The 57,671-nt window shown below is 53.7% G+C and carries 48 protein-coding genes (1 of these 48 cut by a window edge); 7 read left to right on the forward strand and 41 right to left on the reverse strand.

The window, feature by feature from the left end; translation table 11 throughout:
• The 36 genes from ACM6IM_RS12345 to mtnA all read right to left on the reverse strand — a co-directional run.
• A protein-coding gene (locus tag ACM6IM_RS12345; RefSeq protein ID WP_414865264.1) for a GNAT family N-acetyltransferase crosses the window boundary here: on the reverse strand, positions 1–1,069 show its 5' portion. It extends 155 nt beyond the left edge of the window; only the first 1,069 of its 1,224 coding nucleotides appear in the window; the start codon lies at positions 1,067–1,069; its stop codon lies beyond the left edge, outside the window.
• Positions 1,066–2,025 carry a hypothetical protein gene (locus ACM6IM_RS12350; RefSeq protein ID WP_414865265.1) on the reverse strand — a complete coding sequence of 320 codons (960 nt, stop codon included), beginning with the start codon at positions 2,023–2,025 and terminating at the stop codon, positions 1,066–1,068. The genes ACM6IM_RS12345 and ACM6IM_RS12350 overlap by 4 nt, the downstream gene beginning before the upstream one ends.
• A 4-nt stretch (positions 2,026–2,029) precedes the next feature.
• Entirely contained in the window at positions 2,030–2,992 is a 963-nt protein-coding gene (locus ACM6IM_RS12355; RefSeq protein WP_414865266.1) for a hypothetical protein, read from the reverse strand.
• Between the two features lie 2 nt (positions 2,993–2,994).
• Complete coding sequence (locus ACM6IM_RS12360) at positions 2,995–3,693, reverse strand: WbqC family protein (RefSeq protein WP_414865267.1); 699 nt, start codon at positions 3,691–3,693, stop codon at positions 2,995–2,997.
• A 43-nt stretch (positions 3,694–3,736) separates the two neighbouring features.
• Entirely contained in the window at positions 3,737–4,846 is a 1,110-nt protein-coding gene (locus ACM6IM_RS12365; RefSeq protein WP_201189568.1) for a DegT/DnrJ/EryC1/StrS family aminotransferase, read from the reverse strand.
• Positions 4,847–4,918: 72 nt separating this feature from the next.
• A complete protein-coding gene (locus ACM6IM_RS12370; RefSeq protein ID WP_414865268.1) occupies positions 4,919–6,694 on the reverse strand; it encodes a hypothetical protein in 1,776 nt (591 codons plus the stop codon).
• 231 nt (positions 6,695–6,925) lie between these two features.
• Entirely contained in the window at positions 6,926–8,920 is a 1,995-nt protein-coding gene (locus tag ACM6IM_RS12375) for a polysaccharide biosynthesis protein (RefSeq protein WP_201189854.1), read from the reverse strand.
• A 96-nt stretch (positions 8,921–9,016) separates the two neighbouring features.
• On the reverse strand, positions 9,017–10,042 hold the full coding sequence (locus ACM6IM_RS12380) for an MraY family glycosyltransferase (RefSeq protein ID WP_414865269.1): 1,026 nt from the start codon (positions 10,040–10,042) through the stop codon (positions 9,017–9,019).
• A gap of 2 nt (positions 10,043–10,044) precedes the next feature.
• A complete protein-coding gene (locus ACM6IM_RS12385) occupies positions 10,045–11,007 on the reverse strand; it encodes a UDP-glucose 4-epimerase family protein (RefSeq protein ID WP_414865270.1) in 963 nt (320 codons plus the stop codon).
• Positions 11,007–12,260: a glycosyltransferase family 4 protein gene (locus ACM6IM_RS12390; protein WP_414865271.1), complete on the reverse strand. Its 1,254-nt coding sequence runs from the start codon at positions 12,258–12,260 to the stop codon at positions 11,007–11,009. The genes ACM6IM_RS12385 and ACM6IM_RS12390 overlap by 1 nt, the downstream gene beginning before the upstream one ends.
• Positions 12,261–12,274: 14 nt before the next feature.
• Positions 12,275–13,405 carry a non-hydrolyzing UDP-N-acetylglucosamine 2-epimerase gene (gene wecB, locus ACM6IM_RS12395; protein WP_414865272.1) on the reverse strand — a complete coding sequence of 377 codons (1,131 nt, stop codon included), beginning with the start codon at positions 13,403–13,405 and terminating at the stop codon, positions 12,275–12,277.
• A 22-nt stretch (positions 13,406–13,427) separates the two neighbouring features.
• Positions 13,428–14,546 (reverse strand): UDP-2-acetamido-2,6-beta-L-arabino-hexul-4-ose reductase, encoded by a 1,119-nt coding sequence (wbjC, locus tag ACM6IM_RS12400; protein WP_414865273.1) that lies wholly within the window; start codon positions 14,544–14,546, stop codon positions 13,428–13,430.
• 3 nt (positions 14,547–14,549) lie between these two features.
• Positions 14,550–15,584 carry a polysaccharide biosynthesis protein gene (locus ACM6IM_RS12405; protein WP_201189581.1) on the reverse strand — a complete coding sequence of 345 codons (1,035 nt, stop codon included), beginning with the start codon at positions 15,582–15,584 and terminating at the stop codon, positions 14,550–14,552.
• Between the two features lie 31 nt (positions 15,585–15,615).
• Complete coding sequence (locus ACM6IM_RS12410) at positions 15,616–16,398, reverse strand: AglZ/HisF2 family acetamidino modification protein (RefSeq protein WP_414865274.1); 783 nt, start codon at positions 16,396–16,398, stop codon at positions 15,616–15,618.
• 1 nt (position 16,399) lies between these two features.
• Positions 16,400–17,014, reverse strand: a complete 615-nt coding sequence (hisH, locus tag ACM6IM_RS12415) for an imidazole glycerol phosphate synthase subunit HisH (RefSeq protein ID WP_414865275.1) — start codon at positions 17,012–17,014, stop codon at positions 16,400–16,402.
• Entirely contained in the window at positions 17,011–18,153 is a 1,143-nt protein-coding gene (locus ACM6IM_RS12420; RefSeq protein ID WP_201189587.1) for an N-acetyl sugar amidotransferase, read from the reverse strand. The genes hisH and ACM6IM_RS12420 overlap by 4 nt, the downstream gene beginning before the upstream one ends.
• 30 nt (positions 18,154–18,183) lie before the next feature.
• On the reverse strand, positions 18,184–19,077 hold the full coding sequence (locus ACM6IM_RS12425) for a glycosyltransferase family 2 protein (protein WP_414865276.1): 894 nt from the start codon (positions 19,075–19,077) through the stop codon (positions 18,184–18,186).
• 22 nt (positions 19,078–19,099) lie between these two features.
• Positions 19,100–20,329, reverse strand: a complete 1,230-nt coding sequence (locus ACM6IM_RS12430) for a hypothetical protein (protein WP_414865277.1) — start codon at positions 20,327–20,329, stop codon at positions 19,100–19,102.
• 14 nt (positions 20,330–20,343) lie between these two features.
• Positions 20,344–21,720 carry an oligosaccharide flippase family protein gene (locus ACM6IM_RS12435; RefSeq protein ID WP_414865278.1) on the reverse strand — a complete coding sequence of 459 codons (1,377 nt, stop codon included), beginning with the start codon at positions 21,718–21,720 and terminating at the stop codon, positions 20,344–20,346.
• 42 nt (positions 21,721–21,762) lie between these two features.
• Positions 21,763–22,857 carry a DegT/DnrJ/EryC1/StrS family aminotransferase gene (locus tag ACM6IM_RS12440; RefSeq protein ID WP_414865279.1) on the reverse strand — a complete coding sequence of 365 codons (1,095 nt, stop codon included), beginning with the start codon at positions 22,855–22,857 and terminating at the stop codon, positions 21,763–21,765.
• A gap of 4 nt (positions 22,858–22,861) precedes the next feature.
• The gene (gene wbpD, locus ACM6IM_RS12445; protein ID WP_414865280.1) at positions 22,862–23,443 is read right to left on the reverse strand and encodes a UDP-2-acetamido-3-amino-2,3-dideoxy-D-glucuronate N-acetyltransferase; all 582 of its coding nucleotides are present in this window, start codon (positions 23,441–23,443) and stop codon (positions 22,862–22,864) included.
• Between the two features lie 52 nt (positions 23,444–23,495).
• Positions 23,496–24,440 (reverse strand): UDP-N-acetyl-2-amino-2-deoxy-D-glucuronate oxidase, encoded by a 945-nt coding sequence (wbpB, locus tag ACM6IM_RS12450; protein WP_414865281.1) that lies wholly within the window; start codon positions 24,438–24,440, stop codon positions 23,496–23,498.
• Positions 24,441–24,486: 46 nt separating this feature from the next.
• Positions 24,487–25,788 carry a UDP-N-acetyl-D-glucosamine 6-dehydrogenase gene (wbpA, locus tag ACM6IM_RS12455; RefSeq protein ID WP_414865497.1) on the reverse strand — a complete coding sequence of 434 codons (1,302 nt, stop codon included), beginning with the start codon at positions 25,786–25,788 and terminating at the stop codon, positions 24,487–24,489.
• A 200-nt stretch (positions 25,789–25,988) separates the two neighbouring features.
• Positions 25,989–26,507, reverse strand: a complete 519-nt coding sequence (locus tag ACM6IM_RS12460; protein ID WP_201189601.1) for a transcriptional activator RfaH — start codon at positions 26,505–26,507, stop codon at positions 25,989–25,991.
• Positions 26,508–26,848: 341 nt separating this feature from the next.
• The gene (locus ACM6IM_RS12465) at positions 26,849–27,898 is read right to left on the reverse strand and encodes a Wzz/FepE/Etk N-terminal domain-containing protein (RefSeq protein WP_414865282.1); all 1,050 of its coding nucleotides are present in this window, start codon (positions 27,896–27,898) and stop codon (positions 26,849–26,851) included.
• A 50-nt stretch (positions 27,899–27,948) separates the two neighbouring features.
• A complete protein-coding gene (locus ACM6IM_RS12470; protein WP_414865283.1) occupies positions 27,949–28,188 on the reverse strand; it encodes a lipopolysaccharide assembly protein LapA domain-containing protein in 240 nt (79 codons plus the stop codon).
• A gap of 21 nt (positions 28,189–28,209) precedes the next feature.
• Entirely contained in the window at positions 28,210–28,506 is a 297-nt protein-coding gene (ihfB, locus tag ACM6IM_RS12475; RefSeq protein WP_201189606.1) for an integration host factor subunit beta, read from the reverse strand.
• Between the two features lie 131 nt (positions 28,507–28,637).
• A complete protein-coding gene (locus ACM6IM_RS12480) occupies positions 28,638–28,916 on the reverse strand; it encodes a hypothetical protein (RefSeq protein ID WP_414865284.1) in 279 nt (92 codons plus the stop codon).
• 213 nt (positions 28,917–29,129) lie between these two features.
• Entirely contained in the window at positions 29,130–30,824 is a 1,695-nt protein-coding gene (gene rpsA / locus ACM6IM_RS12485; RefSeq protein ID WP_414865285.1) for a 30S ribosomal protein S1, read from the reverse strand.
• 119 nt (positions 30,825–30,943) lie between these two features.
• Positions 30,944–31,633: a (d)CMP kinase gene (cmk, locus tag ACM6IM_RS12490; RefSeq protein ID WP_414865286.1), complete on the reverse strand. Its 690-nt coding sequence runs from the start codon at positions 31,631–31,633 to the stop codon at positions 30,944–30,946.
• Entirely contained in the window at positions 31,630–33,837 is a 2,208-nt protein-coding gene (locus ACM6IM_RS12495) for a bifunctional prephenate dehydrogenase/3-phosphoshikimate 1-carboxyvinyltransferase (protein WP_207195377.1), read from the reverse strand. The genes cmk and ACM6IM_RS12495 overlap by 4 nt, the downstream gene beginning before the upstream one ends.
• 28 nt (positions 33,838–33,865) lie before the next feature.
• On the reverse strand, positions 33,866–34,978 hold the full coding sequence (hisC, locus tag ACM6IM_RS12500) for a histidinol-phosphate transaminase (RefSeq protein WP_414865287.1): 1,113 nt from the start codon (positions 34,976–34,978) through the stop codon (positions 33,866–33,868).
• 10 nt (positions 34,979–34,988) lie between these two features.
• Positions 34,989–36,083 (reverse strand): prephenate dehydratase, encoded by a 1,095-nt coding sequence (gene pheA / locus ACM6IM_RS12505; protein ID WP_192302018.1) that lies wholly within the window; start codon positions 36,081–36,083, stop codon positions 34,989–34,991.
• Entirely contained in the window at positions 36,083–37,168 is a 1,086-nt protein-coding gene (serC, locus tag ACM6IM_RS12510; RefSeq protein ID WP_192302019.1) for a 3-phosphoserine/phosphohydroxythreonine transaminase, read from the reverse strand. The genes pheA and serC overlap by 1 nt, the downstream gene beginning before the upstream one ends.
• A gap of 252 nt (positions 37,169–37,420) precedes the next feature.
• Positions 37,421–40,075: a DNA gyrase subunit A gene (gyrA, locus tag ACM6IM_RS12515; protein ID WP_192302020.1), complete on the reverse strand. Its 2,655-nt coding sequence runs from the start codon at positions 40,073–40,075 to the stop codon at positions 37,421–37,423.
• A 427-nt stretch (positions 40,076–40,502) separates the two neighbouring features.
• Entirely contained in the window at positions 40,503–41,579 is a 1,077-nt protein-coding gene (gene mtnA / locus ACM6IM_RS12520; RefSeq protein WP_192302021.1) for an S-methyl-5-thioribose-1-phosphate isomerase, read from the reverse strand.
• Between the two features lie 108 nt (positions 41,580–41,687).
• Here mtnA and ACM6IM_RS12525 point away from each other — a divergent pair, with 108 nt between their 5' ends.
• The 5 genes from ACM6IM_RS12525 to ACM6IM_RS12545 all read left to right on the forward strand — a co-directional run bounded on the left by ACM6IM_RS12525 (position 41,688) and on the right by ACM6IM_RS12545 (position 46,650).
• Positions 41,688–43,022 (forward strand): TRZ/ATZ family hydrolase, encoded by a 1,335-nt coding sequence (locus tag ACM6IM_RS12525; RefSeq protein WP_414865288.1) that lies wholly within the window; start codon positions 41,688–41,690, stop codon positions 43,020–43,022.
• A gap of 72 nt (positions 43,023–43,094) precedes the next feature.
• The gene (gene ubiG / locus ACM6IM_RS12530; RefSeq protein ID WP_414865289.1) at positions 43,095–43,793 is read left to right on the forward strand and encodes a bifunctional 2-polyprenyl-6-hydroxyphenol methylase/3-demethylubiquinol 3-O-methyltransferase UbiG; all 699 of its coding nucleotides are present in this window, start codon (positions 43,095–43,097) and stop codon (positions 43,791–43,793) included.
• A 4-nt stretch (positions 43,794–43,797) separates the two neighbouring features.
• A complete protein-coding gene (mupP, locus tag ACM6IM_RS12535; protein WP_192302024.1) occupies positions 43,798–44,469 on the forward strand; it encodes an N-acetylmuramic acid 6-phosphate phosphatase MupP in 672 nt (223 codons plus the stop codon).
• A gap of 152 nt (positions 44,470–44,621) precedes the next feature.
• On the forward strand, positions 44,622–45,362 hold the full coding sequence (locus ACM6IM_RS12540; protein ID WP_192302025.1) for a YciK family oxidoreductase: 741 nt from the start codon (positions 44,622–44,624) through the stop codon (positions 45,360–45,362).
• A gap of 361 nt (positions 45,363–45,723) precedes the next feature.
• Positions 45,724–46,650 carry a GGDEF domain-containing protein gene (locus tag ACM6IM_RS12545; RefSeq protein WP_201189620.1) on the forward strand — a complete coding sequence of 309 codons (927 nt, stop codon included), beginning with the start codon at positions 45,724–45,726 and terminating at the stop codon, positions 46,648–46,650.
• A 20-nt stretch (positions 46,651–46,670) separates the two neighbouring features.
• Here the strand turns inward: ACM6IM_RS12545 and ACM6IM_RS12550 are convergent, their stop codons facing one another.
• From ACM6IM_RS12550 to ACM6IM_RS12560, 3 genes are all read right to left on the reverse strand, one after another.
• Complete coding sequence (locus ACM6IM_RS12550) at positions 46,671–48,545, reverse strand: MFS transporter (protein WP_414865290.1); 1,875 nt, start codon at positions 48,543–48,545, stop codon at positions 46,671–46,673.
• Between the two features lie 97 nt (positions 48,546–48,642).
• Positions 48,643–49,794: a TDT family transporter gene (locus ACM6IM_RS12555; RefSeq protein WP_414865291.1), complete on the reverse strand. Its 1,152-nt coding sequence runs from the start codon at positions 49,792–49,794 to the stop codon at positions 48,643–48,645.
• 117 nt (positions 49,795–49,911) lie between these two features.
• Entirely contained in the window at positions 49,912–51,108 is a 1,197-nt protein-coding gene (locus ACM6IM_RS12560; protein ID WP_414865292.1) for an MFS transporter, read from the reverse strand.
• Positions 51,109–51,199: 91 nt separating this feature from the next.
• On the opposite strand from ACM6IM_RS12560, the gene ACM6IM_RS12565 reads away from it, so the two are divergent.
• Positions 51,200–51,739 (forward strand): TetR/AcrR family transcriptional regulator, encoded by a 540-nt coding sequence (locus ACM6IM_RS12565; protein ID WP_192302030.1) that lies wholly within the window; start codon positions 51,200–51,202, stop codon positions 51,737–51,739.
• A 228-nt stretch (positions 51,740–51,967) separates the two neighbouring features.
• Positions 51,968–55,438: a NahK/ErcS family hybrid sensor histidine kinase/response regulator gene (locus ACM6IM_RS12570; RefSeq protein ID WP_414865293.1), complete on the forward strand. Its 3,471-nt coding sequence runs from the start codon at positions 51,968–51,970 to the stop codon at positions 55,436–55,438.
• Between the two features lie 126 nt (positions 55,439–55,564).
• On the opposite strand, the gene rmuC is transcribed toward ACM6IM_RS12570, so the two are convergent.
• A complete protein-coding gene (gene rmuC / locus ACM6IM_RS12575; RefSeq protein WP_192302828.1) occupies positions 55,565–56,929 on the reverse strand; it encodes a DNA recombination protein RmuC in 1,365 nt (454 codons plus the stop codon).
• Between the two features lie 175 nt (positions 56,930–57,104).
• Positions 57,105–57,428 carry a sel1 repeat family protein gene (locus tag ACM6IM_RS12580; RefSeq protein ID WP_192302032.1) on the reverse strand — a complete coding sequence of 108 codons (324 nt, stop codon included), beginning with the start codon at positions 57,426–57,428 and terminating at the stop codon, positions 57,105–57,107.
• Between the last annotated feature and the right edge of the window lie 243 nt (positions 57,429–57,671).

Genomic DNA, 57,671 nt, shown 5'->3' on the forward strand with positions numbered 1-57,671 from the left:
TAGCCAGTGCTTTGAAGAAAATACCAGACCGATGCACCACCTTGAGGCCCGCAGCTACCGCATCCCGCTCCAATGTATCAAGCGAATAGGTGCAACGGTGACCATGTTCCAACTCTGCTTTAGTTACCGCTGAGTTGTGCGAAATCAGCCCCATTTTCACGGCAATCTGCCGCGAAGGAGCGTTGGCATTTGGACAAACCAGAAAAAAACGCCCACCTTCTGCCAGCCATTCATCGTTCACTCGCTTGAGCACGCGTACAGGATCATCAAGATGCTCAAGAACGTGAGTAAGCACGATATTGTCGTACTTTTTTGGCAGGCTAGCATTTTCGAAAAGCGAATGAATAAAATTAACTTTGTCGCCGAGTTTATGCTGAGCCTCTTTGATAGCTAAATCAGACGCCTCGACACAAGTGACGTCATCAAAGTGTTCAAGAAAGCGCCGAGTGAAGTCACCTTTAAAACTACCTAGCTCAAGTAGGCTACCCAACCTGAAAAATGGCTCAAACGAGCGAATCATATAGGGATGCATAACGTCAAAGTCAAAGCTGTAGGCGTACTGGTGATCGGCAGTATCCTTTATCTCGACATTGTAATCGCGTTGCGTTTCCATTTTATTTTCATTTTTCATTGTCATACACATGATCGCCGAATGGGCGTCCTTCTTCGTAATTTTAAATCCATGCTTTTCATATAGACGCATGGCCGCAATATTATTCTCGCCTACCTCTAGCTCAAGGCGTGTGCACCCCAGCTTACATAGATGTTCGATGCAGTGCAGAATGAGTTGAGAGGCTACGCCCTGCCCACCGAACTCCGGAAGAACGCTGACGTTGGTTATGTAAGCTGAGGCCGCCTCATTGTTCAAATAGATGGCCACCAGCCCGACAAGTTCGCCCTTTACCCAACCTTCAAATCGGACTGACTTGTCGATGAGCTTCTCCGCATAACAGGCAATATCTGCGCGCCCACTCAATGGTGGAACAAAGAACTTGTCGCAGGCTAGAAGTTGAGTCGCTATCTGACTTACACTAGCGCGGTTTAAACTAATTTCGAGTGCCAGACTCATACTTCTAACACAGCCAAGCCGAAGCCGTGACGACCGAATTCGTTGCCATTATAGAGCATGTATACCTTTTCGTCGCATTTGAACACATGGGGATAACACTGCATATCACTGTCCCATTCTCCTGGCGTCCCCTCGAGCAGTGGACTATCGTCGTCACGCGTCCAGCCTAGCAGATCTTCCGACCAAGCGTGACCAATGCGATAACCGCGACCTTTACCCTTGCGGAAATCAAATGATTCACGATAACAGAAAAACATATGATAACGCCCGGCAATCTCGACCACTGTGGGCAGCGCTTGGCTTTCATCCGCCCCGAGCCGATCCGATATGATCTGCCGTGACTCTTCCTTGACCCACTCAATGCCATCCATCGAGGTCGCATGGCCAATTTTATAGGTGCGATCCGGGGCTACATCAGATGCATATTTCTTCCATCCTGTGCCAAAGATATACCACATATGAAAAACGCCATTGATAACCTTCACAAACCCGTCACCAACTAAACAAGGTTCGTGTAGAGAAGCTGCTAATACAGGTCCATTTCCTATACGCTCAAAGGTATTTCCGTCATCATGACTAATAGCCAAGCCAATCGCTGTATCAACCGATACTGACGATCGCCGATTCCAACCACAAGTATAACCAAAAACTGTATTACCGTGCCGCAATACATTCATTGGAAAAATACCGTGTTCGTCGAAACACCCTAACTCACCAAGTGGTATCACCGTCTTCTCAGACACCCTGATAGTTTCGGAAAAATCTTTCTTCATATCGACATAAGCTATATGGCTTAAATATTTACCATTAGTTACATCAACTGATCTTGTTGAAAAATAGATGCGTGCAAAACTATCAAATAGCAATACTTGGGGTGACTGGGCGAATTGCACGCAGTCATTAGGCAAAGAGTGCTGTGAAGGATCGAAGATCTTTCCAAGTTTTAGCCACTTCATCGATTTACTCCAGACGACCGTCAAGTACGGCTAAACCAAACCCATTACGGCCTACCTGATCCCCAAGATAAGCCATATAGGTTTTTCCATCCAAATCGAATACATGCGGATAACTGATCATTTCAGAATCCCATCCCGCCTCTGACACATCTATCCCCGCTTTGCTGTCATCACGTACCCAATCTATAAGATCGAAACTCGACGCATACCCAATTCGATAACCGTTCTGCTTCCCTCGATAGTTTGCGCTGTAGCGATAGCAAAAAAACATGTGGTATTTTCCATTAGCATAAAACACGTCAGGGCTTGCCTGGGCCTCATCCTCTTCAACTCTGCTCGAAATTAAGTCCCTGTTGCACTTATTCCAATTCAACCCATCTACTGACGTAGCCATTCGAATTTTATAAACTGGTTCAGCCCGCCCATCGACCAGTTTCCACTTACGGCCCGCAATATAGAACAAATACCACTTATTATTGAACTTACGAATTTTAGGGCCGCTGAGTACAAAAGGCTCGTCGGGTGTATAGCTTAGTACCGGCCCATTTCCCAATTTTTTAAAGGTTACGCCGTCGTCGTGACTGATCGCACAACCGATGGCTACGTTGAACGGAACAGACTCACACCGTGTCCAGCCAGCGTAATAGGCTCGTACACATCCGCCATCCCTTGCTACCGAAACGGGATAGGTACCGAACTCATCAAATTCACCCAACGCACCTAAACCAAGTATTGGATGCTTGGCCACATCCCTCACTGAAAATAAATCATTACGGTCAAGGTCGACGTACGCGGAATAACTTACATACTTACCTTCTGAATCCGCCGGCGGACGACAAGAAAAGTATACACGTACAATGTCATCAAATACCAAGGTAGCAGGAGCTTGTGCAAACTCCTTTAACCAGGGACGGTCGCTAACTTCTTGGGGTGTGAATACTTTTCCTAATTTCTTCCACTGGAACATGATCAGATTAACTCATAGTGAGTGAAAATATACTCGCGAACTTTATCGGGAGAATTAAACATCAGCACATCTATAATTGAAAGCCAGGGAATAAACGGCAAACCAAGCTGAGGGTATTCAAGCGACGTTGACTTAATAAATTTAAGGTCTACACCTCTATTGCCAAAATCATCAGGGGAATAAAGCGCCATTCCTCCGGACGTATTTATATAAGTTGCTGCCCCCATGGCCTTGCAAAGTTCTAGGACCTTTTCCTGCCCCTTGAGTTGATGATCAATGTCGATAGCCGATGAAATATGAATTTTTGTTTTGATACCCAAGTGCTTACAAATTTGCACAATGGAAGCGAAGATGTAATCAAACAAATTACGCTCATCGTTGAGCAAAATTGATTCGAGCAACGAAAATGTATCTAAGAAAAAAGGCGCACGACTGTACGCACCTTTGAACTGAGCCAATAATTTATCCGGCGAAAAATCATCCGCCAGGCATCGCGCTCTCACATCAAGCGAATCGGATGCTTTTTTTATCGGTAGCGAGAATACAGAATCCTGACCGTTCACAAGCATACGATTTCGATTAATCCAACCTTTTTTTGTATATTTTATATTATCATAAACAATAAAATCATCAACAGCGGCTATTAGTTGGAAATACCCAATATAAGGAAGAAAATAAGGTTGCATTATGGCAAGCTTCATTGGCTTATACCGTAACGCTTATGGAAATTTTGATGATGCACTCTCATACCTCTCTAATGAAAGAACAAATCTCATCGACGATTTCCATTTCCAAATCCGGATAAATCGGAAGGCAAAGTACTTGATGTGATGCAGCAGTGGCTAAGGGTAAGTTCTCTCTATGCGAGGAAGGCAAACCTCTATACATCGGAAATTCAGATATAAGGGGATAAAAATAGCGTCTAGGATGAATTCCACGATCTTTCAATCGCTGGTATAAATCATCTCGCGAGATAGGGTAATCATGACCTATAAGAATAGGAAAATATGCATAATTCGCTACCTTTTCCCCTGAACCACCTAGACAGCGAATGCCAGTCACATTGTTTAAAGCTTTGCGGTAAGCCGCATCAATTACCTGGCGGCGCGCCAAGAATTCGTCAATGTACTTGAGTTGTAGCAAGCCAAGCGCAGCATTGAACTCACTCATTTTCCCATTAATTCCGGGAGCAACTACATTTGTTTCCCCAACGTGTCCAAAATTTTTCAACTGGTCAATACGTATTTTTGTCTTAGCGTCCGGACATACGATAGCACCGCCCTCGAAGGTGTTGAATACTTTCGTGGCGTGAAAACTCAGCACAGACAAATCGCCATGCCGCAAAATACTACCGCCCTCATCCTGAACACCGAAAGCATGCGCAGCATCATATATAATCTTCAAATTATAATTGTCTGCAATTTTTTGAATCGCATCTACATCACAGGGGTGCCCATAACAATGCACTGGCATGATTGCGGTAGTGTGCGGAGTTATAGCTGATTCAATTTTAGACGGATCAATATTAAGAGTTTTTGGATCAACATCTACGAATGTTGGCTTGATTCCGTTCCAAAGTAATGAATGAGAAGTAGCAACAAATGAATAGGGTGTAGTAATAACTTCACCCGTCACCCTCAATGCTTGTAAAGCAGTAACAAGAGCCAGCGTTCCATTTGTAAACAAACATATGTGCTCGACACCAAAGTACTCACATAGAGATCGCTCAAGTTCTTGATGGAACGGACCACCATTAGTGAGGACCCTATTACTCCAAATTTGTTCCAGGTACGGAATGAATTCATCAAGTGGCGGAAGCGTTGGTTTAGTGACGAAAACGTTATCTTTTTTCATAAAGCTCACCAATGTATAAAAACGCGCCTGTAGCTAAATAATAACGCTTACTCTTTCCAAAGCGCCATTCGATCACTTACCTTCTCGCAGAACTTCGCATGCTTTGATTGCTGCGATTCCTGAACGTAGTGGTTTGAGCAACCGCTGATTACGACTTGTCTTATAGCCTCCCGCACCCTCTGCAGTAAGCCAAGTGCTGACTATTTCATAATCCTCATAGAGATCCGCCCCAAAATCTGTTAGCAGACCCTCTGTGAGTGCACGAGGCCCCCCAGGCTCCAGAAGTACCCAAGCGGAAACCAATTTCTCGCAAGGCACACGTTGTAAACCCAGCCGTGCGACCTCCATACTACCGGGATACCCACCAGCAATCCAAGGATATCCGATACTCTCAGCACCCAGCGCATATAGTAGTGTCGGAGATTGACCTGTCAGGTCAATTATAGGTGTATCTAATGTAAACCCCGCCTTTCTTGCGGAGACAACTGCATTATTAATATAAGTAGCATAACCATCAGACAGCAAGAGAACTGAGCCTGGATGCCTGATCTCTACAGAAGTATTATTCATCCCCAAAGGTTCCATTTGCCGATAAGGATTTTCCATTCCAGATTTCAGCAAAAGAACTGTAATTAATTGCGCGACTAGCGCTACGGAAAAAAGTCCCATTCGAACTTTTTTACTAGTAATATTACCGGAGACGAAAGCAACCCCGGCAAGCACCCAAAAAATCCCGACATAACTGCCGACCTGCCAATAGTTCCCATTGGTACCAAAGGCGAAAACATGCGGCAACACCAAAAAAAACGACGAAAGTGACAGTTGTGCGCCACTAACACTTAAGCGATCTCGAAAATAAAAAGCCATATAGAAAGCAGCCAACCCAAAGGGAATAGCCCATATAACCAACCCTTGAAACGCCCCACCACCAAGATTTAATTCAGAGAAACCAAATATAACAACAATACAGAAAAGCAGTGCCACACCCGAAAACAATATACTAACCAACCTCAACAGAGGCCGCGAAAAGCATACAACATAAGCCGAAACAAAAGAAAAAACGAAAAATATCAGTAACCCATAAACTTCCTTGGCCCCTAAACTGAATCTATCAACACGAAAAATTTGTTTAAGTGTATACCCTGCCCCTACGATACTCGAAAAATCAACACCAACCTTCAGGCGCGTAAAAAAACCAGCGATGGAGCCATCGATAGCAATTGCACTTGCAATAAAAAGCGATATTGCAACTCCCAACGAAAGAAGCATTAAGGTGAGAGTAAACTTACGGCTCAATACGATATACGCTAAGACGCTGCCCCCCAGTGCAACCGCCAGAGGAGGTTTTGCCATAAATGCCAACCAGCCACCAAATCCTATTAAAACCCAACCCATAAAACTGCTAAACCTCCTATCCATATCTGATAGGAGCGTGCCTGCGCTAACAATCAACATTGCTTGAAAGCCCAAGCTATTATAACTCGGCGTGGGAATCCATAGAGAAAAGTAACAAAGCGAGGTTACAGCGAGCCCAGCAGCCAGCAACACTTGATGAAAACCACTTTGCAAAGCAGCGTTGTTACTTTTGCGTAATAAAATAATTATCAAAAACCACGCCAACAAAAATATCATCAACATATTTGCTTGTCTTAAGCTAGATATGTCACCATTCAGTAAAATGTAAAGTGGATGATAGATGAAACCAAATTGCGTCGTAGACCAATCATAGCTAAACGGCCGAGACATCCACACCAGATAGTAACCCTCATCTGAGAAGTCTATTCCGTAGCCAGCATTACTCAAGAGCCAACCTAAAATGAAGAAAGTGCCAATGCCAAGAAAAATCATCAGGCAATCTTCCCAGCTCCTCTCCCCACGCCCATTTACACTTCCGATTTTTATAGCCCGCACTTAGGTCCCCACCGCTCAAAAATAGGCTATTTTAGTATGCGGCGGGGAAAACGTCACGCTCTAAGCCCACCTAATTACCAAGCTAAAACCGATCCGAAATTTTACTGACTCAAAGGTGTGCTGAGCGCTACCACATAATCCATCCAATATGGATTTGGCTTGAGTTAACTATGGTTCCAGCCTGCGCTGCTGATAGACCCAGTCGACAATTTCACCATCAGGTGAATACCCACTTACAGTATCGCGCAACAGTTGACGTACTTTGGAATAGTCATCCTGCTCAACAGCAGACAGCAGCTCTGCTAATTTCAACTTGAGAACTTCCCAAGACAGAAAGTCTTCGTTTGCAGTCATAATCATTGGATGTTCGGTTGCGGATACGTTATCGCCAATCAACAGCTCTTCATATAGCTTTTCACCAGGGCGAAGCCCTGTAAACTCGATAGCAATATCGCCACTGGGGTTACTTTCCGAACGAACACTCAAGCCTGACAGGTGTACCATCTTCTGAGCCAACTCTACGATTTTGACCGGTTCTCCCATATCCAGTACAAACACATCTCCGCCCTGCCCCATGGAGCCTGCTTGAATTACCAACTGCGCAGCTTCAGGGATAGTCATAAAATAACGTGTTATTTTTGGATGAGTAACGGTCAGCGGCCCGCCTGCTTTGATCTGTTTGTGGAAAAGCGGGATAACTGAGCCTGAAGATCCAAGCACGTTTCCGAATCGAACCATCGTGAAACGGGTTTTATTGACTCGAGAAACATTTGCCTGATCTGAATAGAGTACCGGGGCAACTTCACGACTTAGCGCCTGCAACGTCAGCTCAGCCAGACGCTTGGTGCTACCCATTATATTCGTGGGCCGTACCGCTTTATCGGTTGAAATCAGTACGAAATTTGCTACACCTGCCTGCAGGGCGGCTTGAGCAGTGTTCAGGGTACCAATGACGTTATTAAGAATGCCCTCAGCGATGTTATGTTCGACCATGGGCACGTGCTTATACGCTGCAGCGTGATACACCGTATCGACATGCCAGGTTTTCATGATATCCAGTAACTTGGCCTGGTTGCGTACCGAGCCGAGAATCGACAACAACCGAACCGACAAAGATTTACGGGTAATACGTTGCTCCAGCTCTGACAAAATACAATAAAGATTGAATTCACTATGATCGAACAAAATGAGTGCAGCGGGCGACTGAGCCAGAATTTGCCTGCATAACTCGGAACCTATGGAACCGCCCGCCCCAGTAACCAAAACCACTTTATTTTCAATGCAGTGTTTGAGTAAATCTTCCTGAGCCGGGACAGCATCACGTCCCAATAGGTCGGCAATATCAACTTCTTGAATATCATCCACTTTAACTCGGCCACTCGCCAAGTCCATGAAGCCAGGCACACTGCGAACATGCAGTGGGTAACCTTCAAGCAGACTCAATATCTCTCGACGCCGGCCACGCGTAGAAGAAGGGATGGCCAGCAATATCTCCTGAGCGCCCGTCGCCTGGATCATCTGATCAATGTGTTTTGGCTTGTAGACCTGTAATCCCGAGATCACTCGGTTCGAAATGCTGTCGTCATCATCAATGAAGGCAACCGGGCGCATGACGCGCCCCATCCTTAGCGCAGCCACAAGCTGGTTTCCCGCAGCCCCTGCACCGTAGACTGCAACTCTCGGCAGCCCATCATCACGATTAGCGAAGGGAACGTGTTGAGCAGCCGTAAACCAATCACCTAAAAAATATTGCCGCATCGCGAGGCGCAAGCCTCCAATCATCACAAGACTCAACCACCAGTAATTGAAGATGATCGAGCGCGGGACAAGATTTTGATGATTGCTGTACCAGTAAACGATCAAGCCCAAAATTAATGAAGAGAGACTCACAGCCTTAATGATTGCAATCAGCGCATCATTGCCAAAATAACGCATCACCGCGCGATACATACCGAATCGGACAAAAAGCGGAATGGCTACCACAGGAGCACTCAGAAAAAGCCAAATATGTGTCGTAAACGGGTTGATCATTTCATCAATCCCCAATCTCACGACAAACGCCAGCCAAAGAGCCGCCCAGACTAGGGCTACATCTGCCAGGACCTGAATCACCCTTTTTTCTTGGCGCGGTAACCCCAATAATAAAGCTCGTAGTCGCTCCATAAACGCTTCAAACACCTTGTACCGCTCCTATCCTGACATCACCCGCTCATTGTACCCATTCGCTCACAGTCGGCACCCTCTAAATCCACGCACGAATCAAGTGTTCGCGTTGGGTTCTAGCTGCCCGGCGCGGAATTTCAAGGCAAGGATGATCAACGGAATGTAGGCAATGACCACACCGCCGATACCATCCAGCCCCAATTGAGTGACCGCATAGGCTACAGGCAGAAGCCAAAAGAGGTTGATCGCGCCTACAGTCAACGTTACAGGCAGGTGCCCTCCATATCGACGAGAGGCAAACTGGTAGGCATGACTGCGATGAGCCTCATAGACTTTGTCGCCGCGCAGCAATCGACGAACCAACGTGAACGTCGCATCGACTATGAACACACCCAACAGTATCACCCAGGCCCAGAACAAGTCCGAGGACTCCCAAGCGGCCTGTAGCGACAGGACACCCAATGCCATACCGAGAAACCCGCTTCCCGCATCCCCCATGAATATCCTCGCCGGGGGAAAATTCCAGTATAGGAAACCAATCACCGCCACGCCCAAGATCAGGGGTCCCCAGATCAACGTCGATGCGCCACTTAATCCATAGAGCAGACAGATACTCAGGCAAACGCATAACGCCTCAACGCTGGCGATTCCATCAATGCCATCCATGAAATTGTAGAGATTCAGCAGCCAAACCAGATAAATTGCCGCAAGAAAATGGCCAAACCAATACAAGTTTATGTCCGTTCCAAATAGCGTAATGGGGGGAAATCCGCCCAGCCATGCGAGCGCCCACAGGCTAGCGCCAAAATGCCCCAATAGACGCCATCGAGCCGCAATATGACCATGATCGTCCATGAAGCCGATTATTGCGACCAGCGCCCCGGCCACGCCTATGGCGATGAGCTGCGGCCAGGCGACCAGTCCGGATGCTCCAAAAATGGGAAGAGTAGCCAAAAAAGTCACGACAATCGCCACGCCGCCACCTCGCGGTGTTGGAATCGTATGTGAACTTCGCTCATTAGGAATATCAATGATGCTTCTAGCCAGGGCATAACGCCGCAGCGAACCTGTCAAAATAAAAGAAAGAACGGCAACTGCTGGTACTAACCACAAGTAAATCATCGTTATTGATGTTCCCGGAAATGCTTCGCTGTAATCGCCAATGCCTCATCAACACTCAGTGGGGGCGTCCAGTCCAGAAGATCACGTGTTTTGCTAATGTCGACTTGCAACGAGCCACACAACCGCTGAGACAACCCACTCTTCCCTAACAGCCCGGCTCCCGACTCAATTATCCAGCTGGGCACCGGAATCAGCCTGGCTGGCTTTTCCAACGCTTTTGCCATCTTGGTCAGCAATGCAGTAGTAGACAAATCTTCACCGTCGCTCACCAGAAAGGTCTCGTTAGCTGCCCGAGGGTGATCCACACATGTCAATACAAGGTCTACCAGGTTATCCAACGCAACCAAACTCCGACTGTTACGGATAGCACCAAAAGGCAATGGGACGCCCTTGTACAACCAACGCATCATGTTAAGAAAGTTGGCTTTTACGCCCGGTCCGTAAACCAGCACCGGTCTGATGATAACGACTTCCATACCAGTTTCTGCAGCAAGCTCGCGAAGCCCCTGCTCGGCTTCCATCTTTGAAATTCCGTAAGGGTCCATCGGAGCAGGCACATCATCCGCAGTGTAGGCACGGTCCTGAGCAGTTCCTTCGCCGTTTACCTTGATGGAGCTAATGAAAACAAATCGCCGTACCCCCACCGCCGCCGCCTGCCTGGCGAGGTTGAGAGTTGCATCTACGTTCACTTTTCGAAACGCCGCCAATGGATCAGCGTCCACGTCATTCATGACATGCACCCGGGCAGCGGAATGGATGACGATATCCTTACCGACCAAATGCTCCTCCCACCGGGTAAGACCGTCAAACGACGGGACGATCACTTTTTGGACACTTTGCCTACCCAGCGATGACTCACTTCGAACGGCCGCTACGACTTTTCGGGTCTTCTCATGATTCAGCCGGTTTAGGATGGCGCCTCCAACAAAGCCGGACGCACCAGTCAATAAGATGGTTTGCTGCATCAGCGAGTGGCCTTTCGTAGGGTGGCAGTACGAAAAAGATCTTCAAGCTTGGCAAGAAGACGGGATTTTGAATAATTATTCAAATAATAGGCTCGACCAGATTTTCCCATTGCGGTCAGATTCGATGCATCCGCATTCGCTAGCTCCATCGTAATATTTGCAAGTCCGCTGGCGTCTCCAGATGCACAGGTGAGCCCAGCACCGGATTCCGCGATGACACGTGCAGCTTCGCCGTTGATCATTCCCAACAAAGGTTTACCTGATGCTAGATATGCTTGGACTTTTCCAGGAATGGTTTTTTCAAACACGTCGTTGGTTTTGAGTGAAACCAGCAATGCATCCGCTCTCGCAAACAAACCAGGCATTTCTTCCAAAGGATGCCTGCCTAACAACATCACATTATCCAGGTTCCGGGAACTAACCTGCTCGCTCAACCACTCACTCATTCGTCCATCGCCAACAATTACCCAGCGAATGGATACTTTTCCGCGTAATTGCTCCGCCGCATCCAAAACGGTGGGGAGATCCTGAGCCTCACCAAGATTACCGGCAAATACAACAGTAAAAACTGACTGATCATGCGCCAGCAATTGAGAATTTTTAGTTTCCGAATCTGAAAAATCATCTTCAGCCCAACTTGGAAAATAAACCAATCTCTGAGTATCTATATCTTTTGTGCAGTACTGCTTTACATTATCAAAAAAACCATGTGACTGTAAAAGCAAATAGTCCGCCCGATTATAGATCCAGGATACGACTCTACCAACAACGGCTAACAAAAAATTACTTTTCACTACCCCAACGGCCCTAAGTGTTTCAGGCCAAAGGTCCAACACCCAAACAAAAACGGGAGCTTTTTTTAACCGACCAATAATCAACGCGGGTATAGCAGCCATTATTGGAGAAACAGCGTATACAAACACTGCATCAAATTTCTCACGGCGCAACTTGAAAGAACCGATCACCGAAGCACTGATGAAAAAACTGAAGTAATTCATAATCAGGCTAACGCTGCGCTTACCGCGAACTAGCATCGGCACTCTAACAACCTTGGCCGCATGATAATCATCATACATTTCCGGCGTCGCCTGGAAACTTTCAAAAACCTTCCCTTCAGGATAGTTAGGCAAGCCAGTCAACACCACCACTGAATGCCCTTTTTCTGTGAAGTCACGAACTAAATCGTTAATACGCATATTCTCAGGCCAAAAATACTGCGTAACTACAAGGATCCTCAACTTTTTTCCAGGCATGATCACAACTCTAATTAATAGCGCTTCCAGATAACTCGACTAACATAGTCGGTATAACTGTGCACTATTCTGACAATCTTATCAGATACGTTGGGCATACTATAATCTGCCACCAAACGCAATGTGCGCTCTACACCGGAAGCCTGTTTTTCCAATATTGCCAACCCCTGCAGTACCCGCTCCACTTCCAGTCCAACCATCATCACTGCCGCCTCTTCCATACCCTCGGGACGCTCATGGGCCTCACGAATATTCAACGCAGGAAAGTTTAGAATGGAAGACTCCTCATTGATAGTTCCACTATCAGAGAGGACTGCTTTGGATGCGAGCTGGAGTTTATTATAGTCTTTGAAACCCAGAGGTTTCAAAAGCCTAATATTGCCATGAAACTGAATATCCAATGACTCAACACGCTTCATCGTACGCGGATGCGTCGAAACGATTACAGGGTAATCGAACGTCTCGGCGACAGAATTGAGGATATCAACCAGCTTGAGGAAATTTTTATCAGAATCAATATTTTCTTCCCGGTGCGCACTCACCACGAAAAACTTGCCCGGTTCAAGGCCCAACTTAGTCAATATGCTAGACGCCTCGATACCACTGCGATAGTGGCTCAAGACTTCAAACATCGGGCTTCCCGTTTTGATCACCAAATCAGGGGATAGGCCTTCTTTAAGTAGGTAATCCCGTGCAATAGTGCTGTAGGTAAGATTGACGTCGGCCGTATGATCGACGATACGCCGGTTAATTTCTTCAGGTACTCGCATATCAAAACAACGATTACCCGCTTCCATATGGAATGTTGGAATTTTTCGCCGTTTGGCTGGAATAACCGCCATGCAACTATTAGTATCGCCTAAGACAAGGAGTGCTTCAGGGTTAACTTCCGCGAGCACTCTGTCTACCGAGATAATCACATTCCCGATTGTTTCAGCACCACTGCTTCCTGCCGCGTTGAGAAAATAATCCGGTTTGCGGATACCCAAATCCTGGAAAAAGATTTCATTTAGTTCGTAATCGTAATTCTGCCCGGTATGAACCAGTATGTGCTCACAGTAGCTATCCAGGCCTGCAATCACTCGCGACAAACGGATAATTTCTGGACGGGTGCCTACGACGGTCACTATTTTTAACTTTTTCATTTCAATGCTCACTTCTAATCGGTCAGTCTTGGCTGCCCACAGGCATCGCATATGTATCTGGAAGTTCGCGATCAAAAATCTCATTCGCCCATAACATCACGATCATTTCACTCTCTCCAACGTTCGTAATGTCGTGGCTCCAGCCAGGTACGGTTTCAACAACCTCAGGTGAGTCCCCATCTGTGAACAACTCGTAAAAATCACCCGATGCTATGTGGCGAAACCGGAAGCACGCCTTCCCTTTTATGACCAAGAATTTTTCGGTTTTCGTGTGATGGTAATGGCCACCGCGAGTAATACCTGGATGCGCGGTAAAATAAGAAAACTGGCCAGAATCCTTCGTTTTCAGCATTTCGACGAAGACGCCTCGAGCGTCTCCATACTTTGGAACTTCGTAAGTAAAATTTTCAGGAGAAAAGTAACTGAGATAAGTAGAATACAAGGCGCGATCCAAGCCGGTCCCGACCCGCTCCGTAACCAAAGTCTGCCGACTTTCCTTGAACTCATAAAGGCGTGTTGCAAGTTCCCCGACTGTCGTGGAGTACGTCGGATCAACCTTCACGAAAGGACTGCCTGACTGCTTTCCATCCACGACATCGATGAAGCTCTTGATCACGTCATCAATATAAACAAGCGACACTCTTGCGTCGGGATCATTTATGCTGATAGGCAATCCATGTGCAATATTGTGGCAAAAAGTGGCGACCGCGGAATTATAGTTTGGTCGCGCCCATTTCCCAAAAACATTGGGTAACCTGAACAGATGTACTGGGCTTCCGCTTTCTCTTGAGAGCTTCAGCAACAGCTCCTCGGCGTCCCGCTTGCTGGAGCCGTAGGCATTATCCAATTCAGCCTGAATCGAAGATGTGTAAAGCAGAGGTATACTCCGCTTCGTCGCTGTAACGGCAGAACACAATGCCTGGGTTAAGTCACGATTTCCAACCTGGAAATCTTCAATATTTTTCGGGCGATTGACACCCGCGAGATGAAAAATAAAATCTACTTCGGTCAGGAGTGAACCAAGGTCGGCTACATCATTTTCACGACAAAACCGCACAACCTGGATGTCCTTTCGCTCTTCGAGGTGAGCGATGAGATTTTTGCCCACAAATCCATTGGCACCGGTGATCAATACTTTCATGCCTTACTCCTCGGGAGTAGCGTGTTCACCGCGCTGAATCGCACGCATAAAATCAAGTTTCAACAGCAGGTTCTGCATTCCCTCGACGTCCAGGCGCTCAGTGTTATGAGAATTGTAGTCCTCCATGGTGGAGATCTTTTCTTCTCCTTGCTCAACAAACTTGCTGTAATTCAAGTCCCTTAGGTCAGGGGGAACACGGAAGTAGTCACCCATATCCTCTGCGCAAGCCATCTCTTCCCGGCTCAATAGCGCCTCGTAGAGTTTTTCACCGTGTCGCGTTCCGATGATCTGTATAGGATGTTCGGGCTGCCCCAGCATGGATGTCAACGCACGTGCCAGCGTTTCCACGGTCGCTGCGGGAGCCTTTTGAACGAACAAATCCCCGTTGTTACCATGCTCGAAAGCATAAAGAACCAAATCGACAGCGTCCGACAGCGTCATCATGAAACGAGTCATGTTTGGGTCTGTGATCGACAGGGGTTGACCTGCGCGGATCTGCTCAATGAACAGTGGGATAACAGATCCACGAGATGCCATGACATTTCCATAGCGTGTGCCACAAATGACAGTTTTGGTTTCATCCACATTTCGGGATTTTGCCACCATCACTTTTTCCATCATCGCCTTCGAAATACCCATGGCATTGATCGGATAAACGGCTTTGTCAGTGCTCAGGCAAACGACCCGCTTCACTTCATTCTGAATAGCGGCTTCCAAGATGTTATCAGTACCGATAACATTGGTCTTAACAGCCTCCATCGGATGGAATTCGCAGGACGGAACCTGTTTCAGCGCGGCAGCGTGAAAAATATAATCCACACCACGAGTAGCATTCAATACACTCTGGTAGTCACGCACATCCCCGATATAAAACTTCAGCTTCGCGTTGCCATAACGCTTGCGCATGTCATCTTGTTTCTTTTCGTCGCGACTAAAGATGCGAATTTCTGCGAATCCAGAGTCCAGGAAACGCTTCAAAACAGCGTTACCAAATGATCCTGTGCCACCCGAGATTAGAAGCTTTTTTCCAGTAAACATCATGACCTACCTTGCCGCGAACCAAGCGATACTACTTAGTTCGTAGAGCTGAATAAATTAATTCGTCTTTTTGTTTCGCACTAGGATAGCTGATCAACACCGCACGATAACTGCCTTTGAAAACAAAAAGACTACCTGCAGCGACCCCGACCACGCCACAAGCAGAGACTACGCTACGTATATCTTCAAGCGATCCCGCCCCCCCAAGGACGGTAATGGGAACATGTACCGCTTTACGTAATTCAAGCGCCAAGTCGATATCGTAGCCCTTCATGCGGCCATCGTTATTAATCGAATTGATCACAATCTCACCGGCGCCTAATTGTTCAACCTCAAGCGCGACGTCAAGAACATTCCGCTTGGTATTGCGAGTTCCATTGTGGGTCCACACATCACAGACCTTGCTAAGTAATCGGGACTTATAGTCGAGGACCACAACGACGCTTTGACTACCAATTTCTTCCGCGATTTGTGTAATCAGCCCTGGGTTATCAAGTGCGGCTGAGCTGATCGCTACTTTTTCGACACCTAATGCGATTATTTTTTTGGCTTGTTCAGCAGAACGTATACCACCGCCGTAGCAGAGTGGCATCCGGCACTCGGCTGCAAGTTTGGCAATCTGCTGGTAATTAGGCTCGACACCGTTAACCGTCGCATCTATATCAATGACAATCAGCTCATCGGCTTCTTTTTCATTGAAGATTTTTACCGCATTGATTGGATCACCCACATACTTTGGGTCTTTGAATTTTACCGTTTTAACCAACCCACCATCTTGAATAAGAAGGCACGGAATTACTCGAGGTCTTAACATTTCATAGTTCCGCGAAGTTTTTCAGGAGTCCAACACCGAAGTGGTGGCTCTTTTCGGGATGAAACTGTACACCGTACACATTATCGGATCGGACAGCGCAGCTGAAATCAAACGCATAGTTAGAGGTTGCTTCAATATGGTCGGGGTGAGAACAATCGAAAAAGAAGGAGTGCAGGAAGTAAAATCTTGCATCCTCTTCAAAGCCCTTGAAAAGCACGGAATTGGATGCTGGCATTACATCATTCCAGCCCATATGTGGTAATGGCAGTTTTGAATGTCCAGGGACACCCTTAAACGACTTAACGATTCCTGGAACCCAACCCAAACCCGGCAGCGAGCCCTCTTCGCTGCTGTTCGCCAGAATCTGCATCCCCACACAAATTCCCAATACCGGTATCTTCGCTCCTTGCACGAGTTCATCCAACACCGGACGCATCCCTGAGGCTCCCAAGCGCTCGATCGCATGATCAAAGGCTCCAACCCCGGGGAGGATCAGCTTGGTCGCATTTTCAAGATCCGCGGCGCCTTTTGCTACGGACACCGGGATGTGCAAACGCCTATAGACGTTGACAAACGCTTGAATATTCCCCAAACCGTAATCCACGATCGTAATCATCTGAAGAGTCTTCTTTCCAAACCAAGTGCACTGAGTACTCGGGAACCTATTCCAATCAAGAAACGCTTGTTCTTATAGTCAAGGCACGTCTTATTTTGACCCTCAAAAATGCTCTGAAGCCCAGGCACAGTCAAGTCCAATTTGTGTGCAACGTACTCGAATTCCGACTCCAGAAATTTCTCATCGAGCTCAGGCTTCTCCATTCGAGCCAGCGCCGCTTCACGTGTCATCTGGCCGGTCATGATCAGGCTGGAAAAGTGAGCCCGACGTTTCTCGTAACCGAATTTACGAGGCATCCAGTAATCTTCGTAAAAACGAGTAAATCTGGATTCGTGATGTTTGTGCTGAAATCGCTTCCACCCAAATAGACGTTCGAGCGTCTCTTCAGCCTCGCTTTTTATGTAAGGTAGCAAATTAAGCGGCCTGACAACTTGCATCCCCAACACATAACGATAGTAAATTTTGTAGGAGAGGACGTCTACTATCGGGAAGCTTTTTAATTTTCGCGAACCAAACTTACTATGAATATCGTTAATCAGTGTTTTATCAATTCCAGGATAGGCGCCCCACTCTTCTGGCTCGCGGCAGCACTCGGTTGAGTAATTCCCCCCGGTCAATACGTATTTGATCTTATGCGCCTTGGCGAATTTATACAGGCCAGAGAAAAAAGCTGTATCTTGTGGAATATCCTGATCAGGAACTTGAGCCTTCAGAAACGCCACCTGTAGACTCTTCATTTCTTCCCAGTTGATGACTTCGGTGTAGAGTTCGAGGCCAAGACCGTCTACCAATTTTTCTATATTACCGACGGCCTGGTCTGTGTTCCATCCGGCGTCGACGTGAAAAAGAAGAGGTCTTAAACCCATTTTCTCTTTTGCTATGTAAGCAAGGTATGAACTATCCAATCCACCACTTAATCCAATGATACAATCAAAATCCTTACCTTCTCCCTCTTTCTTGATTTTATCTGCGATTTTCATCAACTCAGCGTTGCCTGCAGCTCCCGTATTCCAATTGGGACTGATATTCTGTTCGAAATTCAAGCAGTACTCGCAACGTCCATCTTTGGAAAAAGAAATATTGGGATCACTGGTGTCCATGATGCACGTGCGACAAATATTATATTTCATCAGAGTCATATCTCACTCAAATCATTCACGATATCCACCTCACCACCCGGAGAGCAGACCGTACAATTTCTTCCGAAGATTATAAAAAAAACTGTTGCAAGCTGAAAGGGCTCTAAGCCTATTAATCAAGCTTGTTTTTGAAAATAAAATGCCCAAGATGTCGCCTTCAACACGACTCGCTTCACACCTTACTTTTTGGTAAAGATCATTTTTTGATGCTTCGGACAGTTCCGACGCATGGCGATCAAAAAATAGTCCTATAGCGGCCATACGCGGCGTTAATTTTTTGTTGTAGGTTGGAAAGTCTACGAGCATATTTATGCTGTTACCACTGTGCACACGCCACATACAGCCTACAATGTCAGAGTGAACCACATTCCAGTTTACAAAATGTGTCACCGCAAGTTCCATCCAGGTGTCCTCGTTAGGAAGCACTTCGGGGACCGGAAATATCTTCGACACCACTTCCTGGCTCATCATATAAGATACACCAGTCAAACCGCCTTGGCCTCGACGCTTGGGAACCAGGTGCCCATCAAATTTTTTGTCTTCGGAAAGCGTAATTAATTTACAGAGACCAACGACTGCGTCACCCTCAGAAAAACTCGAAACCTTGGCGAAGCGGGCAGCAAGACTTCCTTCAGGCATGATATCGTCACCGGCATATATACAGGTGAATCTGCCACTGGCTTTTGTAATACCGTAGTTAAACGCGGAACATTTACCTGCGCGGGGGTTTTTAAGTACCGTCAAGTTCCCATATTCGAGAGCCAGCGAGCCAAGAATTTCGAACGTCGCGTCGGTAGATTGATCATCTACCACAATGACCTCAAACGTTATTCCTTTCTGTTCAAGTATGCTAAGCAACGCAGACTTAACATACTTTTCTTCGTTCTTAACTGCGATGACCACGCTAACATCCGGGGCACTCATTTTAGTTCCTTATGCAACTAAATTAATTAATTCTATTCGAATTCGTTTTTTTAGACCGAACCACTAGAAAGAAATTTGCAAAAAACATTAATAGAAATCCATTACTGAGCAAGGTTCCTATCAGACCACCGCTGAACAAACATAAAAAATAAATAAGCCATAACGATTTGAACGCGTAGTCATCTGATTTATTAAACCAACGAAATGTCTGCCCGACAAAAAATGAGTAGAACCAGACTCCCACCCAACTGAAATTCGCAAAGCCCTCAATAAAGAACACTGCATTAGAGTTAGCCGTTTCGTTCCACGACCACTGGTACTCAAACACAAGCTTTTCAATATTTACACGATCCAAAGAAAATAACATGGAAAAAAAAGAACTCGTGGCTCCCAACAGAGGACTATCATTAAATTGCTGCTTCAACACTAACAGTGTATCTGAAGCAGTAAACATCGGGACCGCAACGATACGCCAAATCAAATGATCCAGAGCGCCAGATGGGAGGTATCTAGAACTATAGAAATCTGCTGATAGTATGCCCCCACTCTCCATTACAGGGCCAGGAGAAGCCGATGCTCCTGCGGCCAATACGGTAACCAAGTATAGTATTACGCCGCATCCTAAAATAATAATTACGGCTTTAGACAAGCTTATTTTATATTTCTGAGACGCAATATAAAACAAAGGAAGTAGAGCATTTAAAAATAATGCTTTTTGTAGAAAACTAATGGAATAGGCGAAAAATATCAAAAGAAAAAAATACCGATACCTTTGATTATCGATAAACATTTTCGCAATGCTGTAGGGCAGAAGTGAACTTACAAAAATCGTACTTATGTAAACTAATGCGATTTCCGCACCGTCCCTACCCTTTAAAAATTCACCTCGCTGAAAACTCAATTCGGCGGTATCAGCGCCTTTGATTGCCGACACAAGAGGAATCGCCGGTGCTGTGTACAACGTAACGAGCATAAAAACAATGAATATTGACCAGACAAAGGCGTGAACGACCCTTGCATCCACCCTGACTCTAAGTGCGCGGGGTTTAAAACGCGAATCAAAAATCGGAACGTTATACCCAATTAAAATACCTAAGACTGACAAAAAAGTTACTAAAGAAAGTTTTAAAAAAAACTCACTTGGAAGCAACGTGAAATTCACGAACATCGGTAGAAACATATACACAAGAGAAACAGCTACAACGAATAAAAAAACTGCAACTCGGGTGCTTGTCAGGGTATAAAAAAACATAAACACCTCCTTGATTAGATCAACCGTTGGAGCGCAATGTAAGAAAACCCAAACAGCAAAATTACTAGAGCAACACCGATTATTAACTTCACTCGACTCAGTAGTTTTCTTGAGTTAACACCAGTCACTTTCATTACTATCAACAGATAACACGCGTAAAAAATAAAACCCGTGACGGCATACACCTCCGTCAGCGTATTTGGGAACCAGGATGCTGAAACCGCTACGGCGCCAACTCGAAGCAGTAACCCACTGAATTGCAGGCCCATGGCAATAGGCTGATTATTTGTGACGTGAAGTGCCATCGAAATCGGTGACGCCAATAACTGCATTCCAATCCACGGGACCATGTACAAAACAATTACACCTGTCCGACTCCATTGCTCTCCAAAAATAAACGGAAACAGGAGCGGTGCTGCAGCACCAGCAATGGCGAGAGGGATGATTCCCACTTTTATCAAGCCCAAGAGTGTCTCAGAAGTAAAATCAGAGAGCTTACCAACCCGGTACATTTCAGGTGCTTTAGACAAATAGACTTGGGATACCGCGCCCCCCACAAGACTGACTGGAGCCTGCATCAATTGCATCGCCAAAAGGAGATACCCTGCTTCCGGACCTACACTGAGGCTTGCAATCACGATAACAGGAACCTGGATGGCCGCATTATTTGCAAGCCCTTCAAGCATCGAGTATTTTGGGAAACGGCTGTACTTGATGATCAACTCAAATATTTGCCGAGGATGGACTCTCGTTAGCAGGCTTTTATCGACACAGTAAATATTCCTAGCTAACCCCAAGACTCCCGCACCATTATTTATCGTTTGCCCTAGAATCAGGCCTAAAGGTCCACCTGACAAAACGCCAAATAACATCTGAACTGAAGCTGCCCCGACGGCCTGCTGCACTCTGGTTTTCGCAATTATGGAAAATCTGCGTTTTCGTCCGGCCCAAAACTGTAAGGCACTGTAGCTACCCGAAAAAAATATACCTATGGGTAAGACCCATAAATAACTGTGTAAATTAGATCTACCAAATAACGAGGAAATATCAGCTGAGAAAAAAAATATTAACCCGGCAAATATTGAAGCAGTGACTAGCGAAAACAAAACACTAAGATAAAGTAGATTCCTGGCCTCTAGCTCGTCTTCCGGAATGGAGATTGCCAACTCGAATCGAAGCGTCGCGGCTACGGAGATAACGCTGAGTAACGCCAAATAAATGGACAGAACACTGAAATCATCAGGTGTATAAAGCCTGGTCAATACAGGTAGCAGGGCCATCATCAATATCTGTGCCAGCGCCGTTCCGCCTATCAAAACACCAACAGCCTTTACGAAGTCATTGGACTTATAGTTATTTAAGTGTCTCCAAAGGCGCATTAGCTTACTCATACGTTATTCTATTATCACGGCATAACAACCATAAACGATCCTTTATATAACAAGAGCTCGTTGTATTGATTTCACAATTCGTACCTGATCTTCATCGCGAAGATACGGATGCATCGGCAAACTCAACACCGTACGTGCCACCTCGTCTCCTACGGACAGATTGACGTTAAAATCAGCTACTGCCGGTTGTTTGTTTAGAGGAATCGGGTAATGGACAACAGTGGGCACACCGTCAGCCGCTAGTTGCTTCTGCATTTTTTCACGCTGTTCTACGCGGATGGTGTATTGAGCATACACACTCGTGTTATCTGGGTGCACAAAAGGTATGGACTCAATTCCTGATTCAGCCAACAATAAATCATAACGCCTGGCGACTGATTGTCGGAGCTCAACTTCACTGTCAAATATTTCTAATTTTTCAAGAAGAATTGCAGCTTGAAGCGTATCTATTCGGCTATTTACACCAACTCTTACATGATGGTAGCGGCGATCTTGGCCATGACGGGCAATCTGGCGTAGAAGAACGGCCAGAGCCTCATCATCGGTGAACATTGCTCCACCATCACCGTAGCACCCCAGAGGTTTGCTAGGAAAAAAACTTGTGCACGCTATCGTTGTTAAACCGCAAGATTGGTTTTTCTTGTAAGTAGCACCAAAGCTCTGTGCAGCATCTTCGATTACCGGAAGTTTATACTTCGCAGCGATAGCATTAATCGCGTCGAAGTCAGCACATTGGCCGTATAGAGAAACCGGAATTATAACCTTGGTATTGGGAGTGATCTTAGACTCTAGCTCACGTGCATCCATGTTATACGTATGTGGATCTACATCGACGTATACCACCTTGGCTCCAAGTAACGCTGCCGCTTCCGCGGTCGCAATATAACTAAACCCTGGCGTGATAACTTCGGAACCGGGTCCGACTCCCAGAGCCATCAATGCGATCTGCAGGGCGTCGGTGCCATTAGCGCATGTAATACAGTGTTTTACGCCGACTCTACTTGCCAGCTTCGCTTCCAGTTCCGCTACCTCAGGCCCCAAAATGTATTGGCCGTGCGCCAAAACTCTCTGTATTGCAGTGTCCAGTTGGTTTTTAATTCGTGCCTGCTGCTGCTTAAGATCAATAAATTCAATCATTATTTCACGCGTCAATTTTGGTGAGAACGTTTTCGGATAGAATATAGGTGGCGCCGCTATGAGCACATATCGCTTTGCCTGAACCGTTAACAGGAAGTTCCAATTGCTCACCAAACTCGCTCATCCAGCCGATTTGACGGGCGGGCACCCCAACCATCAACGCATAAGCAGGAACATCACGATTTATAACCGCTCCAGCGCCGACAAAAGCGAATTCCCCTATAACGATACCGCAGACGATCGTGCAATTCGCGCCTAGTGTTGCGCCTTTCTTGACCAAAGTGTTCTTGTATTCACTTTTACGCTCTATCAGCGACCTTGGGTTGTATACGTTGGTAAACACCATGCTCGGTCCGCAGAAAACGCCGTCTTCCAGGGTCACATTATCGTATACCGAAACATTATTTTGAATTTTACAGAAGTTACCTATTACGACCTTATTACCAACAAATACATTCTGGCCCAGTGAGACTCCTTTACCAATCCGAGCCCCTCCGCAAACGTGAACGAAATGCCAGACGCGGGAGTCATCACCGATGGATGCTCCCTCATCTATTATTGCGCTGCTATGAACTGAGTAACTCAATTCGTGCTCCCGTATTCGCAGTTGTACATATTAGTTATGCGGCCAGTGCCAACTATAAGCTAAACAAAAATGGATGCCCTTCTCCCGACGCAGGCGTTACGACTTTGCTGGAGCGGATCGTGTTGACGGTCTCAACACAATGACGAGCATCCTCAATGCCATATCCTCGCCCTTTCAGAACTTCCTGATAACTCACTGTGTGCAAATCTGTGAATCCTTCGGAAAACTCAATTTCATCACCGTTAACCGTAATTGACCTAAACGTCGGTTTCTTTCCTTTAACAGAGTCAGGCAAATCGTTGGCATCTATCGAGAGAAACCATCGTACACGCGCCTTTTCGTATTCCAGGTAACCAGCCGCCCTTTGTTCAGATGTAAAATGGACGACATTTCGTTGCAATTTTCCAAAAATAAAATGCAACATATCATAAAAATGAACACCGATATTCGTAGCTAAGCCGAACGACTTGCGTGGGTCACCCTTCCAACTCTCCATGTACCACTTTCCACGCGAAGTTATATAGGTTAACTCAACATCGTATTTGTCGGAAACATGTTCCCGCGCAACTTTATCTTTGAGGTCAAGTATCGCCTGGTGATGTCGCAACTGTAAAATATTGTAGACGCGCTTGCCTGTCTCTTTTTCAACTAAAGCCAATTCATCCAGAATTTCAGGCGTCGGTACTAACGGCTTTTCGCAAATGACATCACATCCCAGTCGGAGCCCTGCAGCAATGTGTGAATGATGTAGATAGTTAGGTGAACATACCGCGACATAATCCAGAGCAGTTTCCGGACTACGCTTGAGTTGATGGGCGTGCTCTACGAAGCGTTCGAATTGAGTAAAAAACTCGCTGTTGGGGGAGATACTGTCGATTATTCCTACGGAGTCATTAACATCATATGCGGATACTAAAACATTTCCGGTATCCTTGATTGCGCGCATATGGCGAGGAGCAATATAACCAGCAGCACCGATCAGAGCGAAATTTTTCATTTGACCTCTTTTATGACTATGATTCACTTTTTACACATTAAAAAAATTAAGCCTTGATAACATTAGGAGCAGGCAACCTGTATTTACCACGACTATCAATGATCAACTTAGCGCACTGCTTAATTAGATCGTAATCAAACTTATCATGATCGGTGGCCAGAACCACAGCATCAAACCCCGACAGACTTTCAGACGTCAACGGCACGCTTTTTAAATCAAAGTGATGCTCGCGCATTTTTGGAAATACAAGAACATGAGGATCACTATATGCCACCACACCACCCTTGGCTTCGATCAACTCCATAATTTCCACTGAAGGTGACTCTCGCATATCATCGACGTTCTTCTTGTATGCAATGCCAAGCACAAGAATTTTACTACCTTTCAGTGCTTTGCCTGAGTCATTCAATCCGTCCATCAATTTGCTCAGGACATACTCAGGCATTGCCTGATTTACTTCGCCTGAGAGTTCAATGAACCTTGTATGTAGACCATACTCGCGAGCTTTCCATGTCAAATAAAATGGGTCAATAGGAATGCAGTGTCCGCCCAGCCCCGGCCCCGGATAGTAAGCGGTGAATCCAAAAGGCTTCGTCGCGGCGGCGTCCACAACTTCAAAAATATCTATCCCCATTCGATCGGCGACTATTTTCATCTCGTTGACCAAGCCGATATTTACTGCGCGGTGAATATTCTCCAGCAGTTTGGTCATTTCAGCCGCCTTGGTGGAGCTGACTGGAACTACTTGATCGATGGCTTGCTCATATAGTGCGACGCCCACCTTGAGACATGCTGGAGTATCACCACCAATAATTTTAGGGATCGTCCGAGTCTCGAAATTAGGATTGCCCGGATCTTCACGCTCAGGCGAGTAGACCAGGAAAATATCCTCCCCGACTACCATTCCGCTCTCTTGCACTCTCGGTAACAATTCTTCTTCAGTCGTACCCGGGTAAGTCGTGCTCTCCAATGAGATCACCTGCCCTGCACGAAAGTAAGGTTTCAGGCCATCAGTAGTATTGATAACGAAACTCATATCCGGTTCACGATACTTATTCAGAGGTGTCGGCACACACAAAATAAGGGCATCGCATTCGGAGGCACGACTAAAATCCGTGGTTGCTTCAAAACCGGTCAAACGAGCATTCCGTATCTTTGCCTCCGGAATGTGTTCAATATAGCTCTCACCTTCGTTGAGCTTGCTGACTTTCAACTCGTCGATGTCAATACCTAACACCCGAAAACCGATAGCGTTGTAACGCAGCATCAAGGGTAACCCGACGTACCCCAGGCCTACGATACCGATCAAGGCCTCCTTGTTTTTAAACTTGCTGATGCTGGTATTCATTTGCTGAGACATCAATCTTGCTCCGACTCACGCTAATATGCGATAGGGTGACGTTTCTATGTTCCTCACATCTCAGGCAAGGGGAAACATCGATGATTAAAAGACACGCTACCGCCCCAGGATTTTTCGTCAGGTTCCAGAAAACGAGGGGTAGCAATGTCAGCAGCGACTAAGAGTCAGGTTCTTATAAAAATCTCGTCTCAAAGCCCCGAAATTTGTGCCAACGTTGGATTCAATCCCCGCTGGCGGTTCAGAAAATCAATCAACAGAGCGGCTCGCTCGTCTCCGTCCATATTCAAGATAAATTCTTCGAAATTTGCCAACCCCTCCTCCAAAATCTTGACTTTTTCACTGTTCCTGTGCTGCTCGATTGAAGGCTGGTTGACACGCGCTTGCAACTGAGCAATCAAATCCTCGTGAACAGGCAACGGCATGCCGCCGAAGCTGACAAGCCGGATAACACCACGGGTCGAGCGCACTGATGACCAGTTCGCGTTGGCAGAAAGATTGATGAACAGATATCCAGGAAATAGAGACTCTTGAGCAGATACGAGCCGCCCCCTCACAATGCGGTCACGACTACAAACTGGACGGGTACATACATATCCTTGCCGCACCAGATTTTCTTCGGCGCGGTGATCTTGGCGGGATTTGCACAGTACTAGGTACCAGGTTCCAAGCGGGGGAGATTCTAAGCGCTGGGTGCCGCGAATGTTCATATCCGTACTCCATCACTCATGCATCTCCAGCCGCTTGATACTACGCCTCATTCAATGAACGAGCTGGACCGCTGCCACGTGACGCACCCGCTCTCCCAATGCATAGGTCAGTACAACACGCTGTCTCGAACGCGAGGCCCTATGAGGGCATTATGCCTGTCACCTTTTCCCAAAAGGAGCTTCATTCGCTGATTATACGACCACTGGAGCAAATGCGTTAGCCAAGATCTATCCGACGTCGCTCCCTGGACAAACCCCGCTACACAATTCTCAACCCTTACTCCAAAGAGCCAGGCATCTACTTAAATTTTCCGAGCAACCTGCCTGCACGAGACATCACTTCAATTGCGCTCTACCCGAATACGCTTGCTACGGATCCAGAACTGCCGAATGAAGCCGCAGACCACCCCTAAACTCAATCCCATTGCCGTACCCAATGCCAAAATTAAAGCTCGGTTTGGCTTACTTGGAGAGTCTGCAGACAAAATTTCACCTTCAATCCGATAAACGGCAAAGTCTTCCGGAGCAATGATGAGGTCTTTGTACAATGAGTACTTTCCTTGTAGCTTGCGCATACCATCGATGTAGGGATCATCGGACTCTCTAGCTTCGAGAACCTTTATCTCTGCAGTCAACGCCCTCGTACCCCGTAAGTAGATCATTCGAGGGTCATTCACTTCTGGCGACTGTAAAGCCAGATTATCCAAGACAATAAGGGGCTTATCAAACCCCGCGGCGCTAGCTACTTTCACCGCTTCACGCAACCGTAAAAGTGTGTCCAGCCTCTTCGCCGCCGCTTCGTCTCTAAGAAATTTTATCCTTGCCTCAACACGACGACTTCGGACTTCCACCTCTTCAGAAAAACTATTGATAAGTTCTTTTTTTGTGGCGTCACTGACTGTATCTAAATAGACGCGTAATAAACGCTCTGATTCGGCGGGATCGTCGCTTGAGACCACAACTGCAAAACGTCCCGGAACCCCTTTGACCGACTGAACAACAAGGCTTTTCGAAAACTGCCGAAAGGTTGGGACTTCGCCACTCACCTTGTTTTTGGAAATTAAAGACTTCTCTTCAAAGAGTTCACGCTTTAACGAATCCGACTGTAAATTTTTGACAAATTGACTGTACACATCCTCCGCAGAGTAATGCTTCAGCTTTGTTTTTTTGATACCACCAAAATCAAATTTTTCCAGATCACTCTGCTGGGGAGGTAAAATGTAAGCGCGCGCTTCATATACAGGAGAAGACAGCGATGCGTAAGCAATAGCTATAAGCATAACCAAGCCTGCAACGATGGCAATCAACCAACGCTGGCCCCACATCCCTTTAATAAAATCAACTAAATCCATTTCATTTAAGCTTTGCCTGCTATCGCCTTTTACATCCATATACTTTGTTTAACCTGTTTAATTAAAAGACAAACGCATCAGCATACTGACTAATTACTTCTGCCTACCTTTACGCCCCGTCGGCCCTTCAGTACAAGGGTAAAAAACGGGCCTATCGCCATACCGATCAACAACGCTATGACCAGGTAACTAGCAAGAGAAGCTTCACCACTTGACCAACCGAAGAAATTTATAACGACCACTTGCTCATTTTCGAGCATAAAGACGGTAACTGCCAAAATAATCAGTGGAATCAAAGCCAGGGTTATCCACCGCCAAAATTTGTTCACGAGCCCCCTCCTTCCACCGGTTCAGATATCACCTTCTTCGTCCTCATTGACGCGGTCTCTCAACTCCTTCCCAGGCTTGAAATGAGGCACAAATTTCCCATCAAGACTCACCGACTGACCCGTCTTCGGATTACGCCCGACCCGCGGCGCCCGATAGTGCAGGGAGAAGCTGCCAAAGCCACGAATCTCGATCCGATCACCGGTGGCCAAGCACTGGGACATCTGTTCAAGCATAGTCTTGATAGCCAACTCCACATCCTTGGATGAGAGCAGCCCTTGATGGGTGACAATTCGTTCGATCAACTCCGACTTCGTCATATTTTTCCCTTCTTTTTCAAGCAGCTAGGAAAATCGCTCCAAAGGTTTTAGCACGCTCAAAGGCATTTGAACAGCCCGAGTACTGACATTCTGCCACACATCAAAACGCCGACTTCAGCGCTCTTGAAGCATCACCTGCAAATAACAAGCATTGTGCGTGTCAGGTAGCCCGCTGGATTGAAACCAAAGGGGTAGTCGTCTTCTTCCTTGGCGTCGTCAGACCTTGTGATCACTTTGTAGCCCGCCCCTTTGCACTCCTTGGCCGCTCTCCTTTGGCATTTCTCCCAACCTGACCCCAGCCCCGAACAATCCACCTCTATGCCGCTGACGCCGCGTACAGCGTGGGTTTTGGCGTTGGTGCCACACCCCGTCAGCATTAGAACCACCATCACAATCAGGAACTTGTTCATTCATTTCCTTAGGCCAGGCATCCCAGCCGACTACCGTTCACTTCAAGGTAAGACTAGCTGCTGATAAACGATTGATCCTGCTGAAGAAACAGACCGCTGCGCAAGGCCATTGGTTTCAGGGGTGATTTTTCTGCAAGAAAATCCTGGGCTCACCAAATCCCAGGCACAAAAAAGGGCGACCGAAGTCGCCCTTTTTCTATGGTCTGACAGAACTTAGTTCTGCTTTTCCATTTGTGCACGCAGCAGGTCGCCCAGAGTGGTAGGACCAGCAGAAGTGTTATCAGCAGCTGGCTTGTCGCGCAGGCTCTGGATAGCTTCTTTCTCGTCTTCCACGTCTTTCGACTTGATCGACAGCTGGATTACACGGCTCTTGCGGTCAACGCTGATGATCTTGGCTTCTACTTCTTCGCCTTCTTTCAGAACGTTGCGCGCGTCTTCAACGCGGTCACGGCTGATTTCGGAGGCTTTCAGAGTCGCTTCGATATCGTCGGCCAGAACGATGATGGCGCCTTTGGCGTCAACTTCTTTCACAGTGCCTTTAACGATGGCGCCTTTGTCGTTAACCGAGACGTACTCGGAGAACGGATCGCTTTCCAGTTGCTTGATACCCAGGGAGATACGCTCGCGCTCTGGGTCAACCGACAGGATAACGGTGTCCAGCTCGTCGCCCTTCTTGAAGCGGCGAACGGCTTCTTCGCCCACTTCGTTCCAGGAGATGTCGGACAGGTGAACCAGACCGTCGATGCCGCCGTCCAGACCAATGAAGATACCGAAATCGGTGATCGACTTGATGGTGCCGGAGATTTTATCGCCCTTGTTGAACTGGCCAGAGAAGTCTTCCCATGGGTTGGACTTGCACTGCTTGATACCGAGGGAGATACGACGACGCTCTTCGTCGATGTCCAGAACCATGACTTCCACTTCGTCGCCGACTTGAACGACTTTCGAAGGGTGGATGTTCTTGTTGGTCCAGTCCATTTCGGAAACGTGTACCAGGCCTTCAACGCCTTCTTCCAGCTCAGCGAAGCAGCCGTAGTCGGTCAGGTTGGTTACACGAGCGGTAACGCGAGTGCTTTCTGGGTAACGGGCTTTGATAGCAACCCATGGATCTTCGCCCAGTTGCTTCAGGCCCAGGGAAACACGATTGCGCTCGCGATCGTACTTCAGAACCTTGACATCGATCTCGTCGCCAACGTTGACGATTTCGGAAGGATGCTTGATACGTTTCCAAGCCATGTCGGTAATGTGCAGCAGGCCATCGACGCCACCCAGATCGACGAATGCGCCGTAATCGGTGAGGTTCTTGACGATACCTTTGACTTGTTGGCCTTCCTGCAGGGATTCCAGCAGAGCTTCACGCTCGGCGGAGTTCTCGGCTTCGAGGACGCTGCGACGGGAAACGACAACGTTGTTGCGCTTCTGGTCCAGCTTGATGACCTTGAATTCCAGCTCTTTGCCTTCCAGGTGCGTGGTGTCGCGCACAGGACGGACGTCAACCAGAGAACCAGGCAGGAACGCACGGATGCCGTTAACGTCGACAGTGAAGCCGCCTTTAACCTTACCGTTGATAACGCCCTTGACCACTTCTTCGGCTGCGAAGGCTGCTTCCAGAACAATCCAGCATTCAGCGCGCTTGGCTTTTTCACGGGACAGCTTGGTTTCACCAAAGCCATCTTCAACCGAGTCCAGAGCAACGTGAACTTCGTCACCGACATTGATAGTCAGATCGCCAGCGTCGTTGTAGAACTGCTCAAGCGGGATGAGTGCTTCAGACTTCAGGCCAGCGTGAACGGTTACCCAGCGAGCTTGGTAATCGATATCAACGATAACACCGGTGATGATGGAGCCAGCCTGAAGGTTCAGGGTTTTTAGGCTTTCTTCAAAGAGTTCCGCAAAGCTTTCGCTCATTTTAATTCCTGTAGATAAGGGCGAAGAATACGCCCATTTCCGCATCCCAGACGATGTGGGTTGGTTTCATTTAAAAGAAGCGCCGCAGGACTATGACTGGTCCCCTGTGGCCCTCTTGGTCACCCGGCGATATCGCGAAGCGCGATCTCGCTCATGATGCGTTCCAGCACCTGATCGATGGACAATTCCGTGGAATCCAGCTGAATGGCGTCGGCCGCCGGCTTGAGCGGGGCTACCGCTCGCTGGGTGTCGCGCTCATCGCGCGCACGTATCTCATCTAGCAGACTCGACAGACTAACACCATCGACTTTTCCCTTCAACTGCAAGTATCGACGGCGCGCGCGCTCCTCGGCACTGGCAGTGAGGAAGATCTTCAGTGGCGCGTCCGGGAAAACCACCGTGCCCATGTCGCGGCCATCGGCCACCAGGCCGGGCGATTCCTGAAATGCACGCTGACGTTGCAGCAACGCCTCACGCACGGCGGGCAATGCAGCCACCTGGGAAGCACCGGAACCGACGCTCTCCGTACGGATCACATCGCTGACTTCGTCGCCTTCCAGAATGATGCGTTGCAACTGACCGTCGGTCGCCGCGATGAATTGCACATCCAGATGAGCGGCGAGTTTCTTCAGCAACTCTTCGTTGGTCAGGTCCACGCCATGGTTATGCGCGGCAAAGGCCAGCAAACGGTAAAGCGCACCGGAATCCAGCAGATTCCAGCCCAGGCGCTTGGCCAGTATCCCGGCGACCGTGCCCTTGCCGGAGCCGCTTGGCCCATCGATGGTGATGACCGGTGCAATGTTTTTCACGACTGAGCCTCTTGTGCAACACGGATACCGACCTGGGCACACAGCGCCAGGAAATTCGGGAACGAAGTCGCGACGTTGGCGCAATCATGGATCCGGATCGGTGCGCTAGCGCGCAGTGAAGCCACGCTGAACGCCATGGCAATCCGGTGATCGCCGTGACCGTGCACTTCGCCGCCGCCGATCGAGCCGCCGTCGATGATGATGCCGTCCGGCGTCGGTTCGCACTTGACGCCCAGCGCCAGCAAGCCGTCGGCCATCACCTGGATCCGGTCGGACTCCTTGACGCGCAGCTCTTCAGCGCCACGCAGGACGGTGCGTCCTTCGGCGCAGGCCGCTGCCACGAACAGTACCGGGAATTCGTCGATCGCCAACGGCACCAGCGCTTCGGGAATCTCGATACCCTTGAGTTTAGCTGCACGCACGCGCAAGTCCGCCACTGGCTCGCCACCGACTTCACGCTGGTTTTCCAAAGTGATGTCAGCCCCCATCAGGCGCAGGATATCGATCACGCCGGTGCGAGTCGGGTTGATACCGACGTGTTCGAGCACCAGCTCGGAACCTTCGGCGATCGACGCGGCCACCAGGAAGAAAGCCGAAGAGGAAATGTCGCCCGGCACTTCGATGTGGGTTGCGGTCAACCTGTGCCCGGACTCCACCGACGCCGTCGCACCGTCGACGCTCACCGGGTAGCCGAAGCCGCGCAGCATGCGCTCGGTGTGGTCACGAGTCGGTGCAGGTTCGGTCACTGTGGTCTTGCCTTCGGCATACAGGCCCGCCAACAGCAGGCAGGATTTAACCTGGGCGCTGGCCATCGGCATGGTGTAGGTCAGGCCTTTGAGCGCGTGCCCGCCACGAATGGTCATCGGTGGGCGACCTTCGGCAGCGGTCTCGATCACGGCGCCCATTTCCCGCAGGGGATTGGCCACACGATTCATCGGACGCTTGGACAGCGAGGCGTCGCCGGTCAGGGTGCTGTCGAAATTCTGCGCAGCCAGCAGGCCGGCCAGCAGGCGCATCGACGTGCCGGAGTTGCCCAGGTAGATCGGACCCGGCGCTGGCTTCAAGCCATGCAGGCCGACGCCGTGGATGGTCACACGACCGTGGTGCGGCCCTTCGATCACGACGCCCATGTCACGGAAAGCCTGCAGGGTCGCCAGGGCGTCTTCGCCCTCGAGGAAGCCTTCGACTTCGGTAACACCTTCAGCCAGGGAGCCAAGCATGATCGAGCGGTGGGAAATCGATTTGTCGCCCGGTACACGAATCCGCCCAGTCAGGCGGCCACCCGGTTGTCCCAGGAAAATCAGGTCGTTGGAGTTCATAGCGTCCACATAAGCCCGGCGGGCCAGGATTTTACTGAAATGTTCGCGGGCAACCCGGGCGCGAGTGAAGACGCCCAACAACTGGTGCCCATCCCCTGCATCGACCGCGTCGCGCAAGGCGTCGAGGTCGCTGCGAAATGTATCGAGTGTGCGCAGGACAGCTTCGCGGTTGGCGAGGAAGATGTCATGCCACATGACCGGGTCACTCCCCGCGATTCTCGTGAAATCGCGGAAACCGCCGGCAGCGTAACGGAAGATCTCAAGGTTTTCATTGCGCTTGGCCAACGAATCGACCAGGCCGAACGCCAGCAGGTGCGGCAGGTGGCTGGTCGCCGCCAGGACTTCGTCGTGACGCTCGACCTGCATGTGCTCGACATCGGCACCCAGCTCACGCCACAAGCGATCAACCACCGCCAGCGCCGCCGGATCGGTTTGCTCCAGCGGTGTCAGGATCACCTTATGACGACGGAACAGTTCGCCATTGGAGGCTTCCACCCCGCTCTGCTCGGAACCGGCGATCGGATGACCGGGCACGAAATTCGCCGGCATACCGCCAAACGCCTCGGTGGCCGCACGCACGACATTGCCCTTGGCACTGCCGACATCGGTCAGAATCGCCCGCCCCAGATCCACGCGAGCCAGGCGGCCAAGCAGTTTCTCCATGGCCAGAATCGGCACGGCCAACTGAATCACATCAGCGCCCTGGCAAGCCAGCACCAGGTCCTCCTCGCAACGGTCGACCACACCCAATTCAACCGCGAGCTTGCGCGATTGCGGATCGAGGTCGACGCCGACCACTTCACGGCACAGGCCGCTTTCACGCAAGCCTTTGGCGAACGAGCCGCCGATCAATCCAAGACCGACCACCACCAGGCGACCGATCATAGGCTCGGCAGATTGCGCTGCAGTGACATCAACCACGAGCCAGGACCTTGGTCAGCGCCTCGAGGAAGCGGCTGTTTTCCGCCGGCAGGCCGATGGTGACCCGCAGGTGGTTCGGCATGCCGTAGTTGGCCACCGGACGCACAATCACGCCTTCGCGCAACAGGCCCTGAAACACCGGAGCCGCCACACGACCCAGGTCGACGCAGATGAAGTTGCCCTTGGATGCAATCCAGCTCAGCCCCAACTCGCGGAAGCCCGCCTCAAGCTGCTGCATGCCGGCTTCGTTCAGACGGCGGCTTTCAGCCAGGTACGCTTCGTCCTGCAACGCAGCACAAGCGGCCGCCAGGGCCAGGCTGTTGACGTTGAACGGCTGACGCACACGGTTCAGCACGTCGGCGACGACCGCCGTGGACAGGCCATAACCCACACGCAGCGACGCCAGCCCATAGGCCTTGGAGAAGGTGCGCGACACCAGCAAATTCGGGTAGGCCGCCAGGAAATCCAGGCCGTCCGGCAGGTCGCTGCCCTCGGCGTACTCGATGTAGGCCTCGTCCAGTACCACCAGCACGTGCTCCGGCACGTCCTGGAGGAATTCGTCCAGCGCCTCGGCGTCGAACCAGGTCCCGGTCGGGTTGTTCGGGTTGGCGATGAACACCACGCGGGTATCGGCGTCGATCGCGGCCAGCATGGCCGGCAGATCATGGCCCCAGTTTTTTGCCGGGACCACTTTAGCCGTCGCACCGACGGCTTGCGTGGCGATCGGGTAGACCGCAAACGCGTGTTCGCTGAACACGGCGTTCAGGCCCGGCGCCAGGTAAGCACGGGCGACCAGCTCCAGAATGTCGTTGGAACCATTGCCCAGCGTCACCTGATTCAGTTCGACACGGCATTGTTCGGCCAACAGGGTCTTGAGCGCAAAGCCGTTGCCGTCCGGATAGCGGGTCAGCTCGGCCAGCGCTTCACGAATCGCGGCCAGTGCCTTCGGGCTGGCGCCCAATGGGTTTTCGTTGCTCGCCAGTTTGACGATGCTGGCTGGATCGATGTCCAGTTCGCGTGCCAGTTCGTCCACAGGCTTGCCCGGAACGTAAGGCGACAGTTGTTGCACGCCCGGCTGTGCCAGGGCGAGGAAGTTGCCACTCATTTGCTACCCCTTAGAGAACGGCTTTCGGGTAGGAACCCAACACTTTAAGTGCCACTGCTTCCTGACTGATTTTTTCCAGCACACCCTTGACCAGCGGATCACGGTGGTGACCGACGAAATCGATAAAGAACACATAGGTCCATTTACCGCTGCGCGAAGGACGCGTCTCGATGCGGGTCAAGTCGATGCCATTGTCGTGGAACGGCACCAACAACTCGTGAAGCGCACCGGGCTTGTTGCTCATGGAGACGATGATCGACGTCTTGTCGTCGCCGGTCGGTGGCACTTCCTGATTACCGATCATCAGGAAACGCGTGGAGTTGTCCGGACGATCCTCGATTTTCTCCGCCAGCCGGGTCAAGCCGTACAGACCGGCGGCCATATCACCCGCGATCGCTGCCGAGTTCCACTCACCCTTGACCCGCTTGGCCGCTTCGGCGTTGCTCGAAACCGCCACGCGCTCGACGTTCGGGTAGTGTGCATCCAGCCACTTGCGGCACTGGGCCAGCGATTGGGCATGGGAGTAGATGCGGCTGATGCTGTCGGTCTTGGTGTTTTCACCGACCAACAGGTGGTGGTGAATGCGCAGCTCGACTTCGCCACAAATGACCATGTCATGTTCGAGGAAGCTGTCGAGGGTATGGTTGACCGCGCCTTCGGTGGAGTTTTCCACCGGGACCACGCCAAAGTTCACCGCCCCGGCAGCGACCTCACGGAACACTTCGTCGATCGCCGCCATCGGCTTGCTGATGACCGCATGGCCGAAGTGTTTCATGGCCGCCGCCTGGGTGAAGGTGCCTTCAGGGCCGAGGTACGCCACTTTCAGCGGCTGCTCGAGGGCCAGGCACGACGACATGATTTCGCGAAACAGTCGCGCCATCTCTTCGTTGCCCAGCGGCCCCTGATTACGCTCCATCACGCGCTTGAGCACCTGAGCTTCACGCTCGGGACGATAGAACACCGGCACTTCGCCTTCAGCCAGCGAAGCCATCTTTACTCGCGCAACTTCCTGGGCGCAGCGTGCACGCTCACTGATCAGCTCCAGGACCTTGAGGTCCAGGGCGTCAATGCGAACGCGCAGTGCCTTGAGTTCTTGCTCAGACATCAGCCGTGTTCCTTCTCGAACTCTGCCATGTACGAAACCAGTGCGTTGATCGCAACGATGTCCACGGCGTTATAGATAGAGGCGCGCATGCCGCCCACGGAACGGTGCCCCTTGAGGTTCAACAGGCCGCGCTCTTCGGCACCGGCCAGGAACGGCTTGTCGAGGCGATCGTCAGCCAGGCGGAACGGCACGTTCATCCACGAGCGGTCGGACTTGTTGATCGGGTTGTTGTACAAGCCGCTGGCGTCGATGAAGTCATACAGGGTGCGCTGCTTCACGTCGTTGAGCTTGCCGATGGCTTCAACGCCACCCTGCTCTTTCAGCCACTCGAACACCAGGCCTGACAGGTACCAGGCCAGGGTTGGCGGGGTGTTGTACATCGAGCCGTTATCGGCCGCGACCTTGTAGTCGAGCATGGTCGGGCACAGCGCACGGGCCTTGCCCAGCAAGTCTTCGCGAACGATGTTGACGACGATGCCGCTCGGACCGATGTTCTTCTGGGCGCCGGCGTAGATCATGCCGAAGCGCGACACATCGATGGGGCGCGAGAGAATGTCGGAAGACATGTCGGCAACCAGCGGCACATCACCGGTTTGCGGAACCCACTGGAACTCCAGGCCGCCGATGGTTTCGTTCGGCGCGTAGTGAACGTAGGCTGCGTCTTTCGACAGGTTCCACTCGTTCTGGCCTGGGATCGCGAAGTAATCGTAAGGCTTGGCGGTGGCCGCGACATTGACATGGCCGTAGCGCGAAGCTTCTTCGATGGCTTTCTGCGACCAGATGCCGGTGTCGATGTAGTCGGCAGAGCCGCCTTCGGGCAACAGGTTCAGGGGGATCTGAGCGAATTGCTGGCTGGCGCCACCTTGCAGGAACAGCACTTTATAGTTCGAAGGGATATTCAGCAGATCACGCAGATCCTGTTCGGCCTTGGTCGCGATGGACACGAACTCATCGCTGCGATGGCTCATTTCCATGACGGACAGGCCCTTGCCGTGCCAATCAAGGAGTTCACCCTGGGCGCGCTTCAGGACAGCTTCGGGAAGTGCCGCAGGACCGGCACAGAAGTTAAAGGCTCTCTTGCTCACATCCAATCTCGCTCTGATTTGGTGATATCACGCAATAAAATCACTAACAGACGACATCAAGGCGCCCTGCCAGAGCAGGGTATTTTGTGAGAGCGAGCCTGCTCGCGATGGATCACAACGGTTCTCAGAGGTACCGCGGCGTCTGCATTCGCGAGCAGGCTCGCTCCCACAGGGGATCTCCATTGATGTCGACACTTTCCGTTCGGACAAACAACAAGGGGGCGAATTTTCATCCGCCCCCTCTGTGCCCGCTTACTCTTGCGGTTCTTCGTCAGCGGCGGCGTCGAGTTGCTGGTCTTCGACAACGTCGTCTATCACGACTTCGCCGTCGAACTGCGCACCCTCTTCACCTTCCAGCTCTTCGCCTTCGATTTCCGACGGCTCCTGAACCCGCTCCAGGCCCACCAGCGTCTCGTCGTTGGCCAGCTTGATCAGGGTCACGCCCTGGGTGTTACGGCCCAGACTGGACACTTCGTCGACTCGGGTACGAACCAGGGTGCCCTGGTCGGAAATCAGCATGATTTCCTCGCCATCGAGCACCTGAACCGCGCCGACCAGGCGGCCGTTGCGGTCGTTGCTGACCATGGCGATAACGCCCTGGCCGCCACGCTTGTACTCCGGGAACTCGGTGATCGCAGTACGCTTGCCATAGCCACGCTCGGAAGCGGTGAGGATCTGGCTGCCTTCTTCCGGGATCAGCATGGAAATCAGCTTCTGGCCTTCCGGCAGACGCATGCCGCGAACACCGCGAGCGGTACGGCCCATGGCGCGAACGTCGGTTTCCTTGAAGCGAGTCACCTTGCCACCGTCGGAGAACAGCATGACTTCGCGCTCGCCATCGGTGATGGCGGCGGAAATCAGTACGTCGCCTTCGTCCAGCTCCAGGGCAATCAGGCCAACGCTGCGTTGGCGACTGAAGGATTCCAGCGGGGTCTTTTTCACGGTGCCGTTGGCGGTCGCCATGAAGATGAAGTGACCTTCGGTGTACTCCTCGACCGGCAGCATGGTGGTGATGTATTCACCGTCATCCAGTGGCAACAGATTGACCAGCGGACGGCCGCGAGCGGCACGGGATGCTTCCGGAATCTCGTAGGTCTTGAGCCAGTACACCTTGCCCTTGCTGGAGAACAGCAGCAGCGTGGTGTGGCTGTTGGCGACCAGCAGGTGAGCGATGTAGTCCTCATCCTTGACGCCGGTCGCCGATTTGCCTTTACCGCCACGACGCTGGGCCTGGTACGCAGCCAGTGGCTGGGTCTTGGCATAGCCACCGTGGGAAATGGTCACGACACGCTCTTCTTCCGGGATCATGTCACCCAGGGTCAGGTCGAGACGGGCATCGAGAATCTCGGTGCGACGCACATCGCCGTATTCGGCGCGGATCACTTCCAGCTCTTCGCGGATCACTTCCATCAGGCGCGCGGCGCTGTTGAGGATGCGGATCAACTCGCCAATCTGGTTGAGGATCTCCTGGTACTCGGCCAGCAGCTTTTCATGCTCCAGGCCGGTCAGGCGGTGCAGGCGCAATTCCAGGATGGCCTGGGCCTGCTCTGGCGAGAGGAAGTACTTGCCATCACGCAGGCCGTATTGCGGGTCGAGGTTTTCCGGACGGCACGAATCGGCACCGGCACGTTCCACCATCGCCACCACTGCGGAGGATTCCCACGGGGTGCTGACCAGCGCTTCCTTGGCTTCCGACGGGGTCGGCGAAGCCTTGATCAGGGCGATGACCGGGTCGATGTTCGACAGGGCGACCGCTTGACCTTCAAGGATGTGACCACGCTCGCGCGCCTTGCGCAGTTCGAACACGGTACGACGGGTAACGACTTCGCGACGGTGACGAACGAAGGCTTCCAGCAGGTCCTTGAGGTTGAGGATCCGCGGGCGGCCGTCGATCAGCGCAACGATGTTGATACCGAACACGCTTTGCAGCTGGGTCTGGGCGTAGAGGTTGTTGAGGATCACCTCAGGCACTTCGCCACGACGCAGCTCGATCACGACGCGCATACCGTCCTTGTCGGACTCGTCGCGCAGCTCGGTGATGCCTTCGAGCTTCTTCTCCTTGACCAGCTCGGCGATCTTCTCGATCAGACGCGCCTTGTTCAGCTGGTAAGGCAGTTCGGTGATGACGATCTGCTGACGGCCACCGACCTTGTCGATGTCTTCGATGGTCGAGCGGGCGCGCATGTAAATGCGGCCACGACCGGTACGGTAGGCTTCGATGATACCGGCGCGACCATTGATGATCGCCGCCGTCGGGAAGTCCGGACCGGGGATGTATTGCATCAGTTCATCGACGGTCAGCTCTGGGTTGTCGATGAGCGCCAGGCAACCGTCGATGACTTCACCGAGGTTGTGCGGCGGAATGTTGGTCGCCATGCCCACGGCGATACCGCTGGAGCCGTTGACCAACAGGTTGGGAATACGGGTGGGCATGACCGCCGGGATCAATTCGGTGCCGTCGTAGTTCGGCACCCAGTCCACGGTTTCCTTGTGCAGGTCCGCCAGCAGCTCGTGCGCCAGCTTGGTCATGCGCACTTCGGTGTATCGCATGGCCGCCGCGTTGTCGCCGTCCACCGAACCGAAGTTGCCCTGGCCGTCGACCAGCAGGTAGCGCAGCGAGAATGGCTGCGCCATCCGGACGATGGTGTCGTACACCGCGGTATCACCGTGCGGGTGATACTTACCGATCACGTCACCGACGACACGGGCAGATTTCTTGTACGGCTTGTTGAAGTCGTTGCCCAGCTCGCTCATCGCGAACAGCACACGCCGGTGCACGGGCTTCAAGCCATCGCGCGCATCGGGCAGTGCCCGCCCGACAATTACGCTCATTGCGTAGTCGAGGTAGGACTGCTTCAGCTCGTCTTCGATATTGACCGGGAGGATTTCTTTGGCCAGTTCGCCCATGAGAAGCCTGATTCCTTTTTCTGGTGAAACTTCGTCACATCCATATGGGACCAACGAAGCTCGCCGATGCAGGCCGACTGCCGATGCACCGACTTACGACAAATCAACAAGTTATGCCATGGATCTGCGCAGTAGAGGCAGTCACGTCGGACTGCCCTGGAAACCGCCGGATGTTATCACAAGAGCCGCCACGCACCTATCCCCCAGATGCGCATGGAGTGTAGTTAGTTGACTGATGGCGTGCTTGAGGAAGAGCTCAGGGGCTTAGAGCTGTGCTGAATGGAGAAAAAGGGTGCATATCCAGCTGGTTTGCCGAGTTTTTTGCGCTCATCGCGAGCAGGCTCGCTCCCACAGGGGTTGTGGTGCACGCAAATCCGTGTGGGAGCGAGCCTGCTCGCGATAGGGCCCGCAGAGCCAGCCAACACCTTCAGTGCAACCGCTTGCGGCACATCAACTGCGCCATCTTCGCCGTATCCGGACGCTCGACAATGCCCTTTTCCGTGACGATCGCATCGATCAGGTCCGCCGGCGTCACGTCGAACACCGGGTTGAATGCATCGACGTCGGCCCCTACCCGCTTGCCGCCCACCTCCAGCAACTCACGGCCGTCGCGCTCTTCGATCGGGATGTCATCGCCACTGGCCAGGTTCATGTCGATGGTCGAGCTTGGGGCCACCACCATGAAGCGCACGCCGTGGTGCATGGCGTTCACTGCCAGTTGATAGGTCCCGATCTTGTTTGCTACGTCGCCATTGGCGGTGATGCGGTCGGCGCCGACGATGACCCAGGTGATGCCCTTGGTCTTCATGATGTGAGCGGCGGCAGAGTCGGCGTTGAGCGTCACGGGAATGCCCTCGTTGGCCAGTTCCCACGCCGTCAGCCGCGACCCCTGCAGCCAGGGACGGGTCTCGTCGGCGTACACGCGCTCGACCATGCCTTCGATGAACGCACCGCGAATCACCCCCAGTGCGGTACCGAAGCCGCCGGTGGCCAGTGCTCCGGTGTTGCAATGGGTCAGGATCGCCTGGGCATTGCCTTGATGCTTGCGGATCAGGTCCACCCCCAGTTGAGCCATGGTCAGGTTGGCTTCGCGATCACTTTCGTGAATGGCGATGGCCTCGGCCTCCAGCACCGCCAGAGGATCGTCATGTTTTTTCAGACGATCCAACCGATCATGCATGCGCCCCAGGGCCCAGAACAGATTGACGGCGGTGGGACGGGAATCGGCAAGCAGCGCGAAATCCTCTTCCAGCGCGGCGTACCAGTCGCCGCCTTCGGCCAGCCGGGCACGGGCCGCCAGTACAATCCCGTAGGCGGCAGTGATGCCGATCGCCGGCGCACCACGCACCACCATCGAACGAATGGCCTCGGCCACGCCCGCAGCGCTGGTATAAGCGAGCCAGGTTTCCTCGAACGGCAAAATACGCTGGTCCAGCAGATACAGGGCGCCATCACGCCAATCGATGGCCTTCACTTTCTCTGCCGCCATTAGTCGATCGCGCATCCCTCACCCCGCACTCATGAACAAAAGCCGCCGATTATAGCGATCCCCCCGCGAAGACGCTCGGGTATACTTCGCCATCTTTTACAAAAGTACCGGAACCCACCCTCGATGCCGAACACTGCCGCTGCGCTCGACCTGTTATTGCTGCCGACCTGGCTGGTACCCGTCGAACCCGCTGGCGTCGTCCTCAAGGAGCATGGCCTGGGCATCCGCGACGGGCGCATCGTGTTCATCGGCCCGCGTGCCGCCGCATTGAAGCTTGCAGCGAAGGAAGTGCGCGAACTGCCGGACATGCTGCTCAGCCCCGGCCTGATCAATGCCCATGGGCACGCGGCGATGACGCTGTTCCGAGGCCTGGCCGATGACCTGCCGCTGATGACCTGGCTGGAAAACCACATCTGGCCAGCCGAAGCCAAATGGGTCGATGAGGCCTTTGTACGCGATGGCACCGACCTTGCCATCGCCGAACAGATCAAAGGCGGCATCACCTGCTTCTCTGACATGTATTTCTTCCCGAAGGTTGCCAGCGAACGCGTGCACAACAGCGGCATTCGCGCGCAGATTGCGATTCCGATCCTCGATTTCCCGATTCCGGGCGCCGGTAACGCCGATGAAGCCATTCGTCAGGGCGTCGAGCTGTTCAACGATCTCAAGCACCATGAACGCATCAAAATCACTTTCGGTCCTCACGCACCCTATACCGTGGGCGACGAAAACCTGGAAAAAATCCGCGTGATCGCCGAAGAGCTGGACGCGTCGATTCACATGCACGTTCACGAAACTGCATTCGAAGTGCAGCAAGCCCTGGAGCAGCGAGGTGAACGGCCACTGGCCCGACTGGCGCGCCTGGGATTGCTGGGACCGCGTTTTCAGGCGGTTCACATGACTCAGATCAGCGATGAAGACCTGGCGATGCTGGTAGAAAGCAACACCTCTGTGATTCATTGCCCGGAATCGAACCTGAAGCTGGCCAGTGGTTTTTGCCCGGTAGAGCGGCTGTGGCAGGCCGGCGTCAACGTGGCGGTCGGCACTGACGGTGCGGCCAGCAATAACGACCTCGACCTGCTCGGCGAAACCCGTACCGCCGCCCTGCTCGCCAAGGCCGTCGCCGGCTCGGCCACCGCGCTGGACGCCCATCGTGCCCTGCGCATGGCCACATTGAACGGCGCCCGGGCGCTGGGAATCGAAGCCGATGTGGGCTCGCTGGAAATCGGCAAGGTGGCGGACATGGTCGCATTCGACCTGTCCGGCCTGGCGCAGCAACCGGTCTACGATCCGGTTTCGCAGCTTATATATGCCACCGGTCGCGACTGCGTGAAACACCTTTGGGTGGCCGGCCGGCAATTGCTGGAGGATCGCCGCCTGACGCGTCTGGATGAAGAACAGCTGAGCGCGACGGCCAAGGCCTGGGGCCAGCGCATAGGCGGCCACACCGAATCGTAAGCAGCCGAATGACAAGGCCCGTGGCGCCAGACGCCGGGGCAACAGGATTTTTCAAGTTTTAGAGGATGAACCATGAGTAACGTCGACTACGCCGAAATCGCCAAATTCGAAGCCCTGGCCCATCGCTGGTGGGACCGCGAAAGCGAGTTCAAACCGCTGCACGACATCAACCCGCTGCGGGTCAACTGGATCGACGAGCGGGTCAATCTGGCCGGCAAAAAGGTGCTCGACGTCGGCTGCGGTGGCGGCATCCTCAGCGAGGCCATGGCGCAGCGTGGCGCAACCGTGACCGGCATCGACATGGGCGAGGCGCCGCTGGCCGTTGCCCAGTTGCATCAACTGGAATCCGGCGTGAACGTCGAATACAGGCAGATCACTGCCGAAGCCCTGGCAGAAGAAATGCCCGGGCAGTTCGACGTGGTGACATGTCTGGAAATGCTCGAGCACGTGCCGGACCCTTCGTCGGTGATCCGCGCCTGTTTCAAAATGGTCAAACCGGGCGGCCAGGTGTTCTTCTCGACCATCAACCGCAACCCGAAGGCGTACCTGTTCGCCATCGTCGGCGCCGAATACATCATGAAGCTGCTGCCGCGTGGCACCCACGACTTCAAGAAATTCATCCGCCCTTCCGAGCTGGGTGCCTGGAGCCGCATGGCCGGCCTGACCGTCAAGGACATCATCGGCCTGACCTACAACCCGCTGACCAAGCACTACAAACTGGCTCCCGACGTGGACGTCAACTACATGATCCAGACCCTGCGCGAGGAGTAAGCCGATGCGTATCAGAGCAGTCCTTTTCGACATGGACGGCACGCTGCTCGACACCGCGCCGGACTTCATCGCGATCTGTCAGGCCATGCGCGCCGATCGCGGCTTGCCGCCCATCAATGACAAGCACATCCGCGACGAGATCTCCGGCGGCGCCCGGGCGATGGTCGCGGCGACGTTCTCCATGGACCCCGAGTCGCCAGGCTTCGAAGCACTGCGACTGGAATTCCTGGAACGCTACCTCGTCGGTTGCGCGGTTCACAGCAAGCTGTTCGACGGCATGCCCGAAGTGCTGGCCGACATCGAGAAAGCCAACCTGATCTGGGGCGTGGTGACCAACAAGCCCGTGCGGTTTGCCGAACCGATCATGCAGCAACTGGGGCTGGCCGAACGCTCGGCACTATTGATATGCCCGGACCACGTGAAAAACAGCAAACCTGACCCCGAGCCACTGATCCTGGCGTGCAAGATGCTCGACCTGGACCCGGCCAGCGTGCTGTTTGTCGGCGATGACCTGCGCGACATCGAGTCCGGCCGCGATGCCGGGACCAAGACCGTCGCCGTGACTTATGGCTATATCCATCCGGACGACAACCCGCGGCACTGGGGCGCGGACGTGGTGGTGGATCATCCGCTGGAGTTGCGCAAGGTGCTCGACAGCGCGCTTTGCAGCTGCTGAGCGGGATTCGTCGAATGACACATGTGGGGGCGAGCCTGCTCGCGAAGGCAATACTTCAGGCGATATCAGTGTTGACTGACATCGCCCCTTCGCGAGCAGGCTCGCTCCCACAGGGATAGCGCTGACCAGAAGAATTTTTATCGAGGTTTCATATGTTTGATTATTCCGCCCGCCCCGAACTGCTCAAGGATCGGGTCATTCTGGTCACTGGCGCCGGTCGCGGCATTGGTGCCGCCGCTGCCAAAACCTACGCCGCGCATGGCGCAACCGTCCTGCTGCTGGGCAAGACCGAAGCCAACCTGACGCAGGTCTACGACGAAATCGAAGCGGCCGGGCACCCACAACCGGCAGTGATCCCGTTCAACCTGGAAACCGCCCAGCCCCATCAATACGATGAGCTGGCAGCGATGATCGAAAGCGAATTCGGCCACCTCGACGGTTTGTTGCACAACGCGTCGATCATTGGTCCGCGTACGCCGATCGAGCAGTTGTCCGGCGAGAACTTCATGCGCGTCATGCACGTCAACGTCAACGCCATGTTCATGCTCACCAGCACCCTGCTGCCGCTGCTCAAGCTGTCGCAGGATGCATCGGTGGTGTTCACCTCCAGCAGCGTCGGTCGCAAGGGACGTGCATACTGGGGCGCCTACGGCGTATCGAAATTCGCCACCGAAGGGCTGATGCAAACCCTGGCGGACGAAGTCGACACCGTGGCCCCGGTACGCTCCAACAGCATCAACCCAGGGGCGACCCGCACCAGCATGCGCGCCCAGGCGTATCCCGGCGAAAACCCGCTGAACAACCCGACGCCCGAGGAGATCATGCCGGTCTACCTCTACCTGATGGGTCCGGACAGTACCGGCATCAACGGCCAGGCGTTCAATGCCCAATAACCGTGCGTCGCTTTTGTGCCGCGGCGAATTCCCGTCGCGGCACTCGGCAAACGACGCCATTGGAGTCAAACAAACGTCAGCCGCCGAGTCAAACATACCCTCCAAGCCGTGCAAGCCATTGATTTTCAGCTGATTTTAATAAAATAAAACTAATGGCACGGCTTTCGCTCTGATTAGACTCAGACACGCCGTGTGAAAATGGACGGGCCGACGCTCCAGTCGATGGGTTATTAATCTTCGACAAAGCAGACTAAACTTGCGCGAAATGTCCTACGGGACTGATGGATCAGTACGACGCGCAGCCCAAAGCCGCTCTCACCCAGCTTGTAAGACAGCCTTACTGCTCAAGGGCGCACGCCATATGAAATCACCCTCCCAGACCAACGCAATTGACTTCGACACTGCCAAATTGCAACGCCTGGGCTTTGCTCAACAACCGCCGCTTCTGAAGCGACCGGCCAGCCTTGCGCAAGTGCGCCAGCAACTGAACCAGCAGTTGCAGACCAGTCTCGAGCCCCAACGCATTCTCGAGACCTTTTTCCGAGAAATTCATCGGCTCGTGCCGCTCGACGCCTTGAGTTATGAACACAAGGCCTGCGAATTGCGCCTGGAATTCGGCCTGCGCGGTCATCATTCGGTCAGCTACAGCCTCAGCCATGAAGGCGAGCACCTGGGCGAACTGCTGTTTCGCCGCAATCAGCGTTTCAGCGAGCAGGAGCTGGGCCACCTCGAGTCGTTGCTGTCCGCCCTGCTGTACCCGATGCGCAATGCCCTGCTCTACCGTGCAGCCACCCAGAGTGCCTTGCGTGACCCGCTGACGGACACCGGCAATCGCATTGCCATGGACCAGACACTGCAACGGGAAATCGAGATGTCGCGTCGGCACCTGCAACCCCTGTCGCTGCTGATGCTGGACATCGACCATTTCAAGCAGATCAACGACAGCCACGGCCACAGCGCCGGCGACGACGTGCTGCGGGCCGTTGCCGCTTCGATCAAAAGCCAGTTGCGCAACGTCGACATGGTGTTCCGCTTCGGCGGCGAAGAGTTTCTGATTTTGCTGTCCAACACCGGTCGCGAGGCCGCCGCGCTGGTCGGTGAGCGGCTGCGGCTTTGCGCGCAGAACAAGGATTTCCTGGCCGATGGCCATTTGATCGATCTGACGGTCAGCCTCGGCTGTTCGACATTGCTGCCGGGTGAATCTGCCGAGAGCCTGCTGCGCCGAGCCGACAGCGCGTTGTATGTGGCCAAACGCGAAGGCCGCAATCGGCTGACGATGGCGGGCTGAGCACCCGCCGCCATCAAGCTTCAGCGCACCGCGCCGCGCAGTTCACCGACCAACCCGCGCAAGCTGTCCGGCTGCGCCGCCTCGACCGCCACTGCCGGACCGGCCACCAGGGTCACCCGTGACCACAGGCGGCGGAAGATCCCCTTGGCGGGATCGCGACTGAAAAAACTGCCCCAAAGCCCCTGCAGCGCCAGCGGAATCACCGGCACCGGCGTCTCCTCGAGAATCCGCGTCAACCCACCCTTGAATTCGTTGATCTCGCCATCGGCGGTCAATTTTCCTTCGGGGAAAATGCACACCAGCTCGCCTTCCTTCAGGTACTGCGCGATTCGCGTGAACGCCTTTTCGTAAATCTGGATGTCTTCATGGCGCCCGGCGATAGGAATCGTCCCGGCGGTACGAAAGATGAAGTTCAGCACCGGCAGGTTGTAGATCTTGTAGTACATCACGAAGCGAATCGGCCGACGCACTGCGCCACCAATCAACAGTGCATCGACAAACGACACGTGGTTGCACACCAGCAGTGCCGCGCCTTCGTCCGGGATCACGTCCAGGTTGCGATGTTCGACACGGTACATGGAATGGCTGAGCAGCCAGATCATGAAGCGCATGGTGAATTCGGGAACGATCCTGAAAATGTAGGCGTTGACGCCGATGTTCAGCAGCGACACCACCAGGAACAGATGGGGAATCGACAACTTGGCCAGGCTCAGCAACACGATCGAGACAATGGCCGACACCACCATGAACAAGGCGTTGAGAATATTGTTGGCGGCAATCACCCGCGCCCGCTCGTTTTCCGGGGTTCGCGACTGGATCAGCGCGTACAGCGGCACAATGTAGAAACCGCCGAAGACGCCCAGCCCGAGGATGTCGATCAGCACCAGCCAGGTATGACCGAAGCCGAGGATGTCGACCCAGCCGTGGCCGTTGGCACTCTCTGGAATCCCGCCGGAATGCCACCACAACAAGAGCCCGAACACGGTCAGCCCGAACGAACCGAACGGCACCAGGCCGATCTCGACCTTGCGCCCGGAGAGTCTCTCGCACAACAGCGACCCCAGGGCGATGCCCACCGAGAACACCGTCAGGATCAGCGTCACCACGGTTTCGTCGCCGTGCATCCACTCCTTGGCGTATGCCGGGATTTGCGTGAGGTAGATCGCCCCGACGAACCAGAACCACGAGTTGCCGACAATCGAGCGCGACACCGCTGGCGTCTGCCCCAGGCCCAGCTTCAAGGTGGCCCAGGATTGGCTGAAGATGTTCCAGTTCAGGCGCATTTGCGGTGACGAGGCCGCCGCCCTCGGAATGCTGCGGCTGGCCAGATAACCGAGCACGGCTATGCCGATGATCGCCGTGGATACGATGGGCGCGTAGTTCGCGGACGACATCATGATCCCGGCCCCGATGGTCCCGGCCAGGATCGCCAGGAAGGTGCCCATTTCCACCAGGCCGTTGCCGCCGACCAGTTCCTCCTCGTGCAGCGCCTGGGGCAGGATCGAGTATTTCACTGGCCCGAACAGCGCCGAATGAGTGCCCATGGCGAATAACGCCACCAGCATCAGCGAAAGATGATCGAAGACGAAGCCCACCGCCCCCACCACCATGATTGCGATTTCGCCCAGTTTGATCAGGCGAATCAGCGCATCCTTGGCGAATTTCTCGCCAAACTGCCCGGCCAGCGCCGAGAACAGGAAGAACGGCAGGATAAACAGCAGCGCGCACAGGTTGACCCAGATCGAACGATCACCCTCGATCGTCAACTTGTACAAAATGGCGAGGATCAACGACTGCTTGAACACGTTGTCGTTGAACGCCCCGAGGGACTGGGTCAGAAAAAACGGCAGGAAGCGCCGGGTGCGAAGCAAGGTGAACTGTGAGGGGTGACTCATCTTCCGTGTTTCCCTGGTTTAGGTAACGAGTGGCCTGAATTCTATTATTGGAGTGTCGAATGTCGACCCAGGCCACACCTTACCGAATCCTGACCGGTTATTTCTCTAATCCTGCTATGCACGGCGAGACAAACAACTCGCCCCGCCAGGCACCCTGTGCGGTACGTTTGGCGACGATCAGCCACATCACTGCCAGCAAGGCCACCAGCGCGCAACCAAAGACACTGAAAAACAACAGGCCCAACTGGCTGGCCAGTTTCAACGTTGCCAGAGAATAGACGCCCAACGGAAAGGTAAACCCCCACCAGCCCAGGTTGAACGGAATGCCGACGCTCAGGTAACGGCAGGTGATCAGGAAGGCAATCAGCATCCACCACAATCCGAAGCCCCACAGCGTAATCCCCGCCACCAGCCCCAGCCCGGCAGCGATCTCGCCGATGCCCGGCAAACCATTGGCCGCGAAGATGGCCGGCGCATCGTTGCCCAGCAACAGCATGCCCAACGCCCCGGTGCCGATCGGGCCAAGCGCCAGCCAGCTCGACGCAGCCATGCTTTCGTGGGGCAGTTTGTGCAGGGCCATGCGCAGCAACAGGATCGTCAGGATGCTCAGGGCGACCGGCAAGGAAAACGCCCAAAGCACATAGCTGGTCACCAGTACCACCCATTGCGCATGGGCATCGGCCAGGTGCGGCGCCAACAGGCCACCACTGGCAGCCGCGACTTCGGCGGCCACCACCGGCAACAGCCAGACAGCGGTCATCTGGTCAATGCTGTGTTCCTGGCGAGTGAACATCATGTAGGGAATCAACACGCCGCAGGCCACGGACATTGCCACATCCAGCCACCACAGCAGCCCGGCGATTTCAATCAGGCCGTCGCCCCAACGGGGCAATCCGAATACCAGGCAACCGTTGATGATGGTCGCCAGGCCCATGGGAATGGTGCCGAAGAACATCGAGACCGTGGAGTGAGCGAAAATCCGCCGTGCCTCGTCGAAAAACAGCAGCCATCGTGCGGCGTAGAGTACGGTGAACAGCGCGAACAGAACGATGTTCAACAACCAGAGCGCTTCAGCAAGCGCATGCAAGCCAGGCACCGCGAACGGCAGTTGCGCCAGCGCCAAGGCCAGGACCCCGGTGCCCATGGTCGCGGCGAACCAGTTCGGTGTGAAATGGCGAATCACATCACGCGGGTGCTGCAAATGACTGAACGGTTTGATGCCGCAGAGGGCGGTATTGGGGCATGGCATGGCGAACTCCTGTCCTCATTTGAGGTGGAACCCATGTTAGACCCGGATCGAATATCTATATAACGGGTAATTTCTCTAACGATTATCGATTTTATAAATGACAGGAGACGGCGTTCTTCAGGGACGCCCGGCAGTGCTACACACCTGGGCAGGCCGCTGACGCAACAACGCCAGCAACGCACAGGCCGCCAGAAGGATCAGCACCGCGCCGTAACCGTCGGTGGTCGTGACCAGGCCAAAGGTGCGCGTCAGACTCCCCGCCAGCAGCGACGGTAGACAGAACGCCAGGTAGCTCAGCACGTAATAGGCCGACATCAGACCCGCTCGTTCGTGAGGCAAGGCCAGCGGCACAACCGTGCGCAGCGTACCGAGAAAACTCGCGCCAAAGCCACATCCGGCGATCAGCGTCCCGATGAAGAACAGCGACAGGCTGGCGCTGTGTACAGCCAGCAGAATCGCCGCCACGCCCACGGGCAAAACGCTCGCGCCCAACCGCAAGACCTTGTCGGCGGGACGATTGCGCAAGGTGTAGATCATCACCGCGCCCGTCACGGTCAATACGGCCACGGTCGCACCGCCAATCAGGTTGGAGGTGGAGCCGGTGGCAGTTCGAACCAGCGAGGGTGCAAGGGACGCGAAGAATCCACCCAGTGCCCAGGCGGCGGTATTGATCGGCAACACCAGGTACAAGGTGCGGCGCGCCTGGACAGGCACGTGCAGCGTCGGCAGCAGCGACGCCAGCGCTCCGGGTTGTCGGCTGACACTTTCCGGCAAGCGCCAGACGTACAACGCCTGCCAGGCGAACAGCACGAGCAGGACCCAGAACGTCAGTTGCAACGGCAGCGGCGCAAACTCGGCCAGCAAGCCGCACCCCATGGCCCCGACCGCCATGCCAAGCAACGGCGCGACGCTGTTGACCAAGGGTCCCTGCTGGCGATCGGTGTCGAGCAACGCAGCGCCCAGTGATGCCGTGGCCATCCCGGTGGCGAAGCCCTGGAGCACGCGGGCCGCGATCAACCACGCCACGCTGTCGGCATTGATGAACAACAGCATGGCCAGCATGTTGAGCAACACCGAAGTAAAAATCACCGGTTTGCGCCCCAGGTAATCCGAGAGCGAACCTACCGTCAGCAAGGCCACCAACAAGCTGATCGCGTACACGCCGAAAATCAGGGTCAGGGTCGCTGCGGAGAATTGCAAATGCTCCTGGTACAAGTGGTACAAGGGCGTCGGCGCCGTGGAAGCCGCGAGAAAACTGAGTAAAGTGATCGCCAGGAAGCCCAGGCTTGACCGTTTGGAAAATGAATTCGGCATGTGCACACTCCGCAAAAGCTAATTTTTTGCTTTTGCGGAGTGTGCTACTCGCTGGCGCTTAAAGCAAATTCTTTGTGTTAAGGTCCGATCCATGGCTATTAAAGAAGGTTTACGCCCGGGCGGCCGCAGTGCCCGGGTCCAGGAGTCGATCCATTCGGCGGTTCGCGCGCTGCTGGCCGAACACGACCGATCGAGCGTCACCGTCCCGCAGATCGCTGCGCGTGCCGGCGTCACGCCGTCGACCATTTACCGACGCTGGGGCGATGTGTCGGCACTGCTGGCGGACGTCGCATTGGCGCGCATGCAGCCCGACAGCGAACCGGTCAACACCGGCACCTTGCGCGGTGACGTGCAGGCGTGGGCGGAGCAGTACCTGGATGAAATGAGCTCGGAACCCGGTCGCAACATGCTGCGCGATGTACAAGCGAGCCCGACGCCTGGCTGTTGCGCGACCATCATCGCCGGACAGTTGCAGGCGATACTGGACCGCTATCCCGATCAGCCGAAACCAGGCGTGGATCGGTTGATCAATCTGCTGGTCGCCCCCTCCGTGTTCCGCATCCTGTTTTCCACAGCGCCGCTTGAGGTTGAGGAATTGCACCGGCTGGTCGGGATGGCGTTGGATCAGTGAGGCCCGCTTCGCGAGCCCCTCGGATCGCCGCACCGTCGCTCCCCTGTTCACCACAACCCAGTGGGAGCGAGCCTGCTCGCGCTGCGCATCACTCACCTGCGTATCCGCCTGACACCCCATGCGACACCCCGCCACGCCACGACCTTGGTCGACACTGACTAACGCAGACGGTCGTGCGAGACTGTCTGTCCGGGCGCGCGTCCCGGGTGTCTTTTGTCTGGAGTCTCCATGTCGTTGTCCAGCGGGTTGATCGCCGCCGTCGCCCTGGCCTATATGGCCATCATGTTCGCCATCGCCTTTTACGGTGACCGTCGCAGTACCCCGCTGCCTCCACGCGTGCGCGCCTGGGTGTACAGCCTGTCGCTGGCGGTCTATTGCACCAGCTGGACGTTCTTCGGCGCCGTCGGCCAGGCCGCCGAACAACTCTGGTCGTTCCTGCCGATCTACCTCGGGCCGATCCTGCTGCTGGTCTGCGCGCCCTGGGTCCTGCAAAAAATGGTGATGATCAGCAAACAGGAAAACATCACGTCGATCGCTGACTTCATTGCCGCCCGCTATGGCAAATCCCAATCCCTGGCGATTGTCGTTGCCCTGATCTGCCTGGTGGGCGTACTGCCCTACATCGCCTTGCAGCTCAAGGGCATCGTGCTGGGCGTGAACCTGTTGATCGGCGCCGGTGCCGACGCCATGGGCACCCGGGCACAGGACACCGCGCTGATCGTTTCCCTGGTGCTGGCGCTGTTCACCATTGTGTTCGGTACCCGCAACCTCGACGCCACGGAGCACCACCGCGGCATGGTGCTGGCGATTGCGTTCGAGTCGCTGGTCAAGCTGTTCGCCTTTCTCGCGGTCGGTGCATTCGTGACCTACGGGCTGTACGACGGTTTCGAAGACCTGTTCGATCAGGCCATGCTCGCACCGCGCCTGAAGGAATACTGGAAGGAAACCATCAACTGGCCGTCGATGGTGGTGCAGACCGGCGTGGCGATGATGGCGATCATCTGCCTGCCGCGGCAGTTCCACGTCACCGTAGTGGAAAACATCGATCCGCAGGATTTGCGCCTGGCCAAATGGGTGTTCCCGGCCTACCTGGCGCTGGCGGCGCTGTTTGTCGTGCCGATTGCCCTGGCCGGTCAGATGCTGCTGCCCAGCTCGGTGATACCGGATTCGTTCGTCATCAGCCTGCCATTGGCCCAGGCCCATCCCGCGTTGGCCATGCTGGCCTTTATCGGTGGGGCCTCGGCAGCGACCGGCATGGTGATCGTCGCCAGTGTGGCGTTGTCGACCATGGTGTCCAACGACATGCTGTTGCCGTGGTTGCTGCGCCGCAACAACGCCGAGCGACCGTTCGAAGTGTTCCGCCAGTGGATGCTGTCGGTGCGCCGGGTCAGCATTGTGGTGATTCTGCTGCTGGCCTACGTCAGCTACCGCCTGCTGGGTTCTACCGCGAGCCTGGCGACCATTGGCCAGATCGCCTTCGCCGCCGTGACCCAACTGGCGCCCGCCATGCTCGGCGCGCTGTACTGGAAACAGGCCAATCGCCGTGGTGTGTTCGCTGGCCTCGCCGCCGGCACCTTCCTGTGGTTCTACACGCTGATTCTGCCGATTGCCGCCCACAGCCTCGGCTTGTCGTTGAGCAGTTTCCCGGGCCTGGCCTGGCTGCACAGTAACCCGCTGAACCTGCCGATCACGCCACTGACCCAAGGCGTGGTGCTGTCACTGGCCGGCAACTTCACCCTGTTTGCCTGGGTGTCCGTGCTCTCGCGCACCCGCGTCTCGGAACATTGGCAGGCGGGCCGCTTCATCGGTCAGGAGATCAGCGCCCGCCCCAGCGCCCGTTCGATGCTGGCTGTGCAAATCGATGACCTGCTGCAACTGGCGGCACGCTTTGTCGGCGAAGAACGCGCCCGCCAGAGTTTTATCCGTTTCGCCTATCGCCAGGGCAAAGGCTTCAACCCGAACCAGAACGCCGACGGCGAATGGATCGCCCACACCGAACGCCTGCTGGCCGGCGTGCTCGGCGCCTCATCGACGCGCGCGGTGGTCAAGGCCGCCATCGAAGGTCGGGAAATGCAGCTTGAGGATGTCGTGCGAATCGCCGACGAAGCCTCGGAAGTCCTGCAATTCAATCGCGCCCTGTTGCAGGGTGCCATCGAGAACATCACCCAAGGCATCAGTGTGGTTGACCAGTCCCTGCGCCTGGTGGCGTGGAACCGGCGTTACCTGGAACTGTTCAACTACCCGGACGGCCTGATCAGCGTCGGTCGACCGATTGCCGACATCATCCGCTACAACGCCGAGCGCGGCCTGTGCGGCCCCGGCGAGGCGGAAGTGCACGTCGCACGCCGCTTGCACTGGATGCGCCAGGGCCGCGCCCACACCTCCGAACGACTGTTCCCCAACGGCCGGGTGATCGAGCTGATCGGCAACCCGATGCCCGGCGGCGGTTTTGTCATGAGTTTCACCGACATCACCGCGTTCCGCGAAGCCGAACAGGCGCTGACCGAAGCCAACGAAGGCCTGGAGCGCCGGGTGACGGAGCGCACCCACGAGCTGTCGCAACTCAACGTGGCGCTGACCGAAGCCAAGGGCACCGCCGAGTCGGCCAACCAGTCGAAGACCCGCTTCCTGGCAGCGGTCAGCCATGACCTGATGCAACCGCTGAACGCCGCGCGACTGTTTTCCGCCGCCCTGTCGCACCAGGAAGACGGCTTGTCCAGTGACGCGCAGAAACTGGTGCAACACCTGGATTCGTCACTGCGTTCAGCCGAAGACCTGATCAGCGACCTGCTGGACATTTCCCGCCTCGAAAACGGCAAGATCAACCCGGATATCAAACCGTTCGCGCTCAATGAGCTGTTCGACATCCTCGGCGCGGAATTCAAGGCACTGGCGCGCGAGCAAGGACTCAAGTTCCGGGTACGCGGCAGCCACCTGCGGGTCGACAGCGACATCAAACTGCTGCGCCGGATCCTGCAGAACTTCCTCACCAATGCCTTCCGTTATGCCAGGGGCCCGGTACTGCTGGGGGTTCGTCGCCGTCAGGGCGAGCTGTGCCTGGAGGTCTGGGATCGGGGCCCGGGGATTGCCCAAGACAAACTGAAAGTGATCTTCGAAGAATTCAAGCGCCTCGACAGCCACCAGACCCGCGCAGAAAAAGGCCTGGGGTTGGGCCTGGCGATTGCCGATGGGCTGTGCCGCGTGCTGGGCCACACACTGCAAGTGCGCTCCTGGCCGGGACGCGGCAGTGTGTTCAGCGTCAGCGTGCCGTTGACCAAGGCGCCCGTCGCCACCCCCGTCAATGCCACCGAGCTCAACGGCAAACTCCTCGGCGGTGCGCAGGTGCTGTGCGTCGACAACGAAGACAGCATCCTGATCGGCATGAACAGCTTGCTGACCCGCTGGGGCTGTCAGGTCTGGACCGCCCGCAACCGCGACGAATGCGCAGCGCTGCTGAGCAGTGGCGTACGCCCGCAACTGGCACTGGTGGATTACCACCTGGACGATGGCGAGACCGGAACCGAGTTGATGGGCTGGCTGCGTACCCGTCTGGGTGAACCGGTGCCCGGTGTCGTGATCAGCGCCGACGGCCACCCGGAGACGGTCGCCCAGGTTCATGCGGCGGGCCTGGATTACCTGGCCAAACCGGTGAAACCGGCGGCGCTGCGTGCGTTGTTGAGCCGGCATCTGCCGTTGTGAGGTGGATGGTTTGAGCCTGTAGCGGCTGGACGGGCGCCTTCGCGGTCAGGCTCGCGCCCACAGGCGTGACCCGTGGGAATGAGCCTGCTCGCGAAGGCGTGACGATGCAGCTTTTTTGGCTATCGGCTACTCCGGCAACTCCGCCAACCCGTCCACATCGGTCATTGCCCGCTCCAGCAGGTCGGCCGGCAGGCTTTTGCTGGCCCGCGCGCCCAGCAACTTGAGCTGCTCGCTGCGGCTGACCAGGTTGCCGCGGCCTTCTGTCAGCTTGTTGCGCGCCGAGCTGTAGGCCTTGTCCAGTTGCTGCAAGCGATTGCCGACCTCATCCAGATCCTGGATGAACAACACGAACTTGTCGTACAGCCACCCTGCGCGCTCGGCGATCTCCCGGGCATTCTGACTCTGGCGCTCCTGCTTCCACAGGCTGTCGATGACCCGCAGGGTGGCCAGCAGCGTGGTCGGGCTGACAATCACGATATTGCGGTCGAAGGCTTCCTGGAACAGGCTCGGTTCCGCTTGCAGGGCGGCGGAAAATGCCGCTTCGATGGGCACGAACAACAAGACGAAATCCAGGCTGTGCAGACCGTCCAGACGCTTGTAATCCTTGCCGGCCAGGCCCTTGACGTGGCTGCGCAGCGACAGCACGTGCTGCTTGATGGCAATTTGCGCGATGCCATCGTCTTCAGCCGCCACGAATTGCTGATAGGCCGTCAGGCTGACCTTTGAGTCGACCACCACCTGCTTGTCGCCCGGCAGATAAATGATGACGTCCGGCTGGAAGCGCTCGCCATCCGGACCTTTGAGATTGACCTGGGTCTGGTATTCCCGGCCCTTCTCCAGGCCGGCGTGTTCAAGCACGCGCTCCAGGATCAGCTCACCCCAGTTGCCCTGGGTTTTCTGGCCTTTCAGAGCACGGGTCAGGTTGGTGGCTTCGTCGCTCAGGCGCAGGTTCAGCTGTTGCAGGCGCTCCAGTTCCTTGGCCAGGGAAAAGCGCTCGCGGGCTTCGGCCTGATAGCTTTCCTCCACGCGCTTCTCAAAGGACTGGATGCGTTCCTTCAACGGGTCGAGCAATTGCCCCAGACGTTGCTGACTGGATTCGGCAAAACGCTGTTCGCGCTCATCGAAGATCTTGCCGGCCAGCTCGGCGAACTGGGCACGCAACTCGTCCCTCGAGCCCTGCAGGTCTGCGAGACGCTGCTGATGGCTTTCCTGCTGTTCGCGCAATTCGGCATTCAGGGAGGCGGCCTGGGCATCCAGACGACGCAGCTCTGCCTCTTTGCCGGCGCGCTCGATGTTCCAGGCATGGGAAGCGTCGCGGGCGTCGTCACGCTCGATCTGCAACAGCTCGACCTCACGACGCAGCGCGGCCAGGTCGGCCTGTTTGGCGGCGTTGGCCTGGCCCAGATCGGCGATTTCGTCGCGACTGGCCTCAAGCTGGGCGGTCAGCCCGTCCTGGGCCATTTGGGCCATGGCCAGGCGCTCTTCGAGCAGTGCGACGTCCGACTGTGAGTGGCTCGCCCGACGCTGTAATTGCCAGGCCAGCGCCAACAACGGCAGTGCAGCCCCTGCCAGACCAAGCAACATGCTGGTCAAGTCCATCGCCATCGCCATTCCTGCCCATTCGATAAAACCTGAAGGTTAACCAAGGCGTCAGGTCTTGGACAGCTCAGTCTTCGATCAGTCCGAGTTCTCTCTGCGCGCGCAGATCCCCGGCCCTTGCAGCCTGGCGCAGGAGGTCCTGGCCGATGCGCCGGTCCCGGGCATTGCCACATTCGCGGCACATCAGCTGGCCGAGACGGCTCTGCGCGGCCACGATGCCTTCGCGAGCCGGTTGCTTGAGCAAACGTCCGGCGAGGTGTTTGACGTTGCTGTTCTCCCCCAGGCGCGGGCTGTCGAGCAGCCACTCGGCCACACGCATCGAAATGCGCTTGGGTGGGGTAACACCAGTGGGTTGAGCGGTGACAGAAACTGATACTGAGCGAAACTTCATAAAGCACTGTGGGGCAAATCGGAAGGCGCGCCACTCTACTCTCTTTTTCTTACAGGTAAAGTCTAAAAATTCCCGGCACCCCCGTCCTAGAGCAAGCGCTCGGGACAATCCACAGAAGCTGTGGATAACTCAGTGGACAACCGCCCCGGAACTCGCGCAAAGCCCTGTGGAATGGGGCTCGCAGACAAACTGACGATTTTTTCACCAGTAAAAAAAAGCGATGTTTTTCATTGACTTAAATTT

It is taken from the genome of Pseudomonas sp. IT-P12 (assembly GCF_949767465.1).
Taxonomy (GTDB): Bacteria; Pseudomonadota; Gammaproteobacteria; order Pseudomonadales; family Pseudomonadaceae; genus Aquipseudomonas.

What these genes read in the sequence shown, in the direction of transcription:
- ACM6IM_RS12350 (WP_414865265.1), bottom strand. Translation starts at nt 2,025, where the DNA reads ATGAAGTGGCTAAAACTTGGAAAGATCTTCGATCCTTCACAGCACTCT.
- ACM6IM_RS12355 (WP_414865266.1), bottom strand. Translation starts at nt 2,992, where the DNA reads ATGTTCCAGTGGAAGAAATTAGGAAAAGTATTCACACCCCAAGAAGTT.
- ACM6IM_RS12360 (WP_414865267.1), bottom strand. Translation starts at nt 3,693, where the DNA reads ATGAAGCTTGCCATAATGCAACCTTATTTTCTTCCTTATATTGGGTAT.
- ACM6IM_RS12365 (WP_201189568.1), bottom strand. Translation starts at nt 4,846, where the DNA reads ATGAAAAAAGATAACGTTTTCGTCACTAAACCAACGCTTCCGCCACTT.
- ACM6IM_RS12370 (WP_414865268.1), bottom strand. Translation starts at nt 6,694, where the DNA reads ATGATTTTTCTTGGCATTGGCACTTTCTTCATTTTAGGTTGGCTCTTG.
- ACM6IM_RS12375 (WP_201189854.1), bottom strand. Translation starts at nt 8,920, where the DNA reads ATGGAGCGACTACGAGCTTTATTATTGGGGTTACCGCGCCAAGAAAAA.
- ACM6IM_RS12380 (WP_414865269.1), bottom strand. Translation starts at nt 10,042, where the DNA reads ATGATTTACTTGTGGTTAGTACCAGCAGTTGCCGTTCTTTCTTTTATT.
- ACM6IM_RS12385 (WP_414865270.1), bottom strand. Translation starts at nt 11,007, where the DNA reads ATGCAGCAAACCATCTTATTGACTGGTGCGTCCGGCTTTGTTGGAGGC.
- ACM6IM_RS12390 (WP_414865271.1), bottom strand. Translation starts at nt 12,260, where the DNA reads ATGCCTGGAAAAAAGTTGAGGATCCTTGTAGTTACGCAGTATTTTTGG.
- wecB (WP_414865272.1), bottom strand. Translation starts at nt 13,405, where the DNA reads ATGAAAAAGTTAAAAATAGTGACCGTCGTAGGCACCCGTCCAGAAATT.
- wbjC (WP_414865273.1), bottom strand. Translation starts at nt 14,546, where the DNA reads ATGAAAGTATTGATCACCGGTGCCAATGGATTTGTGGGCAAAAATCTC.
- ACM6IM_RS12405 (WP_201189581.1), bottom strand. Translation starts at nt 15,584, where the DNA reads ATGTTTACTGGAAAAAAGCTTCTAATCTCGGGTGGCACAGGATCATTT.
- ACM6IM_RS12410 (WP_414865274.1), bottom strand. Translation starts at nt 16,398, where the DNA reads ATGTTAAGACCTCGAGTAATTCCGTGCCTTCTTATTCAAGATGGTGGG.
- hisH (WP_414865275.1), bottom strand. Translation starts at nt 17,014, where the DNA reads ATGATTACGATCGTGGATTACGGTTTGGGGAATATTCAAGCGTTTGTC.
- ACM6IM_RS12420 (WP_201189587.1), bottom strand. Translation starts at nt 18,153, where the DNA reads ATGACTCTGATGAAATATAATATTTGTCGCACGTGCATCATGGACACC.
- ACM6IM_RS12425 (WP_414865276.1), bottom strand. Translation starts at nt 19,077, where the DNA reads ATGAGTGCCCCGGATGTTAGCGTGGTCATCGCAGTTAAGAACGAAGAA.
- ACM6IM_RS12430 (WP_414865277.1), bottom strand. Translation starts at nt 20,329, where the DNA reads ATGTTTTTTTATACCCTGACAAGCACCCGAGTTGCAGTTTTTTTATTC.
- ACM6IM_RS12435 (WP_414865278.1), bottom strand. Translation starts at nt 21,720, where the DNA reads ATGAGTAAGCTAATGCGCCTTTGGAGACACTTAAATAACTATAAGTCC.
- ACM6IM_RS12440 (WP_414865279.1), bottom strand. Translation starts at nt 22,857, where the DNA reads ATGATTGAATTTATTGATCTTAAGCAGCAGCAGGCACGAATTAAAAAC.
- wbpB (WP_414865281.1), bottom strand. Translation starts at nt 24,440, where the DNA reads ATGAAAAATTTCGCTCTGATCGGTGCTGCTGGTTATATTGCTCCTCGC.
- wbpA (WP_414865497.1), bottom strand. Translation starts at nt 25,788, where the DNA reads ATGAATACCAGCATCAGCAAGTTTAAAAACAAGGAGGCCTTGATCGGT.
- ACM6IM_RS12460 (WP_201189601.1), bottom strand. Translation starts at nt 26,507, where the DNA reads ATGAACATTCGCGGCACCCAGCGCTTAGAATCTCCCCCGCTTGGAACC.
- ACM6IM_RS12465 (WP_414865282.1), bottom strand. Translation starts at nt 27,898, where the DNA reads ATGGATGTAAAAGGCGATAGCAGGCAAAGCTTAAATGAAATGGATTTA.
- ihfB (WP_201189606.1), bottom strand. Translation starts at nt 28,506, where the DNA reads ATGACGAAGTCGGAGTTGATCGAACGAATTGTCACCCATCAAGGGCTG.
- ACM6IM_RS12480 (WP_414865284.1), bottom strand. Translation starts at nt 28,916, where the DNA reads ATGAACAAGTTCCTGATTGTGATGGTGGTTCTAATGCTGACGGGGTGT.
- rpsA (WP_414865285.1), bottom strand. Translation starts at nt 30,824, where the DNA reads ATGAGCGAAAGCTTTGCGGAACTCTTTGAAGAAAGCCTAAAAACCCTG.
- ACM6IM_RS12495 (WP_207195377.1), bottom strand. Translation starts at nt 33,837, where the DNA reads ATGATCGGTCGCCTGGTGGTGGTCGGTCTTGGATTGATCGGCGGCTCG.
- hisC (WP_414865287.1), bottom strand. Translation starts at nt 34,978, where the DNA reads ATGAGTGGCAACTTCCTCGCCCTGGCACAGCCGGGCGTGCAACAACTG.
- pheA (WP_192302018.1), bottom strand. Translation starts at nt 36,083, where the DNA reads ATGTCTGAGCAAGAACTCAAGGCACTGCGCGTTCGCATTGACGCCCTG.
- gyrA (WP_192302020.1), bottom strand. Translation starts at nt 40,075, where the DNA reads ATGGGCGAACTGGCCAAAGAAATCCTCCCGGTCAATATCGAAGACGAG.
- mtnA (WP_192302021.1), bottom strand. Translation starts at nt 41,579, where the DNA reads ATGCGCGATCGACTAATGGCGGCAGAGAAAGTGAAGGCCATCGATTGG.
- ACM6IM_RS12525 (WP_414865288.1), top strand. Translation starts at nt 41,688, where the DNA reads ATGCCGAACACTGCCGCTGCGCTCGACCTGTTATTGCTGCCGACCTGG.
- ubiG (WP_414865289.1), top strand. Translation starts at nt 43,095, where the DNA reads ATGAGTAACGTCGACTACGCCGAAATCGCCAAATTCGAAGCCCTGGCC.
- mupP (WP_192302024.1), top strand. Translation starts at nt 43,798, where the DNA reads ATGCGTATCAGAGCAGTCCTTTTCGACATGGACGGCACGCTGCTCGAC.
- ACM6IM_RS12540 (WP_192302025.1), top strand. Translation starts at nt 44,622, where the DNA reads ATGTTTGATTATTCCGCCCGCCCCGAACTGCTCAAGGATCGGGTCATT.
- ACM6IM_RS12545 (WP_201189620.1), top strand. Translation starts at nt 45,724, where the DNA reads ATGAAATCACCCTCCCAGACCAACGCAATTGACTTCGACACTGCCAAA.
- ACM6IM_RS12550 (WP_414865290.1), bottom strand. Translation starts at nt 48,545, where the DNA reads ATGAGTCACCCCTCACAGTTCACCTTGCTTCGCACCCGGCGCTTCCTG.
- ACM6IM_RS12555 (WP_414865291.1), bottom strand. Translation starts at nt 49,794, where the DNA reads ATGCCATGCCCCAATACCGCCCTCTGCGGCATCAAACCGTTCAGTCAT.
- ACM6IM_RS12560 (WP_414865292.1), bottom strand. Translation starts at nt 51,108, where the DNA reads ATGCCGAATTCATTTTCCAAACGGTCAAGCCTGGGCTTCCTGGCGATC.
- ACM6IM_RS12565 (WP_192302030.1), top strand. Translation starts at nt 51,200, where the DNA reads ATGGCTATTAAAGAAGGTTTACGCCCGGGCGGCCGCAGTGCCCGGGTC.
- ACM6IM_RS12570 (WP_414865293.1), top strand. Translation starts at nt 51,968, where the DNA reads ATGTCGTTGTCCAGCGGGTTGATCGCCGCCGTCGCCCTGGCCTATATG.
- ACM6IM_RS12580 (WP_192302032.1), bottom strand. Translation starts at nt 57,428, where the DNA reads ATGAAGTTTCGCTCAGTATCAGTTTCTGTCACCGCTCAACCCACTGGT.